The 57,671-nt window shown below is 51.7% G+C and carries 49 protein-coding genes and 1 tRNA gene (1 of these 50 running past the window's edge); 26 read left to right on the top strand and 24 right to left on the bottom strand.

Features of this window, described 5'->3' with window-relative positions; translation table 11 throughout:
• The coding region (locus C7382_RS05610) for a Gfo/Idh/MocA family protein (RefSeq protein ID WP_133241534.1) at positions 1-797 on the bottom strand (797 nt) is incomplete at its 3' end.
• 723 nt (positions 798-1,520) lie between these two features.
• Between C7382_RS05610 and C7382_RS05615 the strand changes: the two genes are divergently transcribed.
• From C7382_RS05615 to rpmH, 8 genes are all read left to right on the top strand, one after another.
• Positions 1,521-2,483: a hypothetical protein gene (locus C7382_RS05615; RefSeq protein ID WP_133241535.1), complete on the top strand. Its 963-nt coding sequence runs from the start codon at positions 1,521-1,523 to the stop codon at positions 2,481-2,483.
• Positions 2,484-3,212: 729 nt separating this feature from the next.
• A complete protein-coding gene (locus tag C7382_RS05625; protein ID WP_116679321.1) occupies positions 3,213-4,283 on the top strand; it encodes a DUF6261 family protein in 1,071 nt (356 codons plus the stop codon).
• A 251-nt stretch (positions 4,284-4,534) separates the two neighbouring features.
• Positions 4,535-5,680, top strand: a complete 1,146-nt coding sequence (locus tag C7382_RS05630) for a Fic family protein (RefSeq protein ID WP_243405662.1) — start codon at positions 4,535-4,537, stop codon at positions 5,678-5,680.
• 139 nt (positions 5,681-5,819) lie between these two features.
• The gene (locus tag C7382_RS05635; RefSeq protein WP_116679323.1) at positions 5,820-6,374 is read left to right on the top strand and encodes a nitroreductase family protein; all 555 of its coding nucleotides are present in this window, start codon (positions 5,820-5,822) and stop codon (positions 6,372-6,374) included.
• A complete protein-coding gene (locus C7382_RS05640; RefSeq protein WP_116679324.1) occupies positions 6,367-7,176 on the top strand; it encodes a Rossmann-like and DUF2520 domain-containing protein in 810 nt (269 codons plus the stop codon). Before C7382_RS05635 ends, C7382_RS05640 begins: the two co-directional genes overlap by 8 nt.
• Before the next feature lie 19 nt (positions 7,177-7,195).
• On the top strand, positions 7,196-7,717 hold the full coding sequence (locus C7382_RS05645) for a KdsC family phosphatase (RefSeq protein WP_116679325.1): 522 nt from the start codon (positions 7,196-7,198) through the stop codon (positions 7,715-7,717).
• A gap of 39 nt (positions 7,718-7,756) precedes the next feature.
• Complete coding sequence (locus tag C7382_RS05650) at positions 7,757-8,356, top strand: Maf-like protein (RefSeq protein ID WP_116679326.1); 600 nt, start codon at positions 7,757-7,759, stop codon at positions 8,354-8,356.
• 56 nt (positions 8,357-8,412) lie between these two features.
• The gene (gene rpmH, locus C7382_RS05655) at positions 8,413-8,565 is read left to right on the top strand and encodes a 50S ribosomal protein L34 (RefSeq protein WP_116679327.1); all 153 of its coding nucleotides are present in this window, start codon (positions 8,413-8,415) and stop codon (positions 8,563-8,565) included.
• 307 nt (positions 8,566-8,872) lie between these two features.
• Here the strand turns inward: rpmH and C7382_RS05660 are convergent, their stop codons facing one another.
• The 8 genes from C7382_RS05660 to C7382_RS05695 all read right to left on the bottom strand — a co-directional run bounded on the left by C7382_RS05660 (position 8,873) and on the right by C7382_RS05695 (position 18,114).
• A complete protein-coding gene (locus C7382_RS05660; RefSeq protein ID WP_116679328.1) occupies positions 8,873-9,175 on the bottom strand; it encodes a Dabb family protein in 303 nt (100 codons plus the stop codon).
• Positions 9,176-9,187: 12 nt separating this feature from the next.
• Positions 9,188-10,432 carry a phosphoserine phosphatase SerB gene (gene serB, locus C7382_RS05665; RefSeq protein ID WP_116679329.1) on the bottom strand — a complete coding sequence of 415 codons (1,245 nt, stop codon included), beginning with the start codon at positions 10,430-10,432 and terminating at the stop codon, positions 9,188-9,190.
• A gap of 62 nt (positions 10,433-10,494) precedes the next feature.
• The gene (locus tag C7382_RS05670; protein ID WP_116679330.1) at positions 10,495-11,655 is read right to left on the bottom strand and encodes a T9SS type A sorting domain-containing protein; all 1,161 of its coding nucleotides are present in this window, start codon (positions 11,653-11,655) and stop codon (positions 10,495-10,497) included.
• A 155-nt stretch (positions 11,656-11,810) separates the two neighbouring features.
• Positions 11,811-12,983 (bottom strand): T9SS type A sorting domain-containing protein, encoded by a 1,173-nt coding sequence (locus C7382_RS05675; RefSeq protein WP_116679331.1) that lies wholly within the window; start codon positions 12,981-12,983, stop codon positions 11,811-11,813.
• Between the two features lie 476 nt (positions 12,984-13,459).
• A complete protein-coding gene (locus tag C7382_RS05680) occupies positions 13,460-15,673 on the bottom strand; it encodes a M14 family zinc carboxypeptidase (RefSeq protein ID WP_116679332.1) in 2,214 nt (737 codons plus the stop codon).
• Between the two features lie 275 nt (positions 15,674-15,948).
• A complete protein-coding gene (locus C7382_RS05685) occupies positions 15,949-16,818 on the bottom strand; it encodes a head GIN domain-containing protein (protein ID WP_116679333.1) in 870 nt (289 codons plus the stop codon).
• A 131-nt stretch (positions 16,819-16,949) separates the two neighbouring features.
• On the bottom strand, positions 16,950-17,660 hold the full coding sequence (locus tag C7382_RS05690; protein WP_116679334.1) for an SDR family NAD(P)-dependent oxidoreductase: 711 nt from the start codon (positions 17,658-17,660) through the stop codon (positions 16,950-16,952).
• Positions 17,661-17,679: 19 nt separating this feature from the next.
• On the bottom strand, positions 17,680-18,114 hold the full coding sequence (locus C7382_RS05695; RefSeq protein WP_116679335.1) for a VOC family protein: 435 nt from the start codon (positions 18,112-18,114) through the stop codon (positions 17,680-17,682).
• Positions 18,115-19,147: 1,033 nt separating this feature from the next.
• On the opposite strand from C7382_RS05695, the gene C7382_RS05700 reads away from it, so the two are divergent.
• The 4 genes from C7382_RS05700 (at position 19,148) to C7382_RS05720 (ending at position 25,300) form a co-directional block, all read left to right on the top strand.
• Positions 19,148-19,221, top strand: a tRNA-Arg gene (locus tag C7382_RS05700).
• Positions 19,222-19,474: 253 nt separating this feature from the next.
• Positions 19,475-21,997 (top strand): thiol protease/hemagglutinin PrtT, encoded by a 2,523-nt coding sequence (locus tag C7382_RS05710; RefSeq protein WP_116679337.1) that lies wholly within the window; start codon positions 19,475-19,477, stop codon positions 21,995-21,997.
• A 409-nt stretch (positions 21,998-22,406) separates the two neighbouring features.
• Positions 22,407-24,266 carry a 2-oxoacid:acceptor oxidoreductase subunit alpha gene (locus C7382_RS05715; protein WP_116679338.1) on the top strand — a complete coding sequence of 620 codons (1,860 nt, stop codon included), beginning with the start codon at positions 22,407-22,409 and terminating at the stop codon, positions 24,264-24,266.
• A 2-nt stretch (positions 24,267-24,268) separates the two neighbouring features.
• Positions 24,269-25,300: a 2-oxoacid:ferredoxin oxidoreductase subunit beta gene (locus C7382_RS05720; protein WP_373697520.1), complete on the top strand. Its 1,032-nt coding sequence runs from the start codon at positions 24,269-24,271 to the stop codon at positions 25,298-25,300.
• A gap of 149 nt (positions 25,301-25,449) precedes the next feature.
• On the opposite strand, the gene C7382_RS05725 is transcribed toward C7382_RS05720, so the two are convergent.
• The 5 genes from C7382_RS05725 to C7382_RS05745 all read right to left on the bottom strand — a co-directional run bounded on the left by C7382_RS05725 (position 25,450) and on the right by C7382_RS05745 (position 29,766).
• Positions 25,450-26,853, bottom strand: coding sequence for a methyltransferase RsmF C-terminal domain-like protein (locus C7382_RS05725; protein ID WP_116679339.1), 1,404 nt, complete (start codon positions 26,851-26,853; stop codon positions 25,450-25,452).
• 3 nt (positions 26,854-26,856) lie between these two features.
• Positions 26,857-27,570, bottom strand: a complete 714-nt coding sequence (locus tag C7382_RS05730; protein ID WP_116679340.1) for an SAM-dependent methyltransferase — start codon at positions 27,568-27,570, stop codon at positions 26,857-26,859.
• Between the two features lie 22 nt (positions 27,571-27,592).
• Complete coding sequence (locus tag C7382_RS05735; protein WP_116679341.1) at positions 27,593-28,714, bottom strand: hypothetical protein; 1,122 nt, start codon at positions 28,712-28,714, stop codon at positions 27,593-27,595.
• Positions 28,715-28,891: 177 nt separating this feature from the next.
• Positions 28,892-29,515: an OmpH family outer membrane protein gene (locus C7382_RS05740; protein WP_116679342.1), complete on the bottom strand. Its 624-nt coding sequence runs from the start codon at positions 29,513-29,515 to the stop codon at positions 28,892-28,894.
• Between the two features lie 29 nt (positions 29,516-29,544).
• Complete coding sequence (locus C7382_RS05745) at positions 29,545-29,766, bottom strand: hypothetical protein (protein WP_116679343.1); 222 nt, start codon at positions 29,764-29,766, stop codon at positions 29,545-29,547.
• Positions 29,767-29,850: 84 nt separating this feature from the next.
• Here C7382_RS05745 and C7382_RS05750 point away from each other — a divergent pair, with 84 nt between their 5' ends.
• Complete coding sequence (locus tag C7382_RS05750; RefSeq protein ID WP_116679344.1) at positions 29,851-31,311, top strand: aminoacyl-histidine dipeptidase; 1,461 nt, start codon at positions 29,851-29,853, stop codon at positions 31,309-31,311.
• Between the two features lie 110 nt (positions 31,312-31,421).
• Here the strand turns inward: C7382_RS05750 and murQ are convergent, their stop codons facing one another.
• The 3 genes from murQ to C7382_RS05765 are packed head-to-tail and all read right to left on the bottom strand — an operon-like array spanning position 31,422 to position 34,532.
• Positions 31,422-32,234: an N-acetylmuramic acid 6-phosphate etherase gene (gene murQ / locus C7382_RS05755; protein WP_116679345.1), complete on the bottom strand. Its 813-nt coding sequence runs from the start codon at positions 32,232-32,234 to the stop codon at positions 31,422-31,424.
• Positions 32,227-33,075, bottom strand: coding sequence for a BadF/BadG/BcrA/BcrD ATPase family protein (locus C7382_RS05760; protein WP_116679346.1), 849 nt, complete (start codon positions 33,073-33,075; stop codon positions 32,227-32,229). Before C7382_RS05760 ends, murQ begins: the two co-directional genes overlap by 8 nt.
• Positions 33,072-34,532 (bottom strand): sodium:solute symporter, encoded by a 1,461-nt coding sequence (locus tag C7382_RS05765; RefSeq protein ID WP_116679347.1) that lies wholly within the window; start codon positions 34,530-34,532, stop codon positions 33,072-33,074. The genes C7382_RS05760 and C7382_RS05765 overlap by 4 nt, the downstream gene beginning before the upstream one ends.
• Positions 34,533-35,143: 611 nt before the next feature.
• On the opposite strand from C7382_RS05765, the gene C7382_RS05770 reads away from it, so the two are divergent.
• From C7382_RS05770 to C7382_RS05810, 9 genes are read left to right on the top strand one after another with little or no spacing between them, the layout of a single operon-like run.
• Positions 35,144-36,070, top strand: coding sequence for a porin family protein (locus C7382_RS05770; RefSeq protein ID WP_243405663.1), 927 nt, complete (start codon positions 35,144-35,146; stop codon positions 36,068-36,070).
• A gap of 44 nt (positions 36,071-36,114) precedes the next feature.
• Complete coding sequence (locus C7382_RS05775; protein WP_165815131.1) at positions 36,115-36,852, top strand: SIMPL domain-containing protein; 738 nt, start codon at positions 36,115-36,117, stop codon at positions 36,850-36,852.
• 33 nt (positions 36,853-36,885) lie between these two features.
• Positions 36,886-37,800, top strand: a complete 915-nt coding sequence (gene pyrB / locus C7382_RS05780) for an aspartate carbamoyltransferase (protein WP_116679348.1) — start codon at positions 36,886-36,888, stop codon at positions 37,798-37,800.
• A gap of 12 nt (positions 37,801-37,812) precedes the next feature.
• Positions 37,813-38,268 carry an aspartate carbamoyltransferase regulatory subunit gene (gene pyrI, locus C7382_RS05785; protein ID WP_116679349.1) on the top strand — a complete coding sequence of 152 codons (456 nt, stop codon included), beginning with the start codon at positions 37,813-37,815 and terminating at the stop codon, positions 38,266-38,268.
• 25 nt (positions 38,269-38,293) lie between these two features.
• Positions 38,294-38,878, top strand: coding sequence for a flavin reductase family protein (locus tag C7382_RS05790; protein ID WP_116679350.1), 585 nt, complete (start codon positions 38,294-38,296; stop codon positions 38,876-38,878).
• A gap of 48 nt (positions 38,879-38,926) precedes the next feature.
• Entirely contained in the window at positions 38,927-39,517 is a 591-nt protein-coding gene (locus C7382_RS05795) for a LemA family protein (protein WP_116679351.1), read from the top strand.
• Between the two features lie 30 nt (positions 39,518-39,547).
• Positions 39,548-40,873, top strand: coding sequence for a TPM domain-containing protein (locus C7382_RS05800; RefSeq protein WP_243405664.1), 1,326 nt, complete (start codon positions 39,548-39,550; stop codon positions 40,871-40,873).
• Between the two features lie 23 nt (positions 40,874-40,896).
• Complete coding sequence (locus tag C7382_RS05805; protein WP_116679352.1) at positions 40,897-42,939, top strand: putative porin; 2,043 nt, start codon at positions 40,897-40,899, stop codon at positions 42,937-42,939.
• A gap of 3 nt (positions 42,940-42,942) precedes the next feature.
• On the top strand, positions 42,943-43,761 hold the full coding sequence (locus C7382_RS05810; RefSeq protein ID WP_116679353.1) for a transporter substrate-binding domain-containing protein: 819 nt from the start codon (positions 42,943-42,945) through the stop codon (positions 43,759-43,761).
• An 88-nt stretch (positions 43,762-43,849) separates the two neighbouring features.
• Here the strand turns inward: C7382_RS05810 and C7382_RS05815 are convergent, their stop codons facing one another.
• The 7 genes from C7382_RS05815 to C7382_RS05845 form a co-directional block, all read right to left on the bottom strand.
• Positions 43,850-44,227: a DUF4180 domain-containing protein gene (locus tag C7382_RS05815; RefSeq protein ID WP_317042941.1), complete on the bottom strand. Its 378-nt coding sequence runs from the start codon at positions 44,225-44,227 to the stop codon at positions 43,850-43,852.
• A gap of 43 nt (positions 44,228-44,270) precedes the next feature.
• Complete coding sequence (locus C7382_RS05820) at positions 44,271-45,476, bottom strand: class I SAM-dependent rRNA methyltransferase (protein WP_116679354.1); 1,206 nt, start codon at positions 45,474-45,476, stop codon at positions 44,271-44,273.
• A complete protein-coding gene (locus C7382_RS05825; protein WP_116679355.1) occupies positions 45,473-46,075 on the bottom strand; it encodes a 3'-5' exonuclease in 603 nt (200 codons plus the stop codon). The genes C7382_RS05820 and C7382_RS05825 overlap by 4 nt, the downstream gene beginning before the upstream one ends.
• 28 nt (positions 46,076-46,103) lie before the next feature.
• Positions 46,104-46,667: a DUF5063 domain-containing protein gene (locus tag C7382_RS05830; RefSeq protein WP_116679356.1), complete on the bottom strand. Its 564-nt coding sequence runs from the start codon at positions 46,665-46,667 to the stop codon at positions 46,104-46,106.
• Between the two features lie 74 nt (positions 46,668-46,741).
• Complete coding sequence (locus C7382_RS05835; RefSeq protein ID WP_165815127.1) at positions 46,742-48,724, bottom strand: glycoside hydrolase family 97 protein; 1,983 nt, start codon at positions 48,722-48,724, stop codon at positions 46,742-46,744.
• Between the two features lie 29 nt (positions 48,725-48,753).
• Positions 48,754-51,033 carry an NADP-dependent malic enzyme gene (locus C7382_RS05840; RefSeq protein ID WP_116679357.1) on the bottom strand — a complete coding sequence of 760 codons (2,280 nt, stop codon included), beginning with the start codon at positions 51,031-51,033 and terminating at the stop codon, positions 48,754-48,756.
• A 28-nt stretch (positions 51,034-51,061) separates the two neighbouring features.
• Positions 51,062-52,318, bottom strand: a complete 1,257-nt coding sequence (locus C7382_RS05845) for a phosphoglycerate kinase (RefSeq protein WP_116679358.1) — start codon at positions 52,316-52,318, stop codon at positions 51,062-51,064.
• A gap of 66 nt (positions 52,319-52,384) precedes the next feature.
• On the opposite strand from C7382_RS05845, the gene C7382_RS10295 reads away from it, so the two are divergent.
• The 4 genes from C7382_RS10295 to C7382_RS05865 all read left to right on the top strand — a co-directional run.
• A complete protein-coding gene (locus tag C7382_RS10295) occupies positions 52,385-53,098 on the top strand; it encodes a helix-turn-helix domain-containing protein (RefSeq protein WP_243405665.1) in 714 nt (237 codons plus the stop codon).
• 224 nt (positions 53,099-53,322) lie between these two features.
• Positions 53,323-54,573, top strand: a complete 1,251-nt coding sequence (locus C7382_RS05855) for a hypothetical protein (RefSeq protein WP_116679359.1) — start codon at positions 53,323-53,325, stop codon at positions 54,571-54,573.
• A 171-nt stretch (positions 54,574-54,744) separates the two neighbouring features.
• Entirely contained in the window at positions 54,745-56,211 is a 1,467-nt protein-coding gene (locus C7382_RS05860) for an MltF family protein (protein WP_116679360.1), read from the top strand.
• A gap of 13 nt (positions 56,212-56,224) precedes the next feature.
• On the top strand, positions 56,225-57,671 hold the 5' portion of the coding sequence (locus C7382_RS05865; protein ID WP_116679361.1) for an ABC-F family ATP-binding cassette domain-containing protein. 428 nt of this gene lie beyond the right edge of the window; only the first 1,447 of its 1,875 coding nucleotides appear in the window; the start codon lies at positions 56,225-56,227; its stop codon lies off the right edge, out of view.

Consider the following 57,671-nt stretch of genomic DNA (forward strand, 5'->3'; position numbering starts at 1 on the left):
GTCTTCATGCGGTCGCCGCGGTGGATATCCAGCAATTGGCAGGCCGGCCCCATGCCGTGCGTGGCATAGACGTCGCCGCGAAACTCACGATTGTAGTCCAGACGCCAGTTGTTGTGGTAGTAGGGCCAGAAGTCTTCGAGGTTGTGGATGTAAGCACCTTCGGCATGGAGGATCTCACCAAACAGACCCTGCTGAGCCATGTTGAGGGTCGTCAGCTCGAAGTAGTCGTAAACGCAGTTCTCCAGCTGGATGCAGTGCTTGCGCGTACGCTCCGAGGTGTCAATGAGTTTCCATATCTCGTCCAAAGTCATGGCAGCCGGCACTTCGATGGCGGCATGCTTGCCATGCTCCATGGCATAGACACCCATCTCGGCATGATTCTTCCAGTCCGTGACGATATAAACGAGGTCGATATCGGGACGTTCGCACAACTTCTTCCATGCATCGGGGCTGCCGGAATAGGCTGCGGCCTTGGGGAGTCCCGCCTTGACGAGGATCTCTTGTGTCTTCTCCACCCTGTCCGGCTCGATGTCACAGAGTGCCACGATCTGAGCCCCGGGAATGTGGACAAAACGCTCCACGGCACCCGGGCCGCGCATACCGAGGCCAATAATGCCGATGCGCACAGTCTCCATCTTGGGAGTGGTCAATTGCAAAACGTCCTGCTGCCCGGCAGGGCGTGCGGGAGTCTCTACAGTGATGGGAGCATATCCCACGGCGGGCTTCTGTGCATGGAGTACGGAGCCTACAGCCACGGCCAAAATCACACAGAGTGTACCAAAAATTTTATGTATCATACTTCGTTAGATTTTCTTGCGTGACAAAGATACGTCTAAGTAATGCAACAACAAACAGACTACGCAGCTGCGTTTCCCTTACAGAAATCGCAATAACAAACTCTATTACAGCGAGTTTTTGACTTTTCTCACAGGTACGCAAAGCAAAAAAACGGAGTTTTCACGTTCGTGGACACATATGCAGAAGCAAAAAACGGAGTTGGTGTGTTAGTATTGAGTTTTTTTTTGTATTCTGAGAACTGTTTTATGATCACTTTATGGAAAACCGAAGAACCCCAACCCGTCATTTTGACAAAAAATCGCCCAATACGAAAATTTCACCACGATTTAGTTGTTTTTTTGCGACAAATTGTACAACTTTATGGCACACAACAATACTAACCCCAAAAAGTTTCTGAGAATGAAAGAACGTACACATACTTTCTCTCTTCCAAGTGACAGTTGCTTCTTTATCGAGAATGAAGAAACAATTCAGGCAATGCGTTCAATCCTCCATAAAGATGGGAATCCACTTTTCGTTTGATGAAGGGAGGGACTTATTGCTTTGAAAGTTCATTTTCCCTTAATCATCAAAGAATAAAGTTTTGGCGAATATACTTGTCAGCTTTTCCGTCCCTCAAAGCATAAAATTAGGTATTGACAACCTATTCGCCACCCTTCTATATTATTAACGCGAAATGTTTGGATACGATGCATCCAAACATTTCATAGACATCTGTAAAAATGAAAAGAAAAACGGTTATTTTGTTTGTGGCAGCCATGTCGCTGCTGTCTGTAGCCATGCCCGTTGCAGCACAGCAAACCTCTCCGATTAAGGCCGACGATGTGGTTTCGGTGTGTAGCCCACAGATCCCCATGGCAGTTGTAGGCAATAAGTGGAATGTCTTAGGGCGAAGTGGTATTGCTGGTATGCCCGATGAGATGCTTGACATGTACACTTACGAGTACAAGGCAGAGGGCACAGCCTCTTTTAATGGGAAAGAATATGTATTGATCACGGGTAGCACTACCGCAACCAATGTTCCTCCTGCTTATCCCGTTTACCTGTGTGAGGATATGGAGACAGGGATTGTGTACAAGTTGGTTGATGGAGAGGAACGCTTGATGTTCGACTATAATCTCAAAGAGGGAGATACCTTCGATACATTCTGCGGACTTGTCAATGAAATAGAAGGTGTTGTTTACTCCGTCTCAAAGATTGAGCAGCAACAGATTGCAGGCATGATGCGTCGCGTGTACACGATACAAGCGATACTGCCCGATTTTGGCAAGGCTCATATCGGACAATATACTTGGATTGAAGGTATTGGTGGGTCAGAAGGCTTTTATCTCACTCCGATAGCTCCCGGGTCTATTCCTCAAGAGCTAATCTGCTTTGCGGATACCGAAGGCCATCAATATGTAAAATACCCTGACCAAGGCTGCAACATCTACCAAAATTCGCTCCACGGCATCACGACAGCCAATGAGGTGCGGGTATATGCAGAGTCGGGAAAGATTCGTGTTGTTTGTCCTGCCTCTGCAGCAAGCAATACGGTGAAGGTGTACACTGTTGGAGGAGAATTGCTCAGTCAGGTCGTTTCTTCATCGTCAGAAATTGTGATCACGTTGCCGAAGGAGTATACTCAAGAATTTTTGATCGTGAATGTGAATAATAAGTACAACACAAAAGTCAATCTGAAATGAAAAGATTATTTAACTTCATTAGTAGTTCCATTGTTCTTTCCCCGGAAAGTATCTGCTCGTTATGCTTGTAAATAACAATGTTGTTTCTGGCAAACTATTTGACAAAGAATAATCTGCCATGAGGGACGAAGCATCTAAGTAAAGGATTTATCCTGTTTATATGAACGGTGCCAAAGAGGGAAGTACCCTTTTTGGCACTGTTCTTTGTTTGAGCATCAAGTCCCATGAATTCAACATCTTACACAAAAGACATCTCACAAAAAAACAGAGAACAAACTCAGACTCCTTTTTGGCAGTTTCCAACTTTTCTCTACTTTTGCATCGGCTAAAGCTCATAGCCACTCGGCCAAGTGTCGAGGTTATATTGAATTGGATTGTGCACGCACATATATCTTTTAGAGGTGATAAAGACCATGAGAAGTATGTTCGTCCGGAATTTTCCTAAGGCTTTGGCCGCGGGAGATTCGCATCAGTAGTTTTTTGGGGTTAGGTTTCGATCCGGTGGAATAGGTTTTGATGAGACTATTCCCGAGGTTGCAGCCACATAAGAGTCGGGCGGAAAACACATAGCCGGCTCTTCCGACCACGAAACTAAGGGATACGCTGCCCTGCGCAGAACATCCGGACTGCCCCGTTGCTCCATTCGATGTAGATAGAACCCGTGCTACGCCTCAGGGAGACTATGGCTTTGCCGTAATAACAACTTAAATTAATTTAATTCTAAAAAGGATGAAGACAAAATCATTCTCCAAAAGCAAGCTCCGCAACTTGGAGCACTTTCAGTTTGCACAGAACGTGCTGAATCTCTGTCGTGAAGCTAACATCGGAAAGCTCAACGCCGTACTCACTCCGCTTGAAAAAGCACTGAAGGAAGAGGACCTCCTGCTCAATCCGGAGCGGAAGGATCCGCATACACAAGAGCTGGCGCGCCTCGACTACGAGCGTGGCAACGCTTGGCGCATGATCGCCCTCAGGGTGCAGGCCGACCGACTAAGCAAAAAGGCGGATGTGGCATCTGCCGCTCGCCTTGTAAACGACGTACTCGGCCGTTATCCGCGACTGATCCACCGACCTTATTCGCAAGAGACGGGCGGCACCACCAATCTGGTGACCGACCTGCGTAGCACAGCCATCACTCCCGCAGTGCAGAAGCTGGGGCTGAAAGAGCTGATAGACAACCTCGATGCCATCAACAAGGCCTTCCAGACGCTCTACCTCCAACGACTAAAATCGGTCTCTTACGAGGCGGGTCCGGACATCCGCCAACGGCGCACAGAAACGGACGGCACAATCCAAGCCGTCACCGACAGAATGGATGCTCTGCACAATCTGGAGGCGAGCGAAGCGATCAAGCAGTTGATCATGGTGTACAACAACCTCGTCATCAAGCAGAATCGTGAGCTGGCTCGTCGCAAAGCCTACGGCAGAGTAGCCACAGCGAATCGCCGTGCCGCCATCGAGGAGCTGCTCCGCCCCGTGCTGCCGGCACTCATCACCGACGAGGGGATGACAGTGGCTTTCGCCGGACGCACGTTGGGCACGGGTAAGAATCGCCACTACCTCATCACCTTCTATATGGACGGTGCAGAAGTGGACGACCGCTGGTATCGTATCGAGGAGGAAAAGCTCGTCCACGTCCCCGAAGATCAGCTCCCCAAGCCGAAGAAAAAGAAGAAACCCGCAAGCGACTTCCTCTCTGTTCCGACAGAGGAGACAACTCCGACACCTCCCGCACAAGGCGGTGGTAGCAGCGGCAACCCTGGCAGTGGCGGAGAGGGAAGCATAGGCGGCGGTCTGTAAGCCACACATTTTCAACAAACAAGAGAGCATCCGAGCAATTCGGGTGCTCTCTTTGCATATACGAGGTGCGCCCCTACAGGGCTCACGCATTTTTTCCATGCCTGCAAGCAAAAATGTTGAATGTTGATTTTGACAAATGACAAATGTTGTCTGCCAACTTCATTTCGTATCATCCTTATACACAGAAAGTTCATCGACTACAATGTAAAATGTGTACTTTTGCCCATGACAAATACAAGTAAACAATGGAGATGGATAAAATAGAACTATTCATACCGAGTTTTGACAGCGAGTTATCAGCCCATATTCTGGAGCTGGAACACTTGCGCAGATTACGTATTGCATCAACAACGCACCCTCTGGTCTTTTTGCAACTCAAGCGGCTATTCCACACCTTGGAAAGCGTTGGATCGGCACGTATAGAGGGGAATAACACCACATTGGCCGAATACTTGGAGATGCAAGAAGACCACGAAACCCACACGAAGAAGAACGAGAATTACATAGAGATACAAAATATCGAACAAGCACTTGAATATATAGAAGCCTGCGGAACAGATCGGCCCATTGACGAAATGTTTCTGCGCGAACTTCACGCAATCGTGGTGAAAGACCTATCCACAGGAACAGGCGGAGAGGGAGATCGCCATGCAGGCTCTTACCGTAAGATCAACGTACAGATTAGCGGCTCGAAGCACACACCTCCCGATGCACTTCGTGTCCCGGAGATGATGCAAGGGCTTCTTGAATTTATCAACAAGGAAAATAAGCCTCAATTTGATTTAATCAAGATGGCACAGGCACACCATCGTTTCGTGTGGATACACCCCTTTGGCAATGGCAATGGGCGCACTGTCCGCCTATTCACCTACGCCATGCTCATACGTGCCGGATTTAGAGTGAACATTGCGGGGCGAATCGTAAATCCGACAGCCATTTTTTGTTCAAATCGTGATGAATACTACCGTTATTTGAGCGAAGCTGACAAGGGGACAGACGAAGGCATGGAGAGTTGGTGTACCTACGTCCTATCGGGATTGCTTGAAGAAATCAAAAAAGTGGATCAGCTTTGTGACTACGAATACCTGCGGACATCTATTCTCTTACCGGCGATAGAAGATGCCAAAAAGAACGGACGCCTTTCACAAGAAACAGCAGATGTACTGACCATTGTCGCAAAAAAACAAGTGATAAAGAGCGGAGACCTGAAGCCCATCTATCCGGAAGCAACAGCTACGACCATCTCCCGCAAAGTACAGGCAATGATACAAGAGGGACTACTTGCTCCGGAAAAGGAGCATGGGCGCAGTTATATTCTTTCGTTTGCAAATCGATATATGATGCCATCAATAACGAAGATGCTCTCTGCGCAAGGATTCTTACCCAATACACTATAATCAAGCCGAAGAAGAGGGCAGCATTGAAAAGCATGAAACGAGCTCGGCCACAGACGTTTCTTCATGGATTCGCCTTGGTATTGCTCTTATATGCGAAATGCGCAGGGAAAGAGAGGGCGATTTCATTATCTTTGTTACTATGAAATCATTTGCAGAGTTAATAGAGAATCGTCGCTCCATCCGCCAGTTCTCATCAGAACCACTCGCAGCTGAAGACGTACAAGCACTGCTGACGGCTGCGCTCCGTGCTCCCTCGGGCAAGAACAGACAGCTTACCCAATATATCCTCGTAGAGGAGAAAGACAAACTGTTGGCGCTGAGTATGATGAAAGAACACGGCTCCCAATTTCTGGCCGGCGCAGCTCTCGCCATCGTGGTGCTCGGATCGCCCCTGCTGACTGTGCGTTGGCAAGAAGATGCCGCCATCGCCGCCACCTATATCCAGCTCCAAGCGGAAGACTTGGGACTGGGGAGCTGTTGGTGTCATGTGTTCGGCTCCATCACTCCGAACGGGCAAGAAGCTACGCAATATGTGCGCAACACGCTGAACATCCCGTACCAACAGGAAGTGCTGTGCATCATCGGCGTGGGACGGAAGGGCGAACACAAAGAGCCTCGCCCCGAGAGCGAACTCAAGTGGGAGAACGTATTCATAGGTGAATATCCCGACTGGGAAGCTGCTCCACATGACTGACAGCATCGTGAAAAGCGACACTCCCATCCGGATAGTCCTCATCGGCAGTGGCAATCTGGCTACGCAGACGGCTTTGGCGCTGAGCGAAGCAGGACATCCGCCCGTGCAGGTATGGAGCCGCAGGCAGGCGAATGCCGAACAATTGGCAACCATGCTCCCGCAAGCAACGGCTACGGACAACATGGGGGAGCTGCTATGCGATGCCGATCTATATCTCCTCGCGGTGAGCGACCATGCACTTGCTTCCGTGGCGGCATCCATGCCTGTCACTCAAGGGGTGTGGGCACACACAGCCGGCAGCATCCCGCTGAGTGTCTTGGTGCCGCATCATGCGGCCGCAGGGGTGTTCTACCCGCTACAGACATTCAGCCGTGAACGCAGGGTGGACTATATGTCCATACCTATATATATAGAGGGCAGCAACGAGACGGTGACGACTCTGCTGGAAACAGTGGGGCAGAGCATCAGCCGCGAAGTGCACCGCACGACCTCAGAGCAACGGCTCTATCTCCACCTCGCAGCCGTCTGGGCCTGCAACTTCACCAATCATCTCTATGCCCTCAGCGAACAACTGCTGCAGGAGCATGGTCTGCCACGGCAGGCACTGGCTCCGCTCATCGCAGAAACTGCTGCAAAGGTGCAGACGATGTCGGCGCAAGAAGCTCAGACAGGTCCGGCCAAACGAAACGACACGAATGTGCTGCAAAAGCATCTCGATCTCCTGGCGGATCATCCCGACAGGTTAGAGCTTTATCGAGCACTCAGCGACAGCATCATACGCATGTATCACCAAGAAGACTAACGACACACTCCCCTATCCTATGAGTAGCATCCCATTCGATCTGAAAACTATACGAGGTTTTATCTTCGACGTTGACGGCGTCATCAGTCACACGGTCTCGGCCATGGATGCCGAAGGCCAACCCATGCGCACGATGAACGTGAAAGACGGCTACGCCATGCAATATGCGGTAAAGCAAGGTTTCCTCCTCGGCATCATCACGGGGGGCTTTAGCCCTGCCATCGCCAAACGTGCCGAATACTTGGGCATCAAGCACGTCTATATGCGCTCGTCCAACAAAGTGGAACAGCTGGAGCATCTCTTGCAAGAGACGGGACTCAAGCTCGAAGAGGTGGTGTACATAGGCGACGACATCCCCGACTTGCCCGTGATGCAGCGAGTGGGACTCCCCGTGGCTCCGTCGGATGCTGTGGCGGAGATCAAGCAGGTGGCAAAGTACATATCGCACTGCCGTGGTGGCGAAGGCGTCGTCCGCGACGTTATCGAACAGACGCTCAAAGCACAGGGATGTTGGGCTCAGGGAAACGGATTCGGCTGGTAGTCGACAAAAAGGCTCAAGACATAACAGAACAAGAAGAATATGCTGAATCACCTCAAGCAATACGACATCATTCTCGGCTCACAGTCGCCACGCAGGAAAGAACTCTTGTCAGGGCTTGACCTCCCCTTCGTACAAAAAGTCATGCCGGACATCGTGGAAGAATATCCGGCCGAGCTGCCACTGACCGAAGTGCCCCTTTATCTGGCACAGACAAAGGCCGAAGCCTACCGCGCCAAAGGCCTGATGCAGGAGAATACGCTGCTGATCACTGCCGATACGGTGGTCATCGTCGAGGATATGATACTGGGCAAACCACGAGACAAAGAGGATGCCCACCGCATGCTCCGCACGCTGAGCGGACAGACGCATCAGGTGGTCACAGGTGTGTGCATCAGCCTTTTGTCGGGGAAGAAAGCTTTCTCTTGCTCCAGTATGGTCACCTTCGCCCAATTGAGCGACGAGGAGATCGACTATTACCTCCACCGCTACCGCCCATACGACAAGGCAGGCTCCTACGGAATACAAGAATGGATCGGTTATATAGCGATCCAGCGAGTGGAAGGATCGTTCTACAACGTCATGGGACTTCCCGTGCATTTGCTGTATAATGAGCTAAAGGCCTTTGGCAAATCCAATTAAAATCTCTATATTTGCACCCCGAAGTGTAGACAACTAACAAATCAACATAAAGAACAATGAAAAGAACATTTCAACCCTCTAATCGCAAGAGAGTGAACAAGCATGGCTTTCGTTCTCGTATGGCAACGGCGAACGGCCGTCGCGTGCTGGCTGCCCGTCGCGCAAAAGGTCGTGCTAAGCTGACCGTTTCTGACGAATACGTAGGCTAATCTCTTCGGTTCGGTACGACTCCCCCGCTCTGCGTCCGGAAATATATCCGCTCCGAACACGCAGTATAATAAGAGGAGCTACTCATCAAGAGGCTGTACTCATGGTCGAAAGACTGAGTACAGCTTTTTTCTTTGGGGCTTCCTACACTTATCGGTGTATATCATGCAGCGTTGAGAGGACTCGGATTGATTGGACAAAACGGGGATGATAGGTGATAAGGGATTGCCCTCAAAAGAACGGGGCTGCATCAAGAGAAAGAATCTACTCAACACAGCCCTGCTGGCTATTGGAATTGTGCGACCGAGGTTAAACCTCGTAATCGACGCAGGCGCGTGCCACCTTGAAAGGAGCGATAAGCTTACGCACCACCTCCATATGGGCGGGGTGATCGGCGTAAGCCTTCACATCGGACAGGCTGTCGAGGTCTGCCTCCAACAAGAAGTCGTACTCCTCGGAAGAATTGACGTTGAGGAATACCCGCATGTCGTGGAGCGGCTCGATAAGAGGCGTAAGCGCCTCGAGTGCTTCCTTTATTTTCTGCAAATGGGTGGTTTTGGCCTCGGCTGTTTCAAATTCTGCCAGCCGAAACATCACGATATGCTTGATCATCTGAGTAATGTATTAGAGTTTTTCCGTGAGTAATTCGTCATCGATATGCGAATCCTTGTAGCCAAGGAAGTATAGGATGCCGTCGAGTCCGACAGTGGAGAGGCTCTGTTGTGCAGTAGCTTTGACTTTCGGTTTGGCATGGAAGGCGATACCAAGGCCGGCCAATCCGATCATGGGCAAGTCGTTGGCTCCGTCACCTACGGCAACAGTCTGCATCAGGTCGATCTTTTCTACTTGGGCGATCAGCTTGAGGAGCTCGGCTTTGCGACGACCATCTACCACTTCACCCACATATCTGCCGGTGAGTTTGCCATCCTTGACTTCCAATTCGTTGGCATAGACATAGTCGATTCCGAACTTCTTGGCCAAATAATTGCCGAAGTACATGAATCCGCCCGAAAGGATAGCGATCTTAAAGCCTACCATCTTGAGAAGTTTCATCAGTCGCTCCACACCCTCCGTAATAGGCAGACTCTCGGCTATCTCCTGCATGACAGAGACGTCAAGCCCCTTGAGCAAGGCAACGCGCTGGCGGAAACTATCGGTAAAGTCGATCTCGCCACGCATGGCTCTCTCGGTAATGGCTTTCACTTGATCACCCACTCCGGCGCGAATGGCCAATTCGTCTATCACCTCCGTCTGGATGAGGGTGGAGTCCATATCGAAACAGATGAGCCTGCGCATACGACGGAACATACTCTCTCGCTGGAAAGAGATATCCATATTCAGCTCGGAGGCCATCTCCATAAAGCGACGCTGCAACTGCTCGACATCGTGGGGCGTACCACGCATGGAGAACTCGACGCTCGCCTTGGGCATACGATCTGTTTCGTTGAGCGGAATACGTCCCGTCAGACGTTTGATGTCGTCGATGTTCAGCCCCTGCTCGGCACTGGCAAGAGCAATGCCGGCTATCATCTCTGCCGTGATCTTGCGTGCCACGATGGTAATGATGTAGCGATTCTTGCCCTGCATTCCGACCCAATTGCTATAAGCCTCTTCGGTGATGGGTTCGAAACGAATGGTGACATCCAGTTCGTAACTTTTGAAAAGAAGATCTTTGAGGATGGAACCGGATTCTCTCTCATCGGTCTGGAAAAGAATACCGAGGGATAGATTGTTGTGAATGTCAGCCTGACCTATATCCAAAATGAATGCGTTGTGTCTAGCCAAAATAGAAGTTAGTTCGGCTGTAACACCCGGTTTGTCGATACCGTGTATATTGGCTAAGATGAGTTTACGAGGTTTACTGCTCATAAGAAAGATTTTTTTAATGATTAATGAATGTGTGGTAGGAGATGAATACGCTCTCGTGTCTCTTATTTAAGTGTCAGCTTGATGCGGAAGGTCTTGTCGGCAGCCTTCACCTCGGCAATGTACATGCCACGGGGCAGCGTAGCCACGCCGATAACGGCAAGATCACCGGTGAGAGCCATGCTCCGAACAACCCTACCGTTCAGATCGTAGAGCGTAAGATGCAGGAGCTGTGCCCCTTCGATGCGTACTACATCTGTAGCCGGATTGGGATAAAAACCGATGCGAGCATCCACTGTAATGTCGGCAACTGAGGTACCACCCTGCATATCGGTGTAGAAGTAGCTCTGATCAATGCTGCGCGGGTCACTACTCTTGCCAAACATATGGGTTGTGTGCTTGGTGCGCATATTCCGCATAAGATCGGGATGTATTGGGTGCAGGAAATCTTCGTGCGTGGGGAAGAGTACCGAGGCGGCGGGGATAGAAGTATCGTATTCGAAGTCTTGGGCATAGTCGGGCGTACCATGAAGATCCACTTCCCAACGAATGCAATTGCGATTGGCATCGTAGGTGTAGCGGTGTACAAACTGCTCTACCCACATATTTTCATCCGCAACGAATATGCTATCGCGCAGTTCTACGGGATCGCCGGCCGCATTGCGGGTATAAGCCTGTCTTCCGGTCTCCAAGAAAGGAGCATAGGGTCCCTCCTGCGTCATGATGATGACGCTCGCGAGTTTGTTGTTTTCATAGGTATAAGTATGACTTTCGAGATAGCCGTCAATGGTCTCGATCGTCATTTCAAAAGGAGAAGTCGCACCGCAACCGTAGTAGTAATTGACAGTCTTGATTATCTCTTCGCTTTCGAGCGATTTTCTCGTGCTGCGGATGAGCAGATTGCCCTGAACATACAGATAGTCCTCTACCGAGAAAAGCTCCAACGCGTTCGTGGTCGGATTGACTGAATAGAAACGCACCTGCGAGAGACGACCGTTTTCATCGTAGAAGAGGGAGTCCACGGACTGAATCTGCTCCCCCTTCGAATGACTAATGGCCGTAGGAGTTACATCGTTCACATAAGAATAGTCGTACGTATCCTGATCATCGGACGATGCGATGCGATCCAGTCTATAACGGACGTTATTACCAGACTGCGCTTGCAATGTCTCTACTGTCGCGCAAACAGCCAACATAAGGAGAAAGGAGAGGAGTATTCGTTTCATCTGTTCTGTGTTTTAATTATTAATCCGAGCAAATATAATATTTCGGACGGTAATACGCGCCATAATAATACAGAAAGGCCTGACTCTTAAGTCAAACGCTCCGCACAAAACCGTCGTCGGACTCGTGCGGAGCGTCATAAAGAGTGAAAGCGGGCTTATAGCAGGAGGAGCTTCGTCCGGATCACATCGGTTTTTGATCTCACCTCTGCCACATAAAGGCCGCGGGGCAACGTTGCAACGCCAATGACGGCCATGTCGCCCGAAAGCGCCACGGACTTCACCTCACGACCGGCTGCATCGTAGAGCGTGAGACTCACAAGCTGAGCACCTTCGACACGAAGGAAATCACTTGCGGGACGCGGATAGATAGTAAGACCTTGTTCCGCCAAAGTCTCCGCTGTGCCATTGGTCTGGATCTTGGTATAGAAATAGTTGTAGTCGCACACTTCGGTCAGTCCATCTCCCATATTGAAGAAATAGGTCTGCTTTGTGCGCATATTGGTCATAAAGTCCGGTAGAATCGGGCGGAAATAATCCTCATAGGTTGGGAAAATCACCGACGAAACAGCTACCGCATCGTCATACTGGAATGCGTTGGCCAACTTGGGAACGCCAAAGTCCTTACGCTCCCATCGCGTACAATTGTGCTTGTCGTCGTAGGTATAGAGGTGCGTGTACATCTCCACCCATTTGTCTTGGAGAGCCAGATAGACGCTGTCGCGCAGGACCACGGCGTCTCCGTTGTCGTCGAACTCGTAAACCATCCGCCCCGCTTCCACCAAGGGGCTGTCGGCATTGTTCTGTGAGAAGACGTTGATCCGCGCCAACTTCCCCGCACCGTTGTAGAAGTGCTTGTGGTGCATGGTGTATCCGTCCTTCGATTGGTAAGTGATCTCATCCGGCTGCTGGTTGGCTCCATTATATATATAGGTGATCGTTTTTTCCACCACATCCGTCGCGAGCGACTTTCGTTCCTTGCGGATATGGAGTCTGCCGTTGGCGTCATAGGAATAGTCCTCCACACGCATGAGATCGAATGCGTTGGTGTTCATGTTGATCGAATAGTTGCGCACCTGCGTCATTCGTCCGTCTCGGTCATAGAAGAGAGAGTCTTTGTTGGTGATCATATCTCCCGATGAGGCCTGAATGAGTACGGGCACGTCATCGTTTTGGTAGAAGTAGTCGAATATCTCGCGCCCGTCCGGCACGCTTATTTTATCCAGGCGGTAACGAACCTCAGCTTTTGCTTGCACTTGCGTTTGAGCTTGCATCAGTCCCCCATACACCATCAGACCGCTGCAAAGCAGCCAAGTAGAAAAATGTTTCATTGCTTTCATTTTTATCATAGTGATTGGTAATAATTTTCCGACAAATATACACTCAAAAGCGATTGTAGGCCGTTTCTTGCTCCGTGCAGCGTGCAGGAAGCGATTGTAGGCCGTTTCTTGCTCCGCGCAGCGGTGCAGGAAGCGATTGTAGACTGTTTCTTGCTCCGCGCAGCATGCAGGAAGCGATTGTAGGCCGTTTCTTGCTCCGCGCAGCGTGCAGGAAGCGATTGTAGGCCGTTTCTTGCTCCGCGCAGCGTGCAGGAAGCGATTGTAGGCCGTTTCTTGCTCCGTGCGGCGGTGCAGGAGACCGGAAACGGGCGTTTCTACTCACATCAACGCACTATTTATCAGCAATTTACAGTCAGAAAAGGCATCTTTACCGCGTCCTGACCTCGAAGAGTGTGCAAAAAGAGAGAAACCCACTAATCCGGATAGGGATTAGCGGGTTTCTCACATTAAAAAGGGCTATTGTCGATTTATCCGATGCGGATTTTCTCCGTGCGAACAGCTTTGTCCGTGCGGATGCTGATCGTATAGATACCCTCGGGCATGGCCGAAAGATCGACAGAAGTGCTAACTGCATTGGGCACTGAGCGGAAAGCCGTACGACCATTCAGATCATAGAGAACCACCGTACGAATAGGGGCATCGGCCTTGATGTGGATGTGCTTCGCTTCGCTCTCGTGACGAATAAGGATACCAGTCTGAGCCACTACATCGGCGAGGTTGGTGTCCACGATTACCTCAATGTAGTTCTCCTCAACTTTGGTGTCGCTGCCTGTAGCATTGGTAGCCGTTAGGCGCACTGTGTAATGACCAGCCTTGGGGAAAGTGACGGTGGGATTCTGTTCCGTACTCAGTGCCGGTGTGCCGCCATCAAATCCCCAAAGCCAAGCAGTGGGGTTGTTCGTGGACAGGTCTTTGAACGTTACCGTCTCTCCTTCCTTGATCTTGCGGGGCGTTCCCTCGAAGTTGGCCACGGGTGCAGGCTGTACTGCGACTACCTCGATGTAGTTTTCTTCGGTCTTCGTGTTGCTGCCCGTAGCATTGGTAACGGTCAAGGTCACCTTATAGCTCCCTGCAGTGGCATAGGTAACGGTGGGGTTCTGCGCCGTACTCGTTGCCGGCGTACCGCCCTCGAAAACCCAGCTCCAGGAAGTAGGATTGTTCGTGGACAAATCTTTGAAGGACACACTCTCACCCTCTTTGATCTGACGGGGTGTACCTTCGAAGTTGGCCACAGGCGCAGGCACTGCATTGCCGAGGGCCACGTCCATCACCACCGTCTGACCATCAACGACTGTCACCTCACGGGTTGTCTCGGGATAGCCGTCTGCCTTGTACGTGAGCGTATAAGTGCCGGCCTTGATCGGACGAACATAGAAACCCGTAGAGGCATCGGAATAGACATCCGAATTGCGCTTGTCGTGGTTTTTTATCGTGATCAAACATTTCACCGGCTGACCCGTAGCTGCATCGGTCACCGTCCCTTGGATACCATACATAGCCTCTTCGATGAGATCCAACATGGCTTCCTTATTATAGTTCCAATACTTGGGGAGCTGAGAAGCTTGTACGAGCTTTGTGGAGCTGATCTCCAACGTGATCTCTCTGAGACGGTGGAAATAGTTGGCATTGTCCTGACGGCTGCCGGTGATCACATACCAGTCGGCACCATTGGTGATACCATTAGGTTCCACATCGCTCATATAGCTGGCCGTACCCGCTGCCTTACAAGTCGTGGCATAATTAAGGCTGATGTACTTGAACCATTCATCGTCGGCATGTCTTTCCTTCTTGTTGTCCCAAGGATAGTTTACCACCTCAGCTCCACCGTGTACATTCATACCCAACACGAAGTTATGCTGCGACTGAAAGTCCATATAGGCTTGCGTTTCGGGCTGCCAAGGCATTCCATCGGGGTGATCACCATGCACATCGTCCTTGAAGTTACGGTTCAAATCTATATTGTTGGCGTTGTAACGCGTAGCACCGTTTACAGAGTTATTACCCATCCTATATGTACCATCAGGATTGGTCAGCGGGCTAATCCAAACTTCAGTCTTGTCCAGAATATTCTTCACGCGCGGATCGGTCTCATAGTTGGAGAGCAGATAGTCGATGAGGCGCAACATCACGACGTAGCCTGTGGTCTCATCCCCGTGCATCGTGGATGTGAAGAACACTTTGGGCTTTTTGCCTGCATTCACAGAAGAAGTGAGACGACAAACCAGTAATTCACGATTCTTCACAGACTTGCCCACAGACGATGTGGTACAGAGCGAGGGATAGTTGGCCTGGAACTCATTCATCATGCTCACATATCCCTCATAAGTGGGATAGGTATTCCAATCATTCTTGGCCCCGGGACGATAGTCCATCATCTCGACCACTCGCTCCATAGACGGAGGCGTGAGGATGGTAGGCTTCATACCGTAACGGAGGAAAGCCTCGAATTCTTCCTCATTAGCATAGGCGATAACAGTACCGGTCTCGGCATTTACCTTGTCCACGGACATGATCTGTGCCAGCTCGGCAAGCACCTTTTTCTCGGGCATCTTGAAAGAAAAATAGGCTTCGCCTCGCTCCTCAAAGTTGAAATACTCCTTGGCTCGCTGCGCATGCATGCTGCCAAAAGAAGCCAGCAATGCAACGAAAACGCCAAGAATCAGAAAGATTCTTTTTTTCATAAATCAGATAATTATATTTGTTATTATGCTCTTTGTTAGTGGCTGTTTGCAGGAAAGGTCGGTCTGAATCTCACATTATGCCATGTCGAAGGAGATCTTCTTTTCGGGTTAGAGCCGACGACAAAGGTAAAAATATTCCTATCTGAGCATACACATTACAGACCTAAATTTATCTCCCCCGTCCCTATCTCTCAAAACGAAGGAAAGGGCGCAACCCAAGATGGTCACGCCCTTTGCCTGCTCGCGTCTATGAAAAGTAATAATCTGCTTTTTTCTTATGGTTTTCTCGGAACGGTGCGAAAGGAGGCCGACCGACTTACCTGATGCTCTCCAATGGCAGGCTTGCCATAGCAAACGAAGTCCGAGCTACCCGTCAATCTAATATCCAATCGTTCTATTACCGAAAGCTCGCCATCGCCACTGCCTCGGAAGGTTACTTCGGCTCGTCGGGCTGTCAGTTGGCGACAGCTGATGTCTCCGCTGCCGGCACTACTCAAAACGGCATGGAGCGTTTCGCCTCGCAAATTGACATCTCCGCTGCCATTGAGGCTGGCTCCCACACTTTGAGGTCTGCCGAGCGAGAGACTCACATCGCCACTACCCAATAGCGTGATGCGCACGTTTCCGCCCGTCATCACTTGCCCCTCGACATCACCACTGCCTTTGACATTCACGAGCAGATCTCCATCTATCGCAGCATCGGCAAAAGAAACATCGCCACTACCCGCCAAGCTCACCTCCAACGACGGTTGACGGAAGCCTCGGGCAAAATGCAAGTCGCCACTCCCTCTCAGCTCAGCCGAGCGCAAGACCGGAGTCGTCACCGTGATGCGCACCCCTCGGCGCGTGGAGAAGGAAGAGCCGGATTTATATTTGATCGTCAGCACTCCGCCCCTTACCATCGTTTCAACCAGTGGTAAGACATTGGCCTCAGCCTCGACGACTACACCTTGAGCCGAAGGACTTTGCTGCACCCTCACATCCATACTGCCCAGAGATACGATCCGGTCGAAACGACCTACCTGACGCTGCTCACGTTGCATACGTCCGTTACCTTTAACACCCCTCATAGAGAGTGTTTCGGCCGAAGCGACACCGATGCCTGCGACCATGATGAGAAGGAAAAGAAATCTTTTTGTCCACATAGCGATTCTCGTTTTTTGAATGATGTACTACACCTATAAGACGTACAAGTCGCCGAAATGTTACATCCTATGCTGCAATTGCGCCACAATTTATCCTATAGAAGGAAGAATTACCCTCCTTCCATACCGCTTTATGGCTCCAACCGCCACCCCTCTTCACCATGATAAATCATCTGTCGGGTCATGCCCCCGTCAATGCAAATGTTCTCTCCTGTGATAAAGCCCGCCTTGTCCGAACAGAGGAAAAGAACTGTATGGGCAATATCATGCGGACTCCCCACACGACCAACGGGATGCTGATCTGCATCGGCGCCCTCATAAGCAGCACCTGTTGTATCGATCCAACCCGGAGAAATAGAATTGACTCGGGCTTTACCCGCCAAACTGACCGCCAAAGCGTGCGTAAGCGCAGCGATGCCACCTTTGGCGGCTGTGTAACTCTCCGTCTGTGGCATACTCATACGGTCGCGCGAAGAGGAGATATTGACGATGCAGGCTCCTCTGTCAAAATGCGGCGAAAGGAGTTTTGTCAAATAAAACGGAGCCGTAACGCCTACGCTCAAGGCGTACTCGAACTCTTCGTACGTGCATTCATCAATACCCTTCATTATGGGAAGGGCGTTGTTGATGAGGTAGTCCACCCTGCCATATTTTGCAACCACATAAGCCGCAAATTCCTCAAGCGAAGCTTTGCGGGAGAGATCACCCACGAAGTGAGCACCCTCTTGTTTGTCGATGATACAGACGTGTGCACCCTCTTTCTGAAATTCCTCGGCGACACATTTCCCGATGCCCTGCGCTCCGCCCGTGATCACCACGACTTTATTCTCAAACGCTTTCATCTCAATAGCATGCTAATCCTTACAAATCTTTGAGCAGGCCATTCTCATCGTATTCGAACATCGGGCCCCATGCCACTTCCCAATAGTATCCGTCAAGATCGGAGAAATAGGCATGATAGCCTCCCCAAAAAGTTTCTACCGGTTCTTTTACAATTCTGCCACCTGCCTTACGGATCTTTTCAATAACCTCATTTACCTCCTCGCGCCTTTCCACATTGTATGCGAGCGTAATTCCGGCAAAGCCCTCGGCAACTTTAGGCGGATTTGTCTCGCTAATGTCTTGGGGCAACAGGTCAAGAGGATAAAGTTCGAACTTCGTACCGGGTGTATTGAAAAATACGACATTCGGTTCATCACCGGTTTCGTTGGTCTTGAAACCGAGTTCATCGCGATAGAACTTGAGAGCAAGGCGCATATTACGGACGCCAAGACAGATACAAGTAATCTTATTCATTTCTTTCATAACTAATTCGCAAGATTGAAAAAAACACATCGTCGTTAGCAATCATCTGCTATTACGATGATTCTTCTAATATGCTCATTCCCAACGATTATTTTATTAACCTACAATCTCAAAGATACAATAAAACAGAGCATATCCTACAAGACTGAACGATCGGAATACTGAGAGTGCCTGCAAATTGATAGAGGGAGCCTCATCATGGGATTGGCTGGCGAGAAAAGGGAAAGAGAAGTGCCCGCGAAGCAAGACGTACAATGGGTGCTCCTTTTTGCTACCTTTGCATACGAAAGACAGGTGCTACACAGCCAATAACAGTAAATAAAAACGATGATGAATGACAGACACCTATATGCAGCCGACGGGAATCGTCCTGCAATCCACTCTTTATCTTCTATCTGCATACGGAGTGTTGGCTCCGTTACAATTCGATATGTAAACAATTGTTTTCACATGCCGATCGTTAGGATGACATAGCCCTCCAAAATCATAGCAAAAAGCATCAAGCCCCCGTTGAGTCCGGCTGCGAACTCAACGGGGGCTTCTTTTTTCGTATGCCCCAAAACGGCTTTTGAGACCTGCAATAATTAGCTTTTTGAGATGTAACCTTTATAAATATCATTTCCAATAACGTAAAGTTTACATGGTGATCTTTATAAAGATTGAAACTGAAAATTATAAAGATTGCATCACAGAAGCCAAAACTTCATCATCGGGGTCAAGAAAGATTGATTTTCGATCTCTTTTTGCTCTCCAAACAAACATCGAAAGGTCGCTTATTTAGAACGAATCTAAACGGTCATTCGGTGTTGAAAACTTTTTTCGCACACAAAAAGAAGAGCCCCGAAAGGACAAGAATTAACACAAAACACACCCGCCTCGATCATCGCCGGAAGCATCAGAGACACTTCGAGACTGTTCCTTTTATGAGTACTTCAAACTACCGATTAGACTCCTTCTCACAATCTGCCTGCCATCGTTGTGTATTTGTTAAGACAAAAAGATTACCTTTGCAGCCGATAAAGATGGTCAGGTAGCTCAGCTGGATAGAGCAATAGCCTTCTAAGCTATCGGTCCTGGGTTCGAATCCCAGCCTGATCACCGAGCAATGAGGATGTGTCGAGAGGAAAATCGGCACATCCTTTTTCTAATTTGCAGTATGAGGGGTAGAAGTTGAGAAAGTGACGAGACAAAAGCATACGCCACACACTGTCACGGCACGACACCTTTATTTTATAAGCAAAAGGAGCCGTACTTTCCGTTTCTTCTTTTATCTTAGTGCCCTGAGAATCACTTCTCTCGAGTCCTTCGACCGCTTTTTTCCAAGTCAGCAATCAAAATAAAAGACTATAGAATGAAACGTTTTTTCCTTGCTTTGGGGTTTTTGCTCTACAGCATCATCGTATTGAGTGCGGCTCCCGTTACCCAGTCACAAGCCGAACGTACGGCTCAGAACTTCTTTGCCAAGCGGCAACCCCACTCATTCCTTTCCGCCTCGACCTGCCGCATGGACTTCGTCTATCGGACGGCCGATAACGGACAAGCGCTATTCTACGTATTCAACCGCGGTGCGAACGAAGGCTTTGTCCTCGTCTCAGCAGACGACCGTTTCCCTGCAGTTATAGGCTATGCTTTTGAAGGTCGTTTCGATGCCACGCGTATGCCGGACAACCTCAAGGGATGGCTCCGAGGCTATGAACGAGAGATGACAGCCGTCATGGAAGGCAGAGCCACAGCCATCAATGCGACAGAAGAGGCTGTGCCCTCACGTGATCTGCCGACATCTGTAGCTCCCATTCTGGAGACAGGTATAAATGCAGCAGATCCGATCATCTGGGATCAGGGGTACCCTTTCAACACCCTTCATCCCATCCTCGAATCGGGGCAGCAAGCCTATACGGGTTGTGTGGCCACTGCCATGGCTCAGATCATGCGTCATTACAAATGGCCGGCCAGCGCCACAGGCGGATACGACTATTATGACAATCTGCTGGGAGGCCCCAATACGCACTACAGCGGCACATTCGGCACAACCTATGACTGGACCAATATGCCCGGAACCGTAAGCTCTGATGTAACCAACGCCCAAGTCACGGCATTGAGTACCTTCATGCGCGATGTTACTTTCTCAGTCAATATGCAGTTTGCCGACTTCGGCAGTGGCACTTTCTCCATCTATGTAGGACGCGCACTCCGCGACAATTTCCATTACAAACACAGTCTACGCTATTTGGACCGAGCACTCGTCCCCACGCCCGAATGGAAGGCTCTCATCCGTCAGGAGCTGGCAGCGCAGAGACCTGTCTATTATTCAGGCTCCGATGGAGAGATGGGGCACGCCTTCGTATGCGATGGCTATGAAGCTGATGGTACCTTCCACTTCAATTGGGGATGGGGCGGATTGAGCAATGGCAACTTCTACCTCAACCTCCTCAATCCCGGCTCACTCGGGACTGGTGCGGGCAACGGAGGCTACTCCACCAACCAAGAGATCGTAGTGGGTATAGAACCTGCCTATAACGGAGAGACGGGAACGATGCCCGACCCCACTATCGCCCTACTCAACTTACACCATACGACCACAGACGAAGCCTTCGACTTTGAGGTTATGATTCGGAACTTCTCCAACTATGCCGGCGACGTGCATCTGGCCTATCAGCTCACGAAGCCCGACGGCTCACAGGCCATCGTACCTGCCACCTCTGTACCCATAGTTTGGGAAGATATCGTGGGTGAGAGCACTGCTACTGTGAGCATACCTCGCACCCAACTCGCCGAGGGCAAGAATACCATCTCCATCCTCTATCGAACCGAGGGCATGGCCGAATGGCAAGAACTCCACCATCTGATGATGTGGTGGGTCAATCACATTGAGATCAGCATGCCCAATGGCGAAGTGACCTACACGAAGGCCGATGCACACATTGCCCTCAAAGAGGGTTCCCTCTCGTACAACCTGAAAGCATTCTCCGACGGCACACTCAAGGCCACGCTCTATAACCCCGGCACGGAGGAGTATCGCTCCCGCGTCACCTATGCTCTGCGCAATGCAGAGGGACGGCTCTACCTCCTTGGCCGACGCCTCATGGAGTTAGCTCCGGGTGACCCTGTTGGCGAGAATATCGTCCTCAAAGTAGAGAAACTCAAAGCTCGTGCCGGCCAGTACACCCTCGTGTGCACGGGAGACATGAATACCATGCTCGAAGATGCTTCTTGGGTGGAACTCGCAACCGTTGAGGTACAGCCTCACAGCAGTAGCTACAGCCCCATCCTCGTTGCCGCCAATGAGCAACTCTCCCTGCTGACCGTACACCGCACCGCCCCCGAAGCCCTCCCCGCGTTCAGCGTGACAAATGAGGGCAATGGCTTCAACGGCAGCCTGGCCATTTTTATCACCAGCGCAAGTACCGGCAAGTCTTTCATTGCTAAGGAACTGTCTATATCCATTTCCAAGGGAGAGACTCGCACGATAGCTCCTGATCTGACGGCATCTGCCGCCTTGTACACCGATACTAATCTCTACCCTGACGGCGTCTACTATGTGCATATAGCAGAGAAAGAACCTTGGGAGGTGACCGACCTCTTCGGCGACTATTACTATCGCATGCGTCTTGTCACAGATATGTCTGATCACACAGTGGACGGAGCCGGCTCTACGACACTGAAGCTCTTCCCCAACCCTGCTGACACCTTTGTACAAGTATCCATACCGTCCTTGTATGTGGGAGAGACGCTACGCATATTCGACATTCAGGGACGGATGCACCTCCATACCATAGTGTCAAACGAGACGCTGCGCCTCGATCTCACACAGTTTGCCAAAGGCTCCTACCTCATCACTGTGGGAGATCTGACAGGCAAGCTCTACATTCGATAAGCAACTCGACACCCATAATGACGGACAAAACGGACGAGGGCGGCAGATTGTCGGATAACTCAGATATTCCCCACCTTTTCTGAAAAATTTTCTTCCCTGAACAAAAAAAAACAAACTGCAATACAAAAGACCTCTTATCCAGCATTTTGGCACCCCTTCTCCAAAAAAAGAGGATGCGGTCTTGCGGCTTTCATCTTTTGGCATATAAATGCGATTCAGAGACTCCTGATTTCTGTTGCACACAGGTAAAAAAGCGACTTAAAAAGGCGAAGAATTTGGCGCGGAATATCTTGTAAATGAAAAAAATATCAGAACTTTGCCGCCATTGCGATCGAACCTTTCTTTCTGAAATCTTTTGACGAAGGGAATCGCAGCCCGATAAAACCAACTTATCAAACTTCAGTATGCTATGACGGAAAAAACGACCGTAAAAACGCTGAAAGATGTTGTAGTCCGATTCTGCGGTGATTCCGGAGATGGGATGCAGCTGACCGGAACCATATTCTCCGACCTTTCAGCGGTGTTTGGCAACACCATTTCGACCTTCCCGGACTATCCGGCAGAAATTCGTGCCCCACAGGGTACATTGGGCGGAGTATCCGGATTCCAAGTTCACATTGGAACCGAACAAGTTCGTACTCCCGGCGACCTGGCCGACGTACTCGTGGCAATGAATCCTGCTGCCCTCAAGGTCAATCGGAACCAAGTGGAACGAAATTCCATTATCATCATTGACTCGGACTCTTTTAAGGCATCGGATCTGGAAAAGGCCGAAATCACCTCTGAAGACTTTATGACCGAGCTGGGACTAACGACACAACAATTGTTCGCAGTACCCATCTCTTCCATGGTAAAAAAATCTACGGCAGAGTTTGGCCTCGATGCGAAGGCCGGCCTCCGCTGCAAAAATATGTTTGCCCTCGGCCTTGTTTGTTGGCTCTTCGACCGCCCCACGCAGCATGCCAAGGACTACCTGAACAAAAAGTTCGGTAAGAAAGAAGCCATCCTCAATGCCAACATCAAGGCACTGGCCGACGGTTTCAACTATGGACACAACTCACACGCCACGGCTACGATATACCGTATCGAAGGCCGTAAGCAGACGCCCGGCGTGTACATGGATATCAGTGGTAACAAGGCTACAGCTTACGGTCTCGTAGCTGCTGCCGAGCATGCCAACCTCAACCTCTTTCTCGGTAGTTATCCTATCACTCCCGCCACAGACATCTTGCATGAGCTTTCTAAGCTGAAATCATTGGGAGTGAAGACAGTGCAGGCTGAAGACGAAATCGCAGGTATCTGTACTGCCATCGGTGCTTCATTCGCCGGCAATCTGGCTGTCACGAATACTTCGGGCCCGGGTCTGGCTCTCAAGAGCGAAGCACTCGGGTTGGCTGTAATGGCCGAAATTCCTCTCGTACTCGTAGATGTACAGCGTGGTGGTCCTTCGACAGGTTTGCCTACCAAGAGCGAACAGACTGACTTGTTACAGGCCCTCTACGGACGTAATGGAGAAAGCCCCATCCCCGTTGTTTCGGCCCTCACTCCGTCCGACTGTTTCGATGCTGCATTCTGGGCTAGTAAGATCGCTCTGGAACACATGACTCCGGTGATCCTACTCACAGATGCCTTTATTGCCAACGGCTCTTCGGCATGGAGAATACCCGAACCAGAGAACTATCCCGACATTCACCCTCCCTATGTGGATCAATACAAGGGAACAGAAAAGTGGAGACCTTACTTCCGCAACGAAGACACACAAGTACGCTACTGGGCAATACCCGGACAAGAAGGATTCCAGCATCGCCTCGGCGGCCTCGAGAAGGACTACAAGACAGGTGCCATCAGCACCAACCCCGACAACCATGCCATGATGGTGGCAACGCGCGAAGCTAAAGTGCAAGCTATTGCACGTAGTATTCCCGAATTGGAAGTGTATGGCGACAAAGATGATGCCGAACTGCTGCTTGTTGGTTGGGGTGGTACCTACGGACACCTTTACGACACAATGGAACGTATGCGCGAAAAAGGAAAGAAGGTGGCGTTGGCACACTTCCGCTTCATCAATCCATTGCCTAAGAATACGATCGAGGTGCTCATGCACTATTCCAAGGCTGTCGTAGTTGAACAAAACTTAGGTCAATTTGCCCTTTATCTGCGTAGTAAGGTGCCCGGCTTCCAGCCTTTGCAGTACAACCGTGTGACCGGTCAGCCGCTCGTAGTGTGTGATATGGTAGAAGAATTCATGCAAATGATGGAGGAAAAATAATTATGTCAGAAACGACTATGTGCCCTGTATACGAGGCAAAAGATTATAAGAGCGATCAGTATGTGCGCTGGTGCCCGGGCTGTGGCGACCACGCCGTAGTAGTAACCCTCCAGAAGGCAATGGCAGAGTTGGGCATCCCGCCCCATCAGATCGCCGTTATCTCAGGTATCGGTTGTTCCTCTCGTCTGCCCTACTATATGAATACGTATGGTTTCCACACCATCCACGGCCGTGGTGCTGCCATCGCCACCGGTGTGAAGACTGCCAATCCCGATCTCTCCGTATGGCTTGCATCGGGCGACGGCGACAGCTTGGCTATCGGTGGTAACCACTTCATCCATGCAGTACGCAGAAATGTCAATATCAATGCTATCCTCTTCAACAACCGTATCTATGGTTTGACGAAAGGACAATACTCTCCTACTTCTGCACGCGGATTCGTATCTAAGAGTTCTCCTTATGGTACTGTAGAAGATCCGTTCATCCCCGCTGAACTGACACTGGGTGCACGCGGCAATTTCTTCGCACGCGCCATCGACGTGGATATGAAGACGCTGCAAGACTGTTTCGTGGCTTCGGCCCGTCACAAAGGCTTCGCCGTTACAGAGGTGTTGGTAAACTGTGTGATCTTCAACGACGGCACGCATAAGGACCGCTCACAGAAGGATATTCGTGCCGAGCGCACTATCACGCTGCGCCATGGTGAGAAGATGATCTTTGGAGCTAACCAAGACAAGGGTATCGTACTCGAGGGTTTGAAGTTGCGCGCCGTTACCATCGGTCAAGATGGTTACACGCTCGACGACGTCCTGGTACACGATGCCCATGAGAAGGATTCTACGATGCACCTCCTCCTCGCGATGATGGGATATATGGATGATAGTATGCCCATCGCTCTCGGTGTGATTCGCGAAGTAGAAGCTATCAGCTACGACGAAGCTGTAAAAGCTCAGATCGAAGAAGTGCAACAGAAAAAACCCGAGCGTAAGCTCCACGACCTCCTCCTCCACGGAGATGTTTGGGAGATCAAATAGTCTTAAGGACGACACTAATTAAAGCGGGTAGGACTCGACAGAACCCATGTGGCATAGTCGTTCCTACCCGCTTCCTCATTATAGAAAACGACAAAGGGCAAAGGAGTCAGTGCCTCCTTTGCCCCTTGTCATATAATATAGGTGTAACTCTAATTTATGGCGGCGGTGCAATCTTCAGCGGACTCCAAATGGCGGATACGCCAATCCTGCGGATAGAGATTATTGGCTCGCGTGCCCAGATTCTTCAAGAAGCCGAGCGGTCGTCTGCGGAAAGTGGCCAAGACAAACCCCAATGGAAGATCAGGCATGGTCGTCACCGACTGCCGAGCCAGATAAGTGAGGGCTTCATCACGAGAGAACTCGATATCGGAGAAAGAATGGTCGTCCATCTCGAGAGACAGGGCCAATGCCGGAGCCGGCACCAAGTCTTTCCCTTTCTGCATTCCTACAGTAATTCCGGCCGTATGCATACGGACACCGGCCGATCGGAGACGTTCTGCGAGGTCATGGACATCAGGTGTGAGGGCATGCACATAGTCATCGCTCATCCATCGCCATTCATAACGTTCGGGATGGTGGACGAAGCATTTGATGCCATGTGGTATTTCTTTCTCTGCCGGCTTCTTCCCTTTGCTCTTGAGCGGCTTAGGCGTGTGAGGCTCACCGGCTTTGCGCACAACACAGAAGAAGAAGCCTTCGCCTTTCACCTTATGGGGGAAGAAACGGTAGGCAGGAGCATCGCCTTTGAGCTGTGGTGCGATCTGCCATTCGGTCGGCACATCCAACGCAACAGGAGTGGCATCGAAGGTGTCGAGCAAGAAAGCCAGATTATCCTCGTTCTCTTGCGTATTGAAAGTGCAAGTACTATAAACCAAGAGCCCTCCGGGTTGCAACATCTCCCAGGCAGCCGAGAGGATGCGTTGCTGTCTGCGTACACAGAGTTCCACATTCTGCAAGCTCCATTCTGTGCGGGCTGCATCATCCTTGCGAAACATTCCTTCGCCCGAACAAGGAGCATCGACCAGAATGAAGTCGAAAAGTTCTCCCACCGATTTGAGTTTATCCGGATCAGCTTCGCTAACGATGCCTGCGGGGTAGCCCCACTTGGTCATATTCTCCGCAAGGATATTGGCACGGTGATGGATCACCTCGTTGCTCACCAATACACTCCCTTCCGGCAGGATATTGGTCAGGAGCGTACTCTTACCACCGGGAGAGGCACAGAGATCCAACGCTCTGATGGGAGCAGCTCCGAGCAAAGGGTGCAGTTGCCAGAGAAACATCGAAGAGGCTTCTTGCACGTAATAACCTCCCGCATGAAAAACAGGGTCGTGCGTGAACGAAGGTCGTTCGACGAGATAAGTGCCCAACGGACACCAAGGCACGAGAGTATTGCTGGGCAAATCCATCACCGTGGAGCCAATGCCCAGTTTATTGGGATTGCGACGGACGCTGACTGGAGCAGTCGTATCAAGCGATCCGAAGAAGGCTTCGGCTTCGTCTCCCAGCAGCGACCGCATCATGGACACGAAGTCCTGAGGTAGTGCTGTCATCTATTATTTGTAGAGTAAGAAGATGGTTGGTATTTTATGTAGAGCAGGCCTCCTATTCTTCCAGTCCGAGAGCGTACGCGTACGTATCAACTCATCGGGACAAGAGATGTGTGAGGCGATGCATAGTTTAGTCGTGGGGCGGCAGTGGCGGATGAGTTCGTCCACCAATTTCTCGTTACGATAAGGCGTCTCGATGAAGATCTGTGTCTCGTTGTTCTTGTAAATCCGCGTCTCCATCTCTTTCAGAGCAGCCTGTCGTTCACCCTCATCTATCGGCAGATAACCTTTGAAGGCAAAGCTCTGACCATTAAATCCCGAACCCATCAGGCCCATCAATATCGAACTGGGACCGACCAGTGGTTCCACTCGCAAGCCTTTGCGCTGTGCGATGGCTACGACATCCGCTCCCGGGTCGGCAATGGCAGGACAACCGGCTTCGGATATGACACCCATGCTCTCGCCTGCCTCAAACGGGCGCAGATAGGTGTTCACCTCCTCTGCCGAAGTATGTTTATTGAGTTCGTAGAAAGTGATCGAATCAATATCGATGGAGCGATCCGCTGCCTTGAGGAAACGACGTGCCGAGCGCACATTCTCCACTATATAATGGTGCAGATGGCGCACTACAGCGCGGTTATACTCCGGCAGCACACGGCTGTGTTCCGTTTCTCCCAATGGGACGGGTATGAGGTAAAGAGTGGGTTGATTGTCGATCATAAACAAAGAGTAGGAAGGGTAGTTATTCGTGATGATTCTTCAGCCGCTCGGCCAACAGAACCGTCTGCCTCAAGTAAGGCACCTCGCTGCGGAGATAGGGACTGAATGTAAGACCTGATAGCTGTTCCTCTATCTGATCCACAGGCCACCATTTGCCTTGACGCGGATCTTTATCCCCGAGGATCATATCCGGTGCGGACATATGTGCCAGATAGAGATAGACGAGTCTGTCCTCGCCATTGTCGTTGTGCACGTATCGCAAGAGGAAACGCGGTTGCAATCTCTTGATACCACAGAAACGCTCATCAATGAGCGACTGCGCCATCTCGCCATGTTCCCTGTCTGTCGTCAGCCACGAGAAGAAAGGTGTGTCGTAGCAATCCCCCGTACAGAGATCGCACTCGCAGTAATGACTTAGGTAGATCATACCGTCTGAGATCGCTATCAAGCGTACGACAGGTAGCAGTCCTGTGGGCGGAGCTGTCTTTTCATGTTCCGACCGCGCAATCCTTCCAATAGACTCACCCTTGGCATCCGTAATGGGGATCCACTCCTCTTCAAGCATCTTGCGACGCACCCATTCAAGCCTGATGACTTCGTATCCATATAAAACAAGGAGTAGCAGAGCCGGGAAATGCAGCAACCATCTGGCCACGGCCATGCCCCAACGGGTCTCAACCTGTAGATAGAGGTACGCGCCCATGAGGACGAGCGTGAAGAGTGCTATGCGCAGGACTGTCCGGAGTATGCGGTTATATTCCAATAGCACCAACCGTCTATGCGGACATCCTCGATAGTCATCCTCCACACTCTTCCTACCATAGAAGAGCCGACTTACAGCTACAACAAGGAGAATGGCTACCACACTCCATGCCACATGAGCAAAGGGCGTGGGCTGTGGCAACCAAAAGGTCGGTAGCAACAACGCCAATACAGCCAACGCCGTAATCATGGCAGGATGACAGCCACCACCTCGGAAGAGGAGGATCGCTCGCAGCACAAGTAAGAGAGCTGCGCCCGCTGTCCATGCTACTACCATCCCTGTGTAAGGCAGGAGCAGAAGCAATAGGATGATGGGGAGGAAGCCACCCATTGGATTCGATCGGAGAAGGGGGGCTATATCGGGATATTTATTCTGGGTCAAAATAGCGTTTCGTTTCGTTTGCAAATGTATAACAAGCCGACAGGCGTTTAGTTGCAAAACGAGCGAAAAGCGTTCCAAGAAACGAGAGGCTCATGGGGAATAAAAATCGGAGCTATGTCGGTGGGAATAACGTCCCATGACACAGCCCCGAAAGATCTCCGATATGGAATGTCCGCTTTACTTATCCTTGGCGGGAGTAGCGTTCTTGATCTCCTTCTGATAGTGTTCGTTGAGATACTTCACCACATCATCAGTAATATCCAATGCGCTGTCGGCATAGAGGAGGTTCTCCAGACCTACGTTGGTGAGGATGTAGCGATACTTGCCGTCTTTGTTCATCTTGGCAATCTGTTCGCGCACGATCTGATACATCTTCTCATTGGCTTCGGCCTGCTTATTCGCCAACGCCTGCGACATACTCAGCTCGAGTTTCTGGCCTTCTTCCTGCATCTTCATGATCTTCTCCTGCTCGGCACGAGCGGCATCTTCACTTACGAAAGCATTGGTACGGAGACGACGCTGGAAGTCTTCGGCTGCCTTCTGCATGGCAGAGAGCTTGGTAGCCAGTGTCCGACGGCTCTGTTCGGCTTCTGCAGCGAGGTCACGATTGAGGTCACGGTTGTATTCGTACTGCGAAGCCAAGCTGTCCATCCGCACATAAGCAATGGGCAATGTGGCTGCAGCTTGCTCGGCACGAGGATTGATAGCAGACTTGGATGCCGACGAACGAGGCATCATGAAGAAGAGGACGATGATGGCAATGGCCAAAACTGCCTCGATGATAAAATGAATCTGTTTCATTAGGAGTTAATGATATGTTTGCTTTGTGTTTAATTGTTCTGCTGTTCACGGACACGCTCGGCCAAGTTGCGATGGCGCTGCGCCTCACGATGCTGCGAGGTGTGACAGCCGATCCCCCTATCCCGCATGGCTTGGTTACTGCCCACATGAGAGGAGGGGAAATGTCCGTCACGTTTGAAAAAAACACGCACCCCCATCAGAAGGACAGCTAATCCCACCAAGAGAAGAGACGCCAAAAGAATTATGCCCATAAATTTGTTATATTTGCGGGAGACAAAGGTAAGATTTTTCTTGCCTTAACGCGAAAGCATCTAATATAACAGTTAGTAATCACAATGAACATTACAGATCTCAAACCAACAAACGTGTGGAAGTTCTTCCACGAAATTACCCAAGTACCTCGCCCTTCTAAGAAAGAAGAGAAAATCTTGGCCTATCTTATAAAATTTGCGGAAGATCGCAATCTCAAATATCGCACCGACGAGGTGGGCAATCTCGTAATCGCCAAGCCTGCAACTCCCGGCTACGAACATCTGGAAACGGTTATCCTCCAAAGCCACATGGATATGGTGTGCGAGAAGAATGCCGACAAAGTGCATGACTTCGAGAACGATCCCATCCGCACGATCATTGACGGCGACTGGCTTCGTGCTGACGGTACAACTCTCGGTGCCGACAACGGTATCGGCTGTGCAGCCGAGCTGGCTATCCTCGATGCCAAAGATTTGGAGCACGGCCCCATCGAATGTCTCTTCACGATGGACGAAGAGACCGGTATGACGGGTGCCATGAACCTAAAGCCCGGCTTCTTCAACGGTAAGATCCTGCTCAACCTTGACAGCGAAGATGAAGGCGAACTCTTCATCGGTTGCGCTGGTGGTATGGGCACGATGGCCGAATTTGCATACGAAAAGCGCGAAACGACGGACGACTACCTCTACTTCGAAGTTAAGGTAAGCGGCCTCAAGGGTGGTCACTCCGGAGGCGAAATCCACATCGGTCTGGGCAATGCCAATAAGTTGCTTGTGCGCTATCTCTACGCATTGGAGCGCGAAATGGACTGGAAGCTCTGCTCATTCCAAGGAGGCAATCTGCACAACGCCATCCCCCGCGAAGCCCGTGCCGTGATCGCTCTGAAGGGCGATCAGAAAGAGCGTGCCCGCGTTATCCTGAACGAACTGGCAGCAGCCGTAGAAGAAGAACTCAAGCGCGTCGATCCGAGTGTAAAGTTCGAAATGAATTCCGTTGAAAAGCCAGCATTCCGCATCGATTGCGACACGAAGCATCGTCTCGTGCGTGCTCTCTATGCTTGTCCCCATGGCGTATATGGTATGAGCCATGATATCCCCGATCTTGTAGAAACTTCTTCCAACTTGGCATCTGTGAAGATGAAAGAAGGCGACAAGATATTGGTGGAGACAAGCCAGAGAAGCTCTACTTCTTCGCTTATCACCGACATTTCCAATATGGTTGCCACCGTATTCGAATTGGCCGGTGCCAAGATCTCTTTCCGCGATCCTTATCCCGGATGGAAGCCCAATCCCGACTCTCCGATCCTAAAGGCAGCTTCAGAATCTTACGAACGTATATTCGGCCGCAAGCCTGCCGTGAAGGCTATCCATGCCGGTCTGGAGTGCGGTCTCTTCCTCGACAAGTATCCCTACCTCGACATGGTTTCTTTCGGTCCTACGCTACGTGACGTACACTCACCGGTAGAAAAGATCGAAATCAAGACCGTACAACTCTGGTGGGATCACCTGGTAGATGTACTGAAGCACATCCCTGCTGCGAAGTAATTCCGCAACTACGGAACGTCATCCGCACGTTCCATCCCTCATAAAAGAAGCGAGGCTGCCCGTAACGGGTAGCCTCGCTTCTTTGTTTTTGGTTCGTGACGATCAGTCGCTTACTGTCGGCGGAGGGCTTCGGCGGCTTGGCGCACGGAGCCGTGACGAAGCAGAAGCGACCGGGCCTCGTCATAGGAGAGAGCAAACTCAGTCATAAGCATACGGGTGCCGCGGTCGATGAGTTTATTGTTGCTCAGCTGCATATTGACCATGCGATTGCCTTGCACCCTGCCAAGGCGGATCATGATGGAGGTGCTGATCATATTCAGAATCATCTTCTGCGCCGTCCCCGACTTCATGCGCGAGCTTCCCGTCACATATTCCGGCCCCACGACCACCTCAATGGGATAGTCCGCTTCGGCTGCGATCGGCGCACCAAGATTGCTACAGATACACCCCGTGAGGATGCCTCTCTTGCGCGCTTCGTGCAATGCTCCGATAACGTACGGAGTCGTCCCCGACGCGGCGATACCGACCACGGTGTCCAGCACACCCACTTGATGCTCCTGCAGCTCCTGCCAACCACGCTCCGTATTGTCCTCCGCCTTCTCTACCGGATTGCGAAGCGCCCTGTCTCCTCCCGCGATCAGCCCTATCACCAGCGTAGGCGGCATCCCGAAGGTGGGAGGGATCTCCGAAGCATCCAGCACTCCCAGTCGCCCGCTCGTACCCGCTCCCATGTAGAAAAGCCGCCCCCCCTGCTCCATGCGGGGGACAATTTGCTCGACGAAACGCTCTATCACGGGGATGGTGCGACCGACAGCTTCGGCCACTTTCCTATCCTCACGGTTGATATCTTCGAGGATTTCTCTGACGGACTTCTCTTCCAAATGGTCGTATAGTGATGATTGTTCGGTGATTTTTTCAAACATTGTCACTGTGATATTGTATGAGTCCCTCCATAGGAGAGGGAGTGATGGTACCTATTTTCAGTCCTCTCTCGCCCAATACCTGAGTCAAGAGCTCGCGATAATGCCATGCGACGGAGCCGACGAAGTGAATGGGGAGGTCGGTGCGATGATAGCGCATCGCGTTGCGCACGAGGAAGTCGTCGAAGCTACCTCTGACCAGTGAGCGGACAGCCGGCACATCCATGTGGCGGGCGATGAACGGAGAGAAGCTCGCCAGAAAGCGATTGGGCAGGGGCTTGCGATAGACCTGCTCCACAATATCCGCCGGTGTAAGCGCATACTCTCGAAGAAACTCCTCGCACAATTCATCGGGCAGCTGCCCCTTGAGGAGACTGCCGACAAAGAGTTTGCCCAGAACGGCGCCGCTCCCTTCATCACCGAGTATATAGCCGAGGGGAGACACATTGGACACGATCTCCTGCCCGTCATAGAGGCACGAATTGGAACCCGTCCCCAGAATACAAGCGATACCCTCCGATCTGCCACAAAGCGCACGAGCAGCACCGAGCATATCGCTCGCCACCTCCACCACACGAGCGTGCGGCAGCACCTCTGTCAATATCTCTCGAAGGATGGGCACTTTGGCCGGAACACATCCTGCGCCATAGAAATAAATCTGCGCAATGCCCCCTGCCTGTTCGCCTAAAGCCGGCAGAACCTCCACCCGAAGCGTTCTGTCTATCTCCGTTCTCTCTTGATGAAAGGGATTGATGCCCGACGTTTGGATGCGCCCGACAGCCTTCCCCTCACTGACTATGCTCCAATCGGTCTTCGTGGAGCCGCTGTCCCCTATCAGGATCATGATGGTATCTTTTTGCCTTTGCCCAGCAGAGCCAGCCCGACGGCTGTAAAGAGGGCGTTGAAAATGAGAAGTTCGTAACTAAATTTATACCCATCGAACCACTGCTCCGAGTGGCTCTGCAGGATGTAGCACAGCACAGGTGCAGCCAACGCCACAATGGGAACGTATCGGTCGTGTACCGAGCGCTTGGAGAGAATGCCGAAGAAGAAGAGACCGAGTATAGGCCCGTAGGTGTAGCTCGCCAATACATAAACGGCATCTATGACACTCGTACTGCTCACTCTCTCGAAGAAGTAAATGACCAATCCCATCACGACAGCCATAGCTATATGAACGCGCCTACGCACTCGCGCGGACTTCTCTTCGCTCCGCTTGGTATCGGCTTTGAGTATATCCAGCGTGAACGAGGTCGTCAGTGCCGTCAAGGCCGAACCAGCAGCCGAGAAAGCCGACGACACCAACCCCACGATAAAGAGAATGCCCACAATGGGCGGGAAGAAGCTCCCCGTGGCCAGCATGGGGAAAAGCTCGTCGCTCTTGGTCGGATGTGCTATGCCGTGACTATCGGCATAGGTATAGAGCAGGGTGCCGAGCATGAGGAAAAGGGCGATGATGAAGAACTGCATCACGCCTCCCGTGAGGACGTTTTTCTGCGAGTCACGATAGTTCTTACAACTGAGATTGCGCTGCATCATATCCTGATCCAGTCCCGTCGTGGCAATGACGGTAAATATGCCGGCAAGGAATTGCTTGAAGAAGAAACGTCGGTCGTTGATGTCGTCGAAGAAGAACATACGGGAGTATTCGCTCTCTCCGATGACGCCGACGACTCCCCCCACCCGATCACCGAGGTCATCGGATATATACACAATACAGAGCACGACGGAGACGATGAGGCAGAGGGTCTTGAACGAATCGGTCCAGATGAGCGATTTCACCCCGCCTTTGAATGTATAGAGCCAAACCAGAAACATCGTCAGTCCCACATTGACGAGGAATGGCACCCCATAAGCCTCGAATATGATCAGCTGCATAGTCAGGCACACGAGGAAGAGACGCACAGCCGCGCCGAGCATCTTGGAGATAAAGAAGAACCATGCGCCTGTCTTGTAAGACGAAAAGCCGAATCGCTCCTCCAGATAGCCGTATATGGACATCAGGTTCATCCGATAGAAGAGCGGAATCAGCACATAGGCAATGATCAATTGCCCGACCACAAAGCCCAGCACCATCTGCAAGTAGGAGAATCCGCTGGTCGCCACCATCCCGGGGACGGAGACGAAGGTCACGCCCGATATGCCCGAGCCTATCATCGCGAAGGCAACCATATACCAAGGCGACTTACGATTGCCGACGAAGAAGCCCGCATTATCCGCCTTACGGCCGGTCACATACGAGATACCAAATAGCACGACGAAATAGATGAGAACAGAGAGGATAGCTACAGTGGGAGTCATATTATCGTTTTTGCATTCGTAAAATCCGGATTGTTCAAGCCCAAAGGTAGAGGTAATTCTCTTCCACAGCCACACTTCGCCCACGAGAAGAAGTATATCGCCATGCGGCAGTCCTTCCTTTGCTACCCCTCCGATAATCGAAACGATCTACCTACGCAGAAATGATCCATGGAGTATCACCTTTTTTAACGCTCGACGACGTCTCGAAAGCAATAGAGCATAGTTCTCGAAATGATGAGCCATAATTCTGAAAAATCCGGCGCCAAAACATCGACAATACATGCGCCAAAAGTTTTTCGATTTGGCGCATAATTTTCCTCGAAATGGCGCCAAAATAGTTTTGAAATGGCACGAGTTTTGCCGATGATCCGCACACGTTGGAGATCACAACACATCTGTACATTTTTTCACAGGCTCCTATCTATGAATCTTCGCACCGACACTTTCCGTTCTCTTACCTTTTGTTTTAGGTACAATTGACACCCGTATTTGACAGTGTATTGGCACTTTACATCAGAATATATGCCGCTGCTCTGGAGGAGTTAGTTGACTTATATGTTACTGTTACACCTATATAATTTATCTTTGTGCTACATCAATGAGGAAGTCTTATGATATGCCATAGGCCCGTTAGTCATCTGAGAACCATCCTGCTTGCCGTGCTTTTTGCAGCAGGCAGCCTAAGCACCATGGCACAGGAGCAGCAGGACAGCGTCGTTCTCGCCCACCCTGTCACAGATCCGCAAGTCGCCACGCAGACGTCTCTCCTCTCCATCGACCATCCCATCCTGCCTGCCGAATATCGGTCTAAGCTCACGCTCAAGGAGCTGAACAAGAGACCTGTATCTGATGCTCTGCTGCAAGGATTCAAACCTCGGCCGTCTGTTATGCGACTGAGCGACGAAATCCACTTCGAGGCCGAGCGACGCGAATACGATGCCCCTCTCTTGCACACGCGCCATGCGGCAGGGACTTTCTCGTGGCAGCCCTCGGATCGGATGCGTTTCTACACGTCCGGCAACTTCGGTCTCGGCCACGACCTGCTCACAGGCATCCGCAAAGACTATGGATGGAACGCCGGAGCGGACTTCCGCCTGTCGAACAGCCTGACGGCTCATGTACAAGGCGGCTGGCAAAATAACTTCGGCTTCATGCCCATGACCTCCCTCGACGGTCACTTCCGTTGGCAGGCGACGGACAGGCTCAGCTTCACCACAGGTATCAATTACCGACAGGCACAATGGAATGCCTTCGACAACAAGAATCTCAGCATCGACGGCAGTATGCGCTACGAGCTGATCGACAGAGTGTATCTCAACGCTTTCGGCAGCTACCCGCTCTACAATAATACGCGTGCCGGGCTCAACATGGCTGTGCCGATGTATGGCTTCGGACCTCAGTATGGGGGATCGCTGGAGGTGAGGATGTCCGACAAATTCGGCTTTGCCTTCGGGGCTATGCAAGAGTATAATATATGGACTCGTCGTTGGGAGACGCAATATTTTGCTTATCCCGTATTCTACAACGATAAAAAATAGACGTACAAGATAGGTTTCACCTTATAATGCACGACAACTCTATGATGAAAAAAGAAAAACTCCTAATCGCAATCGTGGTAGGCTTAGCCTTCGTACTGGGTTTGTATGCCCTCGGCCGCAGCGTAGCCCAACTGCGTCGTTCGCAGCCTTCGGTATCGGTAACAGGCATGGCTGAGCGCAACTTCAAGTCCGACTTGGTCGTATGGTCGGCCTCCTATCAGCTACAGATGGCCGATCTCGAAACGGCTTACAAAGCATTGCAAGAGAAGCAGAAACTGGTGGCAGACTATCTGAGGAGCAAGCAGCTGCCGGACTCTTCCTACACCTTCTCCAGTGTGAACATATCCAAAGAGTACAACTCCTACTACGACTCACAGTCGGAGCGCAGGATACAGACTTTTGCCGGCTACCTGCTGTCTCAGTCTGTTACCGTAACCTCACAGAACATCGAGCATGTAGAGAAGATATCGCGCGACATCACCGAGCTGATCAATCAAGGCTTGGAGATCACCTCCCACGATCCGGCTTATTACTACACAAAGCTCAACGACCTGAAGGTGGAGATGCTACGCAATGCTTCCGAAGACGCTCTCAACCGCGCCACGGTCATTGCCGAAGGTAGCGGCTCGTCTGTGGGCAAGATGCTCTCTTCTTCGATGGGAGTCTTCCAGATCGTAGGCCTTAACAGCAATGAGGACTATAGCTGGGGCGGCTCGTTCAACACCTCGTCCAAGATGAAGACAGCAAGCATCACCGTCAAGGCTTCGTACGCGCTGAAGTAATCGTCGCCACCTCTATCTACATCGTATCCGACAATGAAGCATATCGTATCAATAGACCAGTGCACGGCTGAGGACATCACACGTATTCTCGACCGTGCCGAACTCTTCGAGCAAGAGCCTGACCGACAACTTCTCAATGGCAAAGTTGTGGCTACGCTCTTCTTCGAACCTTCCACGCGAACCCGCCTGAGCTTTGAGACGGCGGTCAGTCGCCTCGGCGGCCGCATCATCGGCTTCTCGGACGCTTCCACGTCCAGTTCCACCAAAGGCGAGTCGCTCAAGGATACCATTTCGATGGTGAGCAACTATGCAGATCTGATCATCATGCGCCATCATCTCGAAGGAGCTGCCCGCTACGCTTCGGAGGTTAGTCGCGTGCCGGTAGTCAATGCAGGTGATGGTGCCAACCAGCATCCCTCGCAGACGTTGTTGGATCTCTATTCCATCCGCAAGACACAGGGCTCGCTCTACGACAAAACCATCGCCATGGTGGGTGACCTCAAGTACGGCCGCACCATCCATTCTCTCATAGAAGGCATGTCGCACTTCCGTCCCCGCTTCATCTTCGTGGCGCCGGAGGAGTTGTCTCTGCCGGAGGAGTACAAGCAGTTCTGTTACGACCACCGGCTGCCCTTCATCGAAACGAAGCACTTCGACGAAGAGGTCATCAATAACTGCGACATCCTCTACATGACCCGTGTGCAACGCGAACGCTTCACAGACTTGGAAGAATACGAACGCGTGAAGGATGTGTACGTGCTCACCAATGATATGCTCGCCGACAGCCGCCCCAACCTGCGCGTGCTGCACCCCCTGCCCCGTGTGGGAGAGATTGCTTACGACGTGGATGACAACCCGAAAGCCTATTTCATCCAGCAGGCTCTCAACGGTCTCTATACGAGACAATCCATCATATGCGAAGTACTCGGCATCGATGTTCCTAACTAACGACAGACAGTGATGAAAAAAAAAGAAATGCTCGTCGCCGCCATTCGTAATGGTATCGTGATAGACCATATCCCTCCGACCAAACTCTTCAAGGTGGCAACTCTCTTGCAGCTGGACGAATTCGACGGACGCATCACCATCGGCAACAATCTGCTGAGCCAAAGCTATGGGAGAAAGGGGGTGATCAAGATAGAGGACAAGAGCTTCGACGAAGAGGAACTGAACCGCATTGCCCTTGTTGCGCCTAATGTGCGTCTGAACATTATCAAGGATTATGAAGTTGTAGAGAAACGCCAAGTGGTGGTACCGCAAGAGGTAGTAGGGCTCGTTCGCTGCCCGAACCCGAAGTGCATCACCAATAACGAACCTATGCCGACGCGCTTCCGTGTGATCGATGTGGCCGAATGTACGCTACGCTGTTGCTACTGCGAACGCAAACTTGCCAACGAACGCATCGAACTCCTATAGCAGTCGGCATCCAAAACAGACAACAATGAGACAAGACTGGAAACCCGGCACCCTCATCTATCCGCTACCGGCCATATTAGTGAGCTGCGGTTCACAGCCGGAGGGCTACAACCTACTGACGGCAAGCTGGGTGGGGACGATCTGCAGCCAACCGCCGATGTGCTACGTAAGCATCCGTCCCGAACGCCATTCCTACCCCATCATTAAAGAGACGGGAGAGTTCGGGCTGAACCTCACAACCGTAGCCATGGCTCGCGAAACGGACTGGTGCGGTGTGCGCTCAGGTAAAGACTATGACAAGTTTGCCGAGACGGGGCTGACCGTCGAGCCGGCCAAGCTGATCAAAGCTCCTCTCGTAGCCGAATCGCCCATAAGCATCGAGTGCAAGGTGCGTGAGATTATCCCGCTGGGCAGTCACGATATGTTCATGGCCGATGTGGTGAACATCCGCGCAGACGAACAATACATCAATCCCGATACGGGTTCTTTCGACATGGAACGTGCCAACCTTTTGGCGTACTCTCATGGCGAATACTTCGCACTCGGGGACTTCCTCGGCTACTTCGGTTGGTCGGTGAAGAAAGACAAGGCTCCTGCCAGACGTCGATAAGAGAACAATACAAATCATACGTAGATACTAACTAAACAAAAGAAAAAGATGAAAAAAGGAACAGTGATCATTATAGCGATCGTAGCAGTCGTCATACTGCTGTTCAGCTGGGGTGTAGTCAAATACAACGGATTCGTGGACAAGCAAGAAGCTGTCAATACGGCTTGGAGCCAAGTAGAGAACCAATACCAACGTCGTGCCGACCTTATCCCCAATTTGGTGGAGACGGTAAAAGGCTATGCCGCTCACGAGAGTGAAACGCTCACGGCAGTGATCGAAGCCCGGAGCAAGGCTACAGCAACGAACATCAATGCCGAGAACCTGACAGAAGAGAATCTGGCCAAGTTCCAACAGTCACAAGATCAGCTCTCAAGCGCACTTTCGCGTCTGATGGTAGTAGTGGAACGCTATCCCGAGCTCAAGGCTAATGAGAACTTCCGCGATCTGCAGGTGCAACTCGAAGGCACGGAAAACAGAATCGCAGTAGCTCGTCAGGACTTCAATGCCATAGCCAAGACGTACAACGTGGCCGTTCGTCGCTTCCCGTCCAATATCATTGCCGGTTTGATGAACTTCAACCAACGTCCGTACTTCCAATCCGAAGAAGGTGCTGAAAAAGCTCCTCAGGTGAAATTCTAAAACAAGACAATCGACAAGCGCAAACGCTCGATGATCAGCTCGTCAAAGAATAGGATTCAGTGCATCGCCAATCAGTCTTTCAGCTGGTTGGTGATGCTACTCTTCCTTCTTGCACTGCATCCGTCAGCCTCGGCACAACGGGTGTATAAGCCGGAAGAGGTGCCCAATGTGCAGTTGCAGGACAGTACCCGCCTCGTCACAGACGAAGCCGGCCTCCTGAGTCAGGCACAAGAAGAGGCGATGAATCGGCAGTTGAGAGCGATCCGTAGCACCCATGGTGTAGAGTTTGCTGTCGTCACACTTCCCTCTATTGGCGATGCCGGTCTGGAGGATTTCTCTCTGGCGCTGGCTCGACACTGGGGAATTGGCAAGGAGAAGCACAACAACGGCCTGCTCCTGCTGCTCGTTTTGGACATCCGCCGTGTGCGATTCGAGACGGGTTACGGCTTGGAAGGTTATCTGCCTGACGGTCGTCTCAGCCGCATCATCCATGACGACATGATCCCTCATTTCCGTTCAGGCAACTATGCCGAAGGACTTTCTGAAGGAGTACAAGCCGTTCAGCAGGTGTTGGACGGCACTTATGATGTCAAACCCGACGGATCAGACTCCCCTTCGGAATCGATCAGTTGGGGCTTTATCATCACGGTGTACTGCATCTTCCTGACCTTGGTCACGCTGGGAGTGCTGTATCAATTCACCTCGTATCGCAAGCGCCATCCGCGTGCCACGGCTATTGAAGAGTACGAATATATTCATCGCCAACTGTTGGCCATGGGCTGCGTGTTCTTATTGCTCTTCCCTCCCGGGTTTCTGGTGGTGCTATTGATAGCCAAAGCCCGCCAAGCCAAACTCAAAAAAGAGATCACCCTCTGTCCGCAGTGCCACAATCATACCGTCGGACTCCTAAGCGGAAGCGCTGATATCAACCACTATCTCACTCCCCAACAGCAGATGGAGCGTAACCTGAATAGCCGAGACTTCAAGGTCTATGCTTGCTCCTCTTGCAACCATGCCCAAGTGATCGTATATGACCGTCCCGGCACGACGTACAAACGTTGTCCTGCATGTGGTACCGTGGCTCTGCAGTACATAGGAGAGAGACGCGTGCGCACCAATCAAGGCCCGATGATCCAAAAGGAATGGCGCTGTCTCTATTGTGGAGAGAACCACAAACAACAATATCGGGACAATAGCGAACTGGAAGCGGCAGCAGCCGGCATCCTACTCGGCTCACTACTCGGACGCGGTGGCAGAGGCGGAGGCTTTGGCGGTGGTTTCGGTGGTGGAGGTTTCGGTGGAGGAAGCTTTGGAGGTGGCAGCTTCGGTGGAGGTGGAGCTTCCGGCGGGTGGTAGAATGCCACGTTTATCATGAAGGTATGAGAAAGATTGCTTACGTCGTCATATTGCTCTTGTCTGTGGTAGCTTCTGCCACAGCGCAGCACGACTATCTACAAGACATACAGAAACAAGAGGTCAAGGAAGCGACTGAAGAAGAGCAGATAGCCCGTGGCGACAAGCTCAAGGTCTATACGCTCAACCCCAATACGGGAGATCTATTGCGCGCCCCGATCGACACAGTCATGTTGGGCTTTTACAATCGGATGAAAGCCGAGAGCCGTTCGCTGGCCATGGGCTATTTGGGCAATCTGAACTCACCGTGGGAGAGCAAGATGTTTTTCGACCGTCCGCTTTACCATCCGCAGTTCATGTATATGTACGGGCTGCACGGGATGCTGATTGATCCGCTCACAGCCCGATTCTACGACACCAAAAGCCCTACCACGCAAGTAGTCTTCTTACGCCACGGTGATGTACAGACGCGCGAAGAAGAGATCCGCTCTACCATGGCAGTAAATCTGGGGAAGAAGATCAACTTCGGTAACGACGTGGACTATATCTATAGCAGAGGGTTCTACAACTCCAATAAGACCAAGGCGATCTCTTATCGATTCTTCGGCAGCTACCGCTCCGACCGATATGAAGTCTATGGCTATGTGGGCAACAACTATTATCTGATGACCGAAAACGGAGGTATCACTGACGATGCCTACGTGACCCACCCGGGCAACTTTGCCGTCGGGACTAATGAATTCGTATCGACGGACATACCTGTTAAGTTCCCGGGTAACATCATGTTCAATTCTCTCCGTCAAGGCGCTGCGCGTCTTACCCATCGGTATAATCTCGGATTCTACCGCAAGGGACAAGTCGAGCATTATGGAGGAGACGAGTTCCAAGCCCCGACGATGATCGACACGATGGTATTCGTTCCCGTGGGCAGCATCTCACACACTTTCAACTACACCAAAAGCCGTCGCCGTTTCAAGGTGAAAGGCACATTGGGCGACAGCATCTACCCCAACCTCTTCATCAAGCAACTGAATGAAGCGGGAGAAGTGATCGTAGCCCCTAACGATACCACGAGGATGGAGGAGTATCACAATACGATAGCTCTGTCCCTACGCGAAGGTTTTCATCGCTGGGCCAAGTTCGGCATGACAGCTTACATCCGATTGGAAAACCGCTTCTTCACCCTGCAGGACTCAATCGCCGGAGTACCTCCCACAGACAAGGAGTTTACGACATACATCGGCGGAGAGATCAGCCGACGACAGGACAGCATGCTCAACTTCAACGCGGACGGCGAACTGGCTATCGTGGGGAGCGATGCAGGAGCCTTCAAGCTCCGAGGACAATTGAATACGGCATTCAGTCTATTCCGCAAAAAGACAGAGATCGAAGCTTGGGCGCAACTCCTCAACGTCCGCCCCGGCTACTTCCTACGCCACCATCACGGCACACTCCATTGGTGGGATGAGTCCTTCGACTTCATGCAGCAGCTCCGTTTGGGAGGTCGCTTACAATTGAAGGATTGGGGCACCACATTCTCCCTGCAGTCCGCGACGCTCAAGAACTACATCTATTTCAACAGCACGGCTTTCCCCGAACAGGTGTCTTCGCCCATACAGGTCCTCGAAGGACGCATCGCTCATGCTTATCGCTACCGCTCACTCGGCTGGGAGATCGAAGCCGCCTACCAGACGAGCAGCAACCAAACAGCTCTCCCCCTGCCTAAGCTCGCAGCCTATGGCAATATCTTCCTCGACTTCCGCCTCCCCAGCAGCACCAAGGTTATGCGCATTCAGACGGGTGTCGATGCCCGCATCCATTCCTCCTACTATGCTCCTTATTACGAGCCTGCCACGCAGCAGTTCACCACGCAGCAAGCCATCAAGGTGGGAGGTTCTTTCCCTTTCATGAATGCCTACGTCAATGTACACCTCAAGAGAGCACGCTTCTTCTTCGAGATGTACAATCTGGCCGAGCTATTCATGAAAAGCAATCGCTTCTCACTGGTGCACACGCCCTACAATCCGCGCGGCCTGCGCATGGGCATCGCCATTGACTTCAATAAATAAGGTATGAAAAAGCAGATCCTTCTCTACGGAGTATTGCTGGCATCGGTGCTTGTACTGATGGCCTCCCTGCGCCATTGCGTCTCGAACCGCTCTGATCAAGAGACGCACATCGACTCCTTGCGCGACTACGCAGCCATTCGGGAAGAAGGCGTCATGAGGATCATTGCCCAATACAATGAGCGCGACTATTACGTAGGACAGGATTCGACGGCTGGTTTCGTCTATGATTTGGCACGACAACTTTCCAAGATAAGCGGTATCCGGATCGAAATCAGCTTGGAAAAAAACTGGAAAGAAAGCCTCGAAAGCCTCCACCGCGGCAATTGCGACATCATCGCACAAGACATTCCCCTCACGGCCGTAACCGACACGACGCGCTACCGCTTTCTCGACCTCGTGCATCCGGGCCGCCTCTTCCTCGTACAGCGGCAGTCAGATAGTCTCGTCAGTCAGCAAATCGACCTTGCCGGACGCACCGTCACCATACCCGAAGCCTCTCCCACTCGTCTTTTCATCTCGCATCTGTCCGAAGAGATCGGAGACAGCATCTTTGTCCGCACCGACCCCACATACTCCTCGGAGCAACTGGCCATGATGGTAGCTTCGGGCGACATCGACTACACCATCTGCAATGAACGGGAAGCCAAAGTATTGGCAAAACTGCTCTCGGGCATTGACTGTTCCACGCCTTTGTCTTTCGGCCTTCGCCAAGCATGGCTTGTGCGCAGAGGATCAGTTGCACTGTGCGACAGCTTGAACGGCTGGATGGATCGTCTGCGTCAAAACGGCGAACTGCAGCGCTTATACGAACGCTACTACTAAGATTCCTCCCCTATTTCTTGGCGAGCAAACTCTCTCCGATTCTCCAAACACTGATTTTAGTCATAATCCTGTTTCCTATTTCGACAGTTTAATTAAACCTCGACAATAGTTTTACGGCTTTTTCTATGGAAGTGGCGAAGTTCACTATTTTACCTCTGTTACTCTCCATAATAAAGGCGCTAAGGCTGTGGCTGGGATATTTTGACCAATCGCCGACAATGGCAAGGCGAACGCAATAATTGGAGAACTTCTGAAGGACATCGCCTGCTAGTCTCGTTTTCAAGTCAAAGAAACTGGAAGCGATATTCCGCTCGTGCATGATAATGCCATCATAACATTTTCCATACAGTTCTCCCAACAAATCTAATGCGTCTTGTTCTTTACCGATGAATTGCTCCTCCGAACAAATTTCTAAGAATATAAGCCCATTCGCATGATGGGACAGGAGCTTCTTTTCTGTTATCATAGATCGTAATCGTAAGTGCACGGACGGGTGCGTCACGTACCGTTTACTCGACGTACAGCACCAGTCCTTTGAGGTATTCTCCTTCGGGATGGTAGATGTTGATGGGATGGTCAGCCGGTTGGGTAAGCTGGTGCAGGATCCTCACCTTACGCCCCGCCGAAGCTGCTGCCGTGAAGACAGCCAAACGGAACTCCTCCCGACTGACTGCTTGTGAGCAACTGAAAGTAAAGAGCACCCCGCCCGGGGCAATCTTGCGAATGGCTACAGCATTCAGCTTGCGATAGCCGATGAGAGCATTGCGCAGTACCTTACGGTGCTTGGCGAAGGCTGGCGGATCGAGCACGATCAGGTCATAAGCACCGGCTTCCATGCTGTCCAAAAAACGAAAAGCATCGGTCGTCTGGGATTCGTGACGACTATCACCCGCATAGTTCAGCTCCATATTCTTCTCCAGCATATGGATGGCTCGCGCCGAGCTGTCCACCGAGTGCACCACGGCAGCTCCTCCGCGCATGGCGTAGAGAGAAAAGCCGCCGCTATAGCAAAACATATTGAGCACGCGGCGCCCTGCGGCATACTTTTCCAGCAAAGATCTATTTTCTCGCTGGTCAATAAAGAATCCCGTCTTCTGCCCCTTGATCCAGTCGGGCAGGAACAACAGACCGTTCTCATGCTCGGCTTCGGCCTGTCCCGAGCCGATGAGAAAACCATCGGCCGATTCCAATCCAGCCTTGAAAGGCAAAGTGCTGTCCGACTTGTAATAGACCGTTCGGATGCTGCCCGAAGACGCTGCCACGATAGCTTGCGCCAGCTCGGTGCGGACGCGATGCATCCCTACACTATGCGCCTGCAAGACAGCCGTGTGTCCGTACACATCGACGATCAAGCCGGGCAATCCATCCCCCTCTCCATGCACCAAGCGGTAGACCGTATTGCGAGAGACCGAGTCGTCGTATCTGATCAGCCCCAAAGCCTGACGCAGACGGAAAGCAGCGGCCAGCCGCTCCTCCCAAAATCGCGCATCCACCACCGTATCGGCATCGAAGGAGAGCATGCGCACGGCTATACTTCCCTTTTCATAATGGCCCACGCCCAGCATTTCCAGTGTGGAGGAGAGCACTTGGACGAGATAGCCCTCGACGGGTTTACCCGTTATCGAAGCGATGGCACCGGAGAAGATCCACGGATGGAATCTTTTGACTGACTCCTCTTTTCGCGGGAGCAAGCAGATCGTAGGGAGAGCGGTCATAGGAGAGCAAATTGAGTAGGAGTGGGAGTAGGAAGCGTCATCAAGTGGTTGAAGATACGCAGGCAGGCCCATGCATCCAGAGCGGCATAGCCCTGCTGGGCATCGGTCAGCTTGCGAGCCTCCCAGTTGGTGAGTCGCTGCGACTTGCTGATGCGTTTCCCGAAGATGATGGCATACACCTTCTGGAGGCTGGAGTCGCGGATGCCGTATGCAGGGCAAAGGCGTTGCAGCTCGACGAAGCCGGCCGGCTCGAGGGGTCTGCGCCGACGGATGACCGTGACGTCATCGTGGAGGCTGAGCCCCACCTTGAGGGTATCGGGATTCTCCAAGAGCTGTTGCAGCTCGTCAGGGATATTGATGATGTTGAGGCGGAAAAGGAAGCAATCCGTCTCCGTCGCTATCTGCATAAGCGCCACAGAAGGGCGTGCGCCTCGCTCGAAAGAAGGACGCGTCTCTGTGTCGAAACCGAGGATGCGGTATGCCGATAGTTTCTTCACGGCATCGGATGCAGCCTCGGGCGTATCAATCAGGTGAATGGTACCGGGGAAGCTCTCTGTCTCCAAGCCCGCCACTTCTTCTTTGTCAATAGTAGCCACCATAATTATATTTGGTCCTATAGATATTAGGTCAATTCTCTTCTTCGTCGTTTTCCTCTTCCAGCATTCGGTACACCTCGCCGTAACGCAGTTCGTGGAGTGCTCCGGCAGCAGCGATGAGCCTATTGCCCCAGTACTCTGCGAAGTAACTGCGACAGCGACCGATGGCCGTCGGGATGGCAGCATCGTTCGATTGGCGCACGATGCCGAGCAGATTGCCGACCTGCTGATACACGTCGGCCAGATACTCGCCGATGCTTGCTCCCACGGGCGTATCACTATAGCGCATATCGGCATGTCGGGCATCCAGAAACGAATCGTACTCACCCAAGAGGGCAACGATGGTATTGCGCACTTGCTCGTAGGCATCTTCCACGATGTACTCCTCCACATAGTCTGTCTCCTCGCTGTATTCGTACGGCGGGAGGAGGGCAGCCTTGAGGTAAAGAAGGGGTAGCAATTTGGAAGCTTTGTCGATAAAATCCGCCGTACTATGAGCCGATGCCTGCTCCAAGAGGGCACAGTACTCCACCCCTACGGTCGCAAATTCTATTAGTTCGGGGCTATACACATTCCCCGTATTTGTTTCTTTCATGCCACAAATTTACGATTTTACCCACCATTTCCGCGATGAACGATTCTGGCACGGAAACGAAAGCGGAGCGAGCGCTATCGGAGCTTATCCAACTCCATCGCAAATCCACCGCCGCGAGAGAGATGCAGTAGCAGATGGTCAGATGGCGTGACGAGGCATTCCTTCCGCGCATAATCCGTTCCTTTGCGATCTGCATTGCTGCCGTCTTGGAATATGGTAGCCCTGTAAGTGCCTGCGGGCAGGAAAGAAAAGTCCACCTCCATCTCTCGGGCATCCCAATTCGTGAGTCCGCCCACATACCATTTGTCTCCACTTCGCCGCGCGATGGCAATGTATCGGCCCACTTCTCCATCAAGCGCGACGGATTCGTCCCAGACCGTCGGGATACCGGCGATGAAAGCCAGCGATTCGGACTCCTTCCTATACTCCGAGGGGCTGTCGCACAGCATATTGAGAGGAGACTCGAAGACCACGTATAGCGCCAATTGGTGACAGCGTGTGCCCTGGCTCATCGGTTCGGAATGGATGGGACGGAAGTTGCCCCGTGCAGCATTGCGCATAGCTCCCTGCGTATAGTCCATCGGTCCCGACACCATGCGGATAAAAGGAACAGTCACATCATACGTAACCATATCGACAGATTCGTCCGCCCATTTCACCTGTTCGAGGCCGTACACTCCTTCGAAGTTGAGGATATGCGGGAAAGTGCGTTGCAAACCTGCGGGCTTATACATGCCATGCAAGTCGAGTACCAGATGGTAGCGGGCAGCTGTCTCGGCCGCACGGTAGATGAAGTCCACCATCTGCTGGTCGTCTCGGTCCATGAAATCGACTTTGAACCCCTTGATGCCCATCGCCGCATAGTGACGGCACACAGCTTCCATATCACGATCGAAAGCCCAATAGCCCGCCCATAGGATGATACCCACACGCTTGGCATCGGCATAGGCCACCAGCTTTTTGAGGTCTATCTCGGGAACCACCTGCATGAGATCGGCCACTTTGTTCACCGACCAACCTTCATCGAGGATCACATATTCGATACCATGTTCGGCTGCAAAGTCTATGTAGTATTGATAGGTGTCGTTATTGATGCCGGCGCAGAAATCGACACCGGTGATATTCCAGTTGTGCCACCACTCCCATGCCACCTTGCCCGGACGTATCCAGTCGATGTCCTGCACCCGCGATGGTGCTGCGAGGCGATAGGTGAGATCCGACACGGCCAAGTCTTTGTCCGCAGTCGTCACCTGCATCACACGCCAGGGGAATGCCCTTGGCCCCTGCACTCGTGCGATGTACGGAGCACGCTCTTTGACGCGCTGTTGGAGCATATTATACCCGCCCTGCTCCGTTCGTGTGGGATATGGGGCGAATACACCTTGTAGCGAACTGCCGCTCGCCCCTTTGCGCAAATACATCCCGGGATAGGACTCCAAATCGGCCTCGGTCACGCAGATCTTCCTATCGCCTCCCGCGTCCACCAAGACAGGCAGGAAAGCCTGACGGAGGGAATCGGTCTCCGATAGGGGCGCACGGCTGTAGATGTTCTCAAACGAACCCTGCCAAGGATCGTCCCCTCTCACATAGGGCAGGTAGGCATCATAGTCCGCGGGAAAGCGGAAGCAGACCTCCTCGGAGGCTACCTCGTACAGCTCCTTCTTATGGCTCACGAAGCGATAGGCCATGCCATCGTTGTAGAGGCGGAAGCGCAGCGCCCAGTCGCCCCGAAAGCGAAGGACTCCTTCTCGGTAATGATCGGTCACCATCGCACTCTTGCTGAAGGGCGATGCTATCGTGCCGCGATGCTCCTCGGACCGGAAGTCTCTCATCTGCGCCTTGTGCCCCCAGATTTCGCCCGTGGTGAGCGTCATCGAGAGAGGAGATTCGCAGACAAGCTCCACGCCGTCATGCATCAAGGAGTAAGTCACCGTCTCTGCCACACGGATAACGACCCGCAGGCGCCCATCCGGCGAAGAGATAGAAAAATCTCTCCCCCACGCCGTGAGGGAGAGAATTCCGAAGAGCAATAGGAGGAATACCCCTTTCTTGATCATACGATATGATTATAAGTAAATCGTCCGGCTCAGATCAGACACGCATGGCTGTCGAGGACAGCCACAGCCGTGAGATTGAGGATGTCCGACACCGTCGCTTCCTGATCCACAAAGTAGATAGGCCGCGCCAGTCCCATCTGGATAGGGCCGAGTACCTCCTCGGCATCATCCGCCTCGCGCAGGAGCTGATAGCAGGCATTGGCGGCGGAGAGTCGGGGGAAGATGAGCACATTGGCGTTCTGCCCCTTGATCTTATTGTGCGGATATTGCTGGTCGCGTTTATCGGCATGCAGAGCCATTGACACGCGCATCTCCCCATCCACGGGTATATGCGAGTACTTCTCGTGGAGGATGGCCACAGCCTTGGCAGCCTGCACGGTGCTGTTGGCATCGGTATCCGCCCCGAAGTCGGAGAATCCTACCAACGCAAGCACGGGTTTCACCCCGAAGCAGTGCGCCCTCTCATAAGCCATCACTGCTATATCCACGAGGGCTTCGGCCGTGAGGTTATGATTGATGAGTGTGTCTGCAAGGAAAAGGGGGCCATTCTTCAGGCTCACCATGTGCATGGTGGCCAAGTGTCCCGTTCCCTCCTGCAAACCCACAGTCTCCAGTGCCACATTGGCGAGCTGACTATGCTTGCTGAAGATGCCCGTTATCATGGCATCGGCCTCACCCGTCTGCACCATCATCATACCGAAGTAGTTGGGGTCGAACATCTTGTCCTGCGCTTCGGTGTGGTTACCTCCGCGACGCCAGTTCTGATCGGCATAGAGGCGGGCATAACGATGTCGGCGTTCTTTCTCTTCTTCGGTGCGATAGTTCACAATACTGATGCCGTTGAGGCTCAGATCCAACTCCTTTGCGAGCAGTCTGATCTCCCGCTCCTCTCCCAGCATGATGGGGTATGCCATCCCCTGATCGCGGGCGGCAGCCGCAGCTTTGAGTACGGCGGGATTTTCACAAGCGGCATAGACCACGCGCTGCGGATAGAGCTTTGCAGATTCGTGCAATCGGCGTGTGAGGTGACTCATCAGTCCCACACGGCTGAGTAGTTCCGTCTCGTAGGCAACCCAGTCCGTTATGGGCTTTTCTGCCACGCCGCTCTCCACCGCCGCCCGTGCCACTGCCGTAGATACGCGGACAATGAGGCGGGGATCCACCGGCTTGGGGATGAAATAGTCGCGGCCGAAGTGCAACTGTCCGCTTCCGTAGGCACGGAGCACCTCGTCGGGCACCGCCTCGCGCGCCAAAGCTGCAATGGCAAGCGTGGCCGCTCGCTTCATCTCTTCGTTGATGGTACGTGCACGCACGTCGAGAGCACCGCGGAAGATATAGGGAAATCCAATGACGTTGTTGATCTGATTGGGATAATCCGATCGTCCCGTCGCCATGATGATGTCCTCTCGCGCCGATGTGGCTGCCTCGTAAGTAATCTCCGGATGGGGGTTCGCCAGTGCGAAGACGATGGGATTGGCTGCCATCGTGCGCACCATGTCCGGCGTGAGCACATCAGGACGCGACAGTCCCACGAATACATCGGCACCGGCTACCGCCTCGGCCAATGTGTGAGCATCGGTTCTCGTCGTGGCGAAATATCGTTTCTGCTCGGTGAGGTCGTTGCGCTCGGTGGTGATCACGCCCTTGCTGTCGAGCATGAGGATGTTCTCGCGCCTTGCACCGAACGATTCGTACAGTTTGGTACAGGAGAATGCCGATGCACCGGCTCCGTTCACCACGATGCGCACATCCTCTATTTTCTTACCGGCAATACGCAGCGCATTGAGGAGTCCGGCGGAGGAGATGATCGCAGTCCCGTGCTGGTCGTCGTGCATGACGGGGATGTCCAGTTCGCGCTTGAGGCGCTCCTCGATTTCGAAACATTCGGGCGCTTTGATGTCTTCCAGATTGATGCCGCCGAAAGTCGGGGCAATGGCCTTCACCACTTCGACAAATCGCGCCGGATCGGTCTCGTTCACTTCTATGTCGAATACATCTATGCCGGCATAGATCTTGAAGAGGAGTCCCTTCCCCTCCATAACGGGTTTACCGGCCAGCGCACCGATGTCGCCCAAGCCAAGCACCGCCGTGCCGTTAGAGATCACAGCGACGAGATTGCCCTTGGCAGTATATTGATAGGCCAATGCGGGATCGGCTTCTATGTCCTTGCAGGGAACGGCTACACCCGGGCTATAAGCCAGTGTGAGATCGTGCTGCGTGGAGTGAGGCTTCGTGGGACGTATCTCCAGTTTGCCCGGCTTCGACCCTGCGTGGTAGGCGCGTGCTTCTTCTTCCAGTCTGTTATCCATTTCAGTTTGTACAGTCAGTCGTTGGTGATCAGCCCGCTATGGCGGCTATGCCGGGCAATGTTTTACCTTCGATAGCTTCGAGAAGTGCACCGCCACCGGTGGAGACGTAAGACATCTTCTCGGCCTGACCGAACTTATTCACACAGGCCACGCTGTCGCCGCCACCGACGAGCGAGAATGCTCCTGCCGCAGTAGCTTCTGCAATGGCTTCGCCCACAGCGCGTGAGCCGTCGGAGAAGTTATCCATCTCGAATACACCCGTCGGGCCGTTCCAGAGGATGGTCTTGGATTGCAGGATGACGTCACGGAAGAGAGCCATTGTCTTGGGACCTATATCCAGACCTTCCCATTCGTCGGGGATCGTCATAATGTCGGAATAACGCGTCTGTGCATCGTTGTCGAATCGGTCTGCTATCTTGGCATCTACCGACAAGACCAGATTCACACCCTGCTCCTTGGCTTTACGCACGATGTCGCGTGCCAGATCGAGTTTGTCGTCTTCCACGAGCGACTTGCCTACAGTACCTCCCGCAGCCTTGGCAAAGGTGTAGCCCATACCGCCGGAGAGAATCAGGTTGTCCACTTTGCCCAACAGATTCTCGATGATCTCGATCTTGGATGATACTTTGGAGCCGCCCATAATAGCCGTAAAGGGGCGTTCGATCTGGTGCATCACTTTCTCAACGGCACGCACCTCCTGCTCCATGAGGTAGCCAAACATTTTGTGGTCGCGGTCGAATTGTGCTGCGATCAGGGCTGTCGAAGCATGCGCGCGGTGTGCCGTACCGAAGGCATCGTTTACGTAACAATCGGCCATCGAAGCCAATTTGCGTGTGAAGAGTGCCTGCGCTTCTTTTATCGCGGCCTTGGCTGCTGCTTTCTCTTCGGCCGTAACGTCCTCCTTGAGGCCGCGGGGCTTACCTTCTTCTTCGGCATAGAAGCGCAGATTCTCCAGCATAAGCACTTCGCCGGCACGAAGTCGGCCGGCCATGCTCACAGCCTCATCGCTCACACAGTCGTCGGCAAACTGAACGGGTACGCCCAGTAACTCGCTCACATGCGTCAGGATATGACGCAGAGAGAACTGTACGTCCACGCCTTTGGGACGTCCCAAATGCGAACCGATGATAACACTGCCGCCATCCTTTATAATACGGCTGAGCGTGGGTATGGCGGCGCGGATGCGCGTGTCGTCAGTTATGTGATAATGCTCATCAAGAGGTACGTTGAAGTCCACACGGACAAAGGCCTTATGGCCTGCAAAATTGAATTGGTCTATTGTCATAACGTTAGCTGTTGTCTCCCTTGGTGGGAGGTTAATGGATAATATTGTAACAAACATACGAAGTTTATGCCGTACCACGACCCTTATCTGCGGACTATTACGGGTACCCTTATCATCCACAAGGTCCGGGCGGGCAAAAAAGCCTTCTGGCAGGCTTCCGCACAGTACAAAGAACCCCGAAACGACCGTTTTGGTTGTCAGGCCTCTGCAATAAGGTCAATCAAAGCTCGGCAAGGTATCAAAGCTCAACAAAAGGTCAAAAAATCATTTTTTGGCTCGTCGCTCATCGACAAAGAGCAGAAAAACGATTTTTCGGCTCATCGCTCATCGACAAAGAGCAGAAAAACGATTTTTCGACTCATCGCTCGTCGACAAAGAGTCAAAAAATCATTTTTAGACCCGTCACGCATCAACAAAGAGCAGAAAAACGATTTTTCTGCTCGTCGCTCATCGGTGATGAGTCGAAAAATCGTTTTTCTGCTCCTTGTCGACGTTTTTTCAGCGGATTATGCCATGCGCTTTTTCGTTCCACTCGCGACGACTTCCTATCTTTGTCATCGGAGAGAAAAACGACCCCGAAACAAAAATCTTATCCCTGAAAAGAGGTATAATAGGTTGGCATTCCTTATATTTACCGCAGAAAAGGTACATACAATCTATTACACAGCGTTGATAAAGTGTGTGGCGAGGACAATCATAGCGCAGTATGTCAAGGAGATGCGCAACAACTATAAACGACATGCAGGAGTGGGACTACGCTTCGTGCGTGAGCTGGAGTAGGGCAAGACCACACTTCGCCTCAATAGGGTCAATAAAGGTTTTGAACTCTTCGGTTCGGAATGTGGCCTCGTACCGATGAAACGAGACGGAGATGAAGCATGAGGCAGGCTATGCTTTTAGTGCAAATGGGGACATATTCTCAAAATGGAATACAAGATTGCCTAACTTTCAACGAGACTAATTAAAGAGTAGTTATTCAGGTATTACTATACAAAAAAAACAAAATGAGGACTTTCATTTTAGTATTATCAATTTTTGCTTCGAACTATTTATTTGGTCAAAATCGCATAAATGCCTATGTCGAATTCCTAAAAGAACAAAAAAGTCCGAAAGAATATATTTTTCAGCTTTGGGAAGACGCAGACATTATTGTATTGGGAGAAAGAGACCACCGTGACACTACTCAATACAATTTGATCTTAGACATCCTTTCCGACAAGAGATTTATAGAAAAAGTAGGCAATCTATATTTAGAAGTAGGCGTTGTAAATGCCACTGAAAGAGCAAACGACCTAATAAAAAACAGCCACGACAAGGAATCTTTCCACAAAAGGTTTGTTGAACTACAAATGATCGAAATGTGGTCCCCTTCCTATTGGGATAAGTATAATCGCTATCAACTGCTATATGGACTATTCCAAATAAATAAAGAGTTATCAAGGGAAAACCAGATCAACATTGGGCTCCTCGATATGGAATTTAGTTGGCATGACAGCATCACACCGAAAAAATATAAAGAATTCTATACAATTCAGATGAACAGAGAGTATAATACAAGAGAGAAGATTATGGCAGATAATTTTCAAACTTTTTACTCTAAACAACAGCCCCGAAACAATCATAAAAAGGCTCTGATCATAACAAGTCGAGAGTATGCAGGGAAGTTTCACGTTCATTGCAAAGGCAATAACGTAAAGAGACAGGCAGGACACATAAAAGACATGTATGGCAACAAGGTCAAAACGGTAGCTCTGAATTGGTACAAGTGGTTACCATTAAATTGGGAGAAGCAAATTCTCCCTAATAAATCTAATGGATTGTCAGCTGATGGAAAATTTGACGCTGCTTTCGAACTAACCAATTGTACCGCTGTTGGTTTTGATCTTGACGCGTCACCATTCGGCGAAGACAAGTATGATTACACTTTCGACAATGATTTAAAGTGGAAAGATGTTTTTGATGGCTATATCTTCTATGAACCTTACTATAACTTCACGGGGAAAATTGGATTCCCAACAAGACTAAACAATAAACAAGCAAAAGAATTCATAAGACGAATGATTATAAACAACCAAGCCCTGGGAAATAAGAAAGATGCTCGTCTATTAAAATGGTTTGGCTGGATTCGGAAATACACAGAAAAGAATGAGTATTGCAACATGAGAGAGTTTAAGTGCATCAGTATTTATCCTAATCACATTGAATGGAAGAGTGCCATGGATAAATGGATAATAAGTAACGAACAGGAGCAATAGCATTCTTAAACCCTCTTTTTGCAACAAAGACACAGCATTCGACGAACACGTAGGTTCATCTTTACTCGATTGTTGTGTATTCCAGATATCAAAGAGAAGAGACATCCCGGCAGAGGGGCTTATGATGCGAAAGTGTTATATTTGTGTCATATAACGAAACTCTCTGATGATATGCGCTTTATCATATCGTTACCTCAGCGTTCACCGGCACGAGGACTTCTTTTCGCATTGGCTACATTGATGTTGCTACTCGCGACTGGGTGCTATCATAGCCCCTATAAGTCCAAAGCCAGGGCTCCTATCCCTTGCGATTCGTCGGTTGTCTCAGCCCTTATAAACAAGGATTCGCTGCGTGTGGCAACGGTATCGTCTTCCACATCATACTTCATCTACAAAGATGAGCAACTTGGCTACGAATACGAACTAGCCAAGCTGCTGGCCAAAACCTTGGGCAAAGCAATGAAAGTGGTGGTCGCGCCCAATACGGCAGCTCTTTTCCAAATGTTGGACTCGGCATTGGTGGATCTGGTGATCACCCCGCAAGCCGTCACCGTATCGGCACAGAAGCACTATCTCTTCTGCGGTCCCGAAGAGATATCGGGACAGGTACTCGTACAGCGAAACGACAAGGGACTGCAAGTGAAGAGCGTCACGGATCTGATCGGCAAGAAAGTCACTGTCATGGCACGCAGCCGCTTTGCGGATCGGTTGCAGCACCTATCGAAAGAGGTGGGCGGAGGCATTGATTCGGTCATTATCTCGGACGAGGCATTGAGCGCGGAGGATCTGATCGGGAAAGTGGTAGATCACTCGATAGACTACACTTTTGCGGACGAGCAGATAGCCCGTATAGCTCGAACCTACTACCACAATATCGACATCAGCGTAAACGTAGGCTTCGGCCAACGACTGCGTTGGGTCGTGCGCAAGGACAATGAATGTCTCGCCAAATGGGTGGACAAATGGGCCGAGGCAGCCTCACATAACCTCGCATACAAGAAAATATGGAGGCGCTATTTCGAGATGGGCAAAGACGAACTGGATGACCTCACAGGCCCACAACGGCCTCGGATTGATATGCCCCCCGGCCGCATTTCGAAGTATGATTTGGCTTTTTCCATCCTCAGCAAACATCACAGCTTCGGATATCCATGGCAGTTGCTCGCAGCCATTGCCTATCACGAATCGCGCTTCAACCACGGGGCCTCGGCATGGTCCGGTGCACGTGGACTCATGGGGATTATGCCTCGCACGGGGCAGCGCCACGGTGCCACGGTCGATCAGTTGATGGATCCGGAAGTCTCGATACGCGTGGCCATCTTCTGTCTGAAAGCGTTCCGTGCCGAATTTCCGGACATAGCGGACGAAGAGGAGAGACTGTGCTTCACTCTTGCAGCCTACAATGCCGGGCCCGGACACATAGCCGATGCCCGCAGACTGGCTGCCAAGCACGGCAAGAACCCCAACGTGTGGGAGAACAACGTGGAGACGTACGTCAAACTCAAGAAAGAACCTCAGTACTATAACGATCCCGTGTGCAAGCACGGCTATCTGCGTGGCACAGAGACGGTGAGATATGTGCGCAACGTACTCGACACCTACAAGAAATATCTCCCCATCAAGAACAAAAACTTCTGATCCCCACGACGGCATGTTCCAAGCACAAAATATCTCTAAGCGCTTCGGCGATCTCGTCCTCTTCGAGGATCTTTCCTTCTCCATCGAACGAGGGGACAAAGTAGGACTCATCGCTCGTAACGGCGAAGGCAAGACCACGCTCATGAACATCCTCACGGGAACCGATACGCCGGACGCGGGTGCGGTGGTAATGGAAAACGGCATCCGCGTGGCTTACCTGCCACAGACACCACGCATGGAAGCCGGCTCGACGGTGCTGCGTGCATGCTTCGGTACAGGGGATGCGCTTACCGACTTGATCGCCCGCTGGCACGACGCCACGGAGCGGGCCGATGATGCCGAGCTGGCGCGCTTACTTCCCGAAATGGATGCGCAAGCCGCATGGGAACACGAGCAACGGGCGAGAGAGATCCTCACGCAGTTGCATCTGACCGACCTCACCAGGACGGTGGACAATCTGAGCGGGGGCGAACTCAAGCGCATCGCATTGGCTACCGCCCTCATGGCAAGCCCCCAACTGCTCTTCTTGGATGAACCGACCAACCATTTGGACTTAGACGTCATCGAGTGGTTGGAAAACTATCTGCAACGACAGAATATCGCCCTACTACTTGTCACACACGACCGCTACTTCCTCGACCGCGTGTGCAATCGCATTCTCGAGCTCGAAGATGGTCAGCTATATGCCTATAAGGGCAACTACGAATACTTCCTGGCCAAACGTGCCGAACGAACGGATGCCGCTACCCGTGAAGCCGACCGCACAGCCAATATCCTACGTCGCGAAGCTGAATGGATGCACCGCCGCCCCCAAGCACGCGGCACCAAGGCAAAAGGACGCATCCGCGCCTATCACGAATTGGTAGAGAAGGCTCAGCCACGCAGCCGGGACACCAAACTCGACATTGCAGGAGCGCAACGCTATATCGGCAACAAGATATTCGAGGCCCACGGCGTAAGCAAGGCATTCGGTAAGAAAGAGATCTTGCGCAACTTCAGCTACACCTTCTCCCGCTACGACAAAGTTGGGATCGTGGGCCCCAACGGTGTGGGCAAGACGACATTTCTCCGATTGTTGCTCGGCGAAGAAGCGCCGGATGCCGGAACCTTCGATATAGGCGAGACTGTTCGTTTCGGCTATTACAGCCAAAAAGGGCTGCAAGTGGCAGAGGAAAAACGCGTCATCGAAGTGGTACAGGACATAGCCGAAGTCATCCGTTACGATTCCGGAGAACCTCCTCTCTCTGCATCGGCTCTGCTCACTCGTTTTCTCTTCCCGCCAAACAAACAGCATACACCCGTCTCCAAGCTCAGCGGGGGCGAACGGTGCCGACTCTACCTCTGCACGGTCCTCATGCAGGCTCCGAATTTCCTAATCCTCGACGAACCGACAAACGACTTGGACATCCTCACGCTGAACGTGCTCGAAGAATACCTGAGCGAGTTTCGCGGTTGTGTGC

The organism is Porphyromonas loveana (assembly GCF_003096695.1).
Taxonomy (GTDB): Bacteria; Bacteroidota; Bacteroidia; order Bacteroidales; family Porphyromonadaceae; genus Porphyromonas; species Porphyromonas loveana.

Excerpts from the sequence above, each read along its gene's own strand:
- C7382_RS05715 (WP_116679338.1), top strand. The coding sequence starts at position 22,407 with ATGACGGAAAAAACGACCGTAAAAACGCTGAAAGATGTTGTAGTCCGA.
- C7382_RS05725 (WP_116679339.1), bottom strand. The coding sequence starts at position 26,853 with ATGACAGCACTACCTCAGGACTTCGTGTCCATGATGCGGTCGCTGCTG.
- C7382_RS05775 (WP_165815131.1), top strand. The coding sequence starts at position 36,115 with ATGAAAAAAGAAAAACTCCTAATCGCAATCGTGGTAGGCTTAGCCTTC.
- C7382_RS05800 (WP_243405664.1), top strand. The coding sequence starts at position 39,548 with ATGATCAGCTCGTCAAAGAATAGGATTCAGTGCATCGCCAATCAGTCT.
- C7382_RS05825 (WP_116679355.1), bottom strand. The coding sequence starts at position 46,075 with ATGGTGGCTACTATTGACAAAGAAGAAGTGGCGGGCTTGGAGACAGAG.
- murQ (WP_116679345.1), bottom strand. The coding sequence starts at position 32,234 with ATGTTTGAAAAAATCACCGAACAATCATCACTATACGACCATTTGGAA.
- C7382_RS05675 (WP_116679331.1), bottom strand. The coding sequence starts at position 12,983 with ATGAAACATTTTTCTACTTGGCTGCTTTGCAGCGGTCTGATGGTGTAT.
- C7382_RS05795 (WP_116679351.1), top strand. The coding sequence starts at position 38,927 with ATGAAAAAAGGAACAGTGATCATTATAGCGATCGTAGCAGTCGTCATA.
- C7382_RS05840 (WP_116679357.1), bottom strand. The coding sequence starts at position 51,033 with ATGGATAACAGACTGGAAGAAGAAGCACGCGCCTACCACGCAGGGTCG.
- C7382_RS05820 (WP_116679354.1), bottom strand. The coding sequence starts at position 45,476 with ATGACCGCTCTCCCTACGATCTGCTTGCTCCCGCGAAAAGAGGAGTCA.
- C7382_RS05630 (WP_243405662.1), top strand. The coding sequence starts at position 4,535 with ATGGATAAAATAGAACTATTCATACCGAGTTTTGACAGCGAGTTATCA.
- C7382_RS05835 (WP_165815127.1), bottom strand. The coding sequence starts at position 48,724 with ATGATCAAGAAAGGGGTATTCCTCCTATTGCTCTTCGGAATTCTCTCC.
- pyrB (WP_116679348.1), top strand. The coding sequence starts at position 36,886 with ATGAAGCATATCGTATCAATAGACCAGTGCACGGCTGAGGACATCACA.
- C7382_RS05760 (WP_116679346.1), bottom strand. The coding sequence starts at position 33,075 with ATGATCCTGATAGGGGACAGCGGCTCCACGAAGACCGATTGGAGCATA.
- C7382_RS05640 (WP_116679324.1), top strand. The coding sequence starts at position 6,367 with ATGACTGACAGCATCGTGAAAAGCGACACTCCCATCCGGATAGTCCTC.
- serB (WP_116679329.1), bottom strand. The coding sequence starts at position 10,432 with ATGAGCAGTAAACCTCGTAAACTCATCTTAGCCAATATACACGGTATC.
- C7382_RS05750 (WP_116679344.1), top strand. The coding sequence starts at position 29,851 with ATGAACATTACAGATCTCAAACCAACAAACGTGTGGAAGTTCTTCCAC.
- C7382_RS05645 (WP_116679325.1), top strand. The coding sequence starts at position 7,196 with ATGAGTAGCATCCCATTCGATCTGAAAACTATACGAGGTTTTATCTTC.
- C7382_RS05690 (WP_116679334.1), bottom strand. The coding sequence starts at position 17,660 with ATGAAAGCGTTTGAGAATAAAGTCGTGGTGATCACGGGCGGAGCGCAG.
- C7382_RS05860 (WP_116679360.1), top strand. The coding sequence starts at position 54,745 with ATGCGCTTTATCATATCGTTACCTCAGCGTTCACCGGCACGAGGACTT.
- rpmH (WP_116679327.1), top strand. The coding sequence starts at position 8,413 with ATGAAAAGAACATTTCAACCCTCTAATCGCAAGAGAGTGAACAAGCAT.
- C7382_RS05695 (WP_116679335.1), bottom strand. The coding sequence starts at position 18,114 with ATGAATAAGATTACTTGTATCTGTCTTGGCGTCCGTAATATGCGCCTT.
- pyrI (WP_116679349.1), top strand. The coding sequence starts at position 37,813 with ATGAAAAAAAAAGAAATGCTCGTCGCCGCCATTCGTAATGGTATCGTG.
- C7382_RS05720 (WP_373697520.1), top strand. The coding sequence starts at position 24,269 with ATGTCAGAAACGACTATGTGCCCTGTATACGAGGCAAAAGATTATAAG.
- C7382_RS05770 (WP_243405663.1), top strand. The coding sequence starts at position 35,144 with ATGATATGCCATAGGCCCGTTAGTCATCTGAGAACCATCCTGCTTGCC.
- C7382_RS05615 (WP_133241535.1), top strand. The coding sequence starts at position 1,521 with ATGAAAAGAAAAACGGTTATTTTGTTTGTGGCAGCCATGTCGCTGCTG.
- C7382_RS05740 (WP_116679342.1), bottom strand. The coding sequence starts at position 29,515 with ATGAAACAGATTCATTTTATCATCGAGGCAGTTTTGGCCATTGCCATC.
- C7382_RS05855 (WP_116679359.1), top strand. The coding sequence starts at position 53,323 with ATGAGGACTTTCATTTTAGTATTATCAATTTTTGCTTCGAACTATTTA.
- C7382_RS05635 (WP_116679323.1), top strand. The coding sequence starts at position 5,820 with ATGAAATCATTTGCAGAGTTAATAGAGAATCGTCGCTCCATCCGCCAG.
- C7382_RS05805 (WP_116679352.1), top strand. The coding sequence starts at position 40,897 with ATGAGAAAGATTGCTTACGTCGTCATATTGCTCTTGTCTGTGGTAGCT.
- C7382_RS05660 (WP_116679328.1), bottom strand. The coding sequence starts at position 9,175 with ATGATCAAGCATATCGTGATGTTTCGGCTGGCAGAATTTGAAACAGCC.
- C7382_RS05765 (WP_116679347.1), bottom strand. The coding sequence starts at position 34,532 with ATGACTCCCACTGTAGCTATCCTCTCTGTTCTCATCTATTTCGTCGTG.
- C7382_RS05730 (WP_116679340.1), bottom strand. The coding sequence starts at position 27,570 with ATGATCGACAATCAACCCACTCTTTACCTCATACCCGTCCCATTGGGA.
- C7382_RS05650 (WP_116679326.1), top strand. The coding sequence starts at position 7,757 with ATGCTGAATCACCTCAAGCAATACGACATCATTCTCGGCTCACAGTCG.
- C7382_RS05670 (WP_116679330.1), bottom strand. The coding sequence starts at position 11,655 with ATGAAACGAATACTCCTCTCCTTTCTCCTTATGTTGGCTGTTTGCGCG.
- C7382_RS05810 (WP_116679353.1), top strand. The coding sequence starts at position 42,943 with ATGAAAAAGCAGATCCTTCTCTACGGAGTATTGCTGGCATCGGTGCTT.
- C7382_RS05680 (WP_116679332.1), bottom strand. The coding sequence starts at position 15,673 with ATGAAAAAAAGAATCTTTCTGATTCTTGGCGTTTTCGTTGCATTGCTG.
- C7382_RS05685 (WP_116679333.1), bottom strand. The coding sequence starts at position 16,818 with ATGTGGACAAAAAGATTTCTTTTCCTTCTCATCATGGTCGCAGGCATC.
- C7382_RS05745 (WP_116679343.1), bottom strand. The coding sequence starts at position 29,766 with ATGGGCATAATTCTTTTGGCGTCTCTTCTCTTGGTGGGATTAGCTGTC.
- C7382_RS05845 (WP_116679358.1), bottom strand. The coding sequence starts at position 52,318 with ATGACAATAGACCAATTCAATTTTGCAGGCCATAAGGCCTTTGTCCGT.
- C7382_RS05830 (WP_116679356.1), bottom strand. The coding sequence starts at position 46,667 with ATGAAAGAAACAAATACGGGGAATGTGTATAGCCCCGAACTAATAGAA.
- C7382_RS05790 (WP_116679350.1), top strand. The coding sequence starts at position 38,294 with ATGAGACAAGACTGGAAACCCGGCACCCTCATCTATCCGCTACCGGCC.
- C7382_RS10295 (WP_243405665.1), top strand. The coding sequence starts at position 52,385 with ATGCCGTACCACGACCCTTATCTGCGGACTATTACGGGTACCCTTATC.
- C7382_RS05625 (WP_116679321.1), top strand. The coding sequence starts at position 3,213 with ATGAAGACAAAATCATTCTCCAAAAGCAAGCTCCGCAACTTGGAGCAC.
- C7382_RS05815 (WP_317042941.1), bottom strand. The coding sequence starts at position 44,227 with ATGATAACAGAAAAGAAGCTCCTGTCCCATCATGCGAATGGGCTTATA.
- C7382_RS05710 (WP_116679337.1), top strand. The coding sequence starts at position 19,475 with ATGAAACGTTTTTTCCTTGCTTTGGGGTTTTTGCTCTACAGCATCATC.